Source organism: Loigolactobacillus jiayinensis (assembly GCF_003946445.1).
GTDB lineage: Bacteria > Bacillota > Bacilli > Lactobacillales > Lactobacillaceae > Loigolactobacillus > Loigolactobacillus jiayinensis.
In genome coordinates, this window is sequence record NZ_RHOF01000001.1 from 57,672 (window position 1) to 115,342 (window position 57,671).

Sequence of the window (57,671 nt, forward strand, 5' to 3'; positions counted from 1 at the left end):
TGAAAGAAAAAAGTAAGCAGCAAAAGGCGCCATTACCTTATGATCTAACCGAATTACAAAAGGATGCCAATCAGCGATTCCAATTTTCCGCAAAAAAGACGTTGACGTTATTGCAAACTTTGTATGAACGTTACAAGGTGGTCACTTATCCACGGACTGATTCAAAGTATTTGACCAGCGATTTGAAGGCAACGATGACTGAACGTTTAGCTGCAGTCAGTCGCTATGAACCAATGGCTAAACCACTGGCCGGTAAAAAAGCGCCAGTTATGCAGCAAAGTGTTTTTAATGATGCTAAAGTGACTGATCATTATGGCTTGATTCCTACCGAGCAAATGCCGCAACCGGAACTCTTTTCCAGCGATGAAAAGCGCATCTACGATATGATACTTGGGCGCTTTATTGGGCTATTTTTGCCGAATTATGTTGAAACGCAATTTACGTATCAGTTAAGCGGTGGTTTTGTGTTGAAACAAATGCAGATCACGCAGACTGGTTTCAAATACGATTTAGCAACGACAACAGTGACGCCATTAAAGGTGGGGGCGCAGTTACAAGGAACTGTTGATTTAAACAAACAGTTGACGCAAGCGCCAAAACCGTTAAGTGAAGCCAATTTACTAGTACAAATGGAGAAAAAAGGGTTAGGTACACCAGCTACGCGTGCTGAAATCATCGAAAAGTTGGTTAATTCTGGCTTGATGGAGCGTGTTGGCACGCATTTAGCAGTGACGCCAAAAGGGCAACAATTGTTGAAGCTAGTTAATCCACGGCTGACTACACCAGATTTAACCGCTAAGTGGGAACAACAGCTGGAACAGATCGCTCAAGGTAAATTGGCGAAAAAAGACTTCATTCAGCAAATTCAGCAAGCTACAACTGATCTAGTTAAGGAAGTTAAGCGCAGTTCGGCAGATTATAAGGACTTTAATTTAACCATGAAGGTTTGTCCTAAATGTGGGGCTAAATTGCGCGAAAAATCAACCCGCAATGGTGTTTTGCTGGTCTGCAGCAATACGAACTGTGATTACTACCGCCGCCGTGATCCCAAGGTCACTAACCATCGCTGTCCACAATGTCACAAAAAAATGGTGTTATTGTCTGGTGAAAAAGGCGATTACTTTAAGTGTACGCATTGTAATATCACTGAAAAAGTCGGTGACGTTAAAGGCAAGAAACGGATGAACAAGCATGAAGAACGGCGCTTGTTACAAAAAGTTAATCAAGAAGATGAACCAGGCGAAAGCGCTCTAGCTCAAGCCTTGAAAGCCGCAATGGGCAAACAGGATTAACTAGTAAGTGACGCAAAAGTCTACTTTTTAGACATGTTTGCAGCGCATTGCTTGGTATAGCAATTTCAAGACATCACGTAGTTGTTTGTTGACGAATTTAGCAGAAGGTTGCAGTCAGAGTTAGCACACCCTTAGAAGGAGGCATTTTTTATGAAAACTAATCGTGAACCAGTAGTGGTCGAACAGTTTCATTACGATCGCGTGGCCCCAGATACACCACCAAAAACCGATGTTCAAGTCAATATTAATGAAGTGACGGCAACTGGCGAAGGTGCTGATGAAATGATGGCCAAAGGCAAAATCTTTCAGTTTGCGGTACCTTTTGAAGTTGTTTTGGATAGCTTTGCGGTCAGCGGCAAAATGACCCAAATTATTCAACTGCTGGACTTTACTGGTGCGCCGGATGATTTAGCGGCGGCAGAGATGCAACGTTTGTCGCGACCGTTAGTTGAATATATTGAAACATTAACGTATCAAGTAACGGCAGTAACTTTAGATCAGGGCGTACAACTAGATTTTCATCCCGAAGATGCTAGTAGTGATGAGGCAACTGAAAAAATCACACCTGCCGATAAATAATGGGGAAGCTTTAGTTGGTTTAGTCGATGACTGATCAACTAGGGCTTTTTGTATTTTCAGTAACTTACGACCCAAGCAAACAAAAGTTTGTGTATAATGGGTAGAGAAGTCTTTTCAAGAAAGTAGGTGTGTTAAGTGGCAGCAAGAAAAAAGCCACGGCGAAAGCGCACGTCCACAGCAAGTAAACGGCGGAAATCGTCCGCTAAGAAAAATACACCGGTAACGGTCAATGTGATCGGCTTTATTTTTATTTTACTCAGTCTATTCGCTATTTTTAAATGGGGCTTTATTGGCAACCAGTTAGCAAATTTAATTCGTGTAGTGGCTGGTGATACCTATCCAATTTTAGCTGCGGTCCTAGGACTGTACGGTTTAATTTTATTGGTTGCCGGCCATGGTCCCACAGTTGCTGGCAAACGAGTGCTGGGTGTACTGGTGACTTATTTCAGTTTATTATGTTTTTTAGATGCAGTGATGTTTACCCAGCTCGAATTACACAGTCAATTTATGTCGGTGACTTGGCGTTTTCTTGTTGCTGACTTTCAGCGCGCCAGTGTCACCACAATGATTGGTGGTGGGATGCTTGGTGCATTAGGTTATAGCGTCAGTTACTTCCTAGTCGGTCAGTTCGGCACGTATTTATTAGCCATATTGGGTGTGCTTGGTGGTTTATTGCTGATCTTTGATATTCCGTTTACGGTAGTCCGTGATGTGGCGCTTCATTTTGTTCGTTTCGTGCAGTGGTGCGGCCGACAATTATGGGCTGGGCTACAAGGCTTATGGCATGCGGGACAGGATCTAGGCCCGCGCGTGCAGAAGCTGAAACAGCGCACGCCTAAACCTAAATCTGCAGTAACGCCAGATAAACCAGCACCGGCAGATAAGGATTTACCTAAGCCAGTTGCGCAGCGGACACCAGCTGAGGATACGCCGACGATCAATGTGGCGGCGGAACAAATGCAGTCGGCACAAGCTAAGGTCAATTTAGATCAGTTAGCAACGGCGCCGACTAGCGCCGCACCACCAACTAGTGCAGCGCCAGCTTTGTTCGCTGAAGCAGCTGCCGATCAGGATTACGAGTTGCCTAACGCCGATTTATTGCAGGCAATTCCGCCGACAGATCAAAGTGAAGAATACGCGACTATCAAGCGGAATACGCAAAAATTAAAGCAAACTTTTGATAGCTTTGGTATTGACGTTGAAGTGAAAAATGTTAACTTAGGTCCGGCAGTGACTAAATATGAGATCAAGCCGGCGATCGGGGTTAAGGTTAGTAAAATTGTTAGTTTAACTGATGATTTGGCATTAGCACTGGCCGCCAAAGACGTGCGGATTGAGGCACCAATTCCTGGTAAATCGCTAATTGGGATCGAAGTGCCCAATAAGGCTGTCGCTACGGTTTCCTTCCGCGATGTTTTTGAAGCACAGCCGCCGCATCCAGGAAAAATTTTGTCCGTACCAGTTGGTCGTGATATTTCCGGTAATGTGATCATGGTTGATATCAGTAAAATGCCGCATTTATTAATTGCTGGTTCCACCGGTAGCGGGAAATCAGTTATGATCAATAACATTATCACAGGGATTTTAATGACCGCTAAGCCACATGAAGTTAAATTAATGATGATCGATCCCAAAAAAGTTGAATTATCAGTTTATAATGGGGTCCCACATTTATTAACGCCAGTGGTTTCGGACGCCAAAAAGGCTGCCCAAGCGTTGCATAAAGTGGTGGCGGAAATGGAACGGCGCTACGAACTATTTGCTCAGAGTGGCAAACGTAATATTACCGAGTACAATCAAGCAGTACAGCAGCAAGATCAGGATACAGAACAACCATTGCCGTCAATGCCGTATATTGTTGCTATTGTTGATGAATTAGCCGATTTGATGATGGTATCATCCAATGAAGTCGAGGATGCCATCGTTCGGTTAGCACAAATGGGGCGCGCCGCTGGTATTCATATGATTTTAGCGACACAGCGACCGTCAGTTGATGTTATTACCGGATTGATCAAAGCTAATGTACCTAGTCGGATGGCATTTGCCGTTTCTTCTGGGATCGATTCACGGACGATCATCGATAGTACCGGTGCTGAAAAGTTATTGGGTCGTGGCGATATGTTATATTTACCAATGGGTCAAAATAAGCCAACCCGCGTGCAAGGGGCCTTTATCTCTGCTAAGGACGTTGAAGCAGTGGTTAGCTTTATAACGGCACAGCGCACGGCTGAATACGATGATCGGTTATTGCCTGATGAGCCAACTGAGGATGCCGCTACTCAAGCAGATGATGAACTATTTCCTGATGCAGTTAAGCTAGTTGCACAATTACAAACTGCTAGTATTTCCATGCTGCAACGACGGTTTCGAATTGGCTATAATCGTTCCGCGCGCATTGTTGATGAAATGGAGCAGCGCGGGATCGTTGGACCAGCTGAAGGTAGTAAACCACGTAAAGTTTACGTGCAGAAACCTGATGATGAAGCAGATTCAAATCAAGCATAGACGCAGCATACAATAATCACAATAGTGAGGTACATTTATTTATGGTAACGAAAAAAGAATTAGCAAACGGCGTCACGTTAACCGTTTTACCGACAACACAATTTAAAACGACGCGGATCGTATTGAATTTCATCGCGCCGCTGGCTGCTGCAACGATCACGCAGCGTTCATTATTAGCCAGTTTACTGGAAACTAACAGTCAAGATTATCCTACTCAAGCTGACTTAGCCGCAAAACTATCAGCGCTTTACGGGGCCAACTTTGGTATCTCGGTCAGTAAGCGCGGTAACGTGCACGTTTTTTCCGTAGTCATGACAGTGGTCAATGATAAATTCTTACCTGGGGCAACAACCGTGCTAACGGAAGGCTTGGCGTTTTTAAAACAAGTTTTGTGGCGGCCTAATGTGACGGCTAGTCGTTTTGATGCGGCAACTTTTAATCGAGAAAAGACTAATATGCAGGCTTACTTGGCATCAGTTTATGATAATAAACAAGCTTACGCGAGTCTACAACTGCAGGAGCTATATTTTAAAAATAGTACGGCGCAACGGGTGCCTAGCTTTGGTAACGAGGCTGATCTGCAGGCGATCACGGCTAGTAGTTTGTACACCTATTACCAGCAAATGTTGGCGCAAGATCAGGTGGCGATCACTGTACTTGGCGACGTTGATGCTGAGCAGGTAACAGCACTTTTAACTGATTTGCCGCTCACCGCGCGGACAGCGGACACAACGGATTTGTTTTATCAACAGCCAGCGATTTCTTCGGTTGTTGAAAAGACTGATATTCAGCCAACTAATCAGGCCAAGTTGAATTTAGCTTATCAAGTACCAACTTATTATTATCAGCCAAATTACTATGCCTTATTAATGGCTAATGGTATTTTTGGCGGGTCGCCGATGTCATTGTTATTCACTAATGTCCGTGAACGCGCTAGTTTAGCTTACTATGCTTCTAGCTCATATGATGCTTTTCGTGGCTTGATCACAGTCCAAACTGGGATCGACGCGGCGAATGTGGCTCAAGTTAAGCAGATCATCGCTACTCAGTTAGCGACTTTGCAAGCGGGGGAGTTCAGCAATGAATTACTCGCACAAACTAAAGCAACACTAAAAAATCAGTATATTACCGGCTTAGATAGTGCTGGCTATTTAACCAGTCAAGAACTAGTCCAACAATTAGTCCCAGCATCAGCGGTAGCTACCGAGGAATTTATTGCTCAATTGACGGCAGTCACCAAAGAACAAATTGTGGCGGCGGCACAAACAATCAAACTACAAGCCGTTTATTTTTTGAGTAGTCAGGAGGCGGGCAAGTAATGGAAACAACACATTATGCGACCTTGGATGAAACCTTGTATCAACAAACACTAGCCAATGGCCTACAGGTAACAATGTTACCCAAAGCTGGCTATCATAAGACTTACGCGGTGATGACCACAAACTATGGCTCGATCGATAATTATTTTGTGCCAGCAGGAGGTAGCGACTACACAACAGTGCCTGCTGGGATCGCCCATTTTCTAGAGCATAAAATGTTCGAAAAAAAAGCGGGTGATATTTTTGAAGTATTTAGTCGTAATGGGGCTAGTGCCAATGCATTTACCAGCTTTACTCGGACAAGCTATTTATTCTCAGCCACTGATAATATTAAAACCAACTTAGACACATTGCTGGACTTTGTTCAAGACCCCTATTTTACTGAAGCGTCAGTGAATAAGGAAAAGGGAATTATTGGTCAGGAAATCGAAATGTACGAGGATGATCCTAATTGGCGCCTGTTCTTCGGCATTATTGAAAACTTATATCCTAAACATCCGGTTCACGAAGATATTGCTGGAACTATTGATTCAATTGCGAAAATCACGCCGGAGCAGCTTTATCAGGCCTATCACACTTTTTATCAACCCAGCAATATGAACTTGTTTGTGGTGGGCAACATCGACCCCGTTGAAACGCTAGCTTGGATCGAAGCGAATCAAGCTGACAAAGAATTTGCACCAGCAACACCAATTCAGCGGCAGTTTCCTGAAGAAGCCAGTGATGGCAGTGACATTATTCCTTATCGAATGACGCAATTGCCAGTTAAACGAGGTAAAAGTATCGTTGGTATCAAGGGTTTAGCACCAGTATCACGTGATCGCGCCGGCTTGAAATATCGGACTGAATTGAATTTATTATTTGATATGTTGTTTGGTGATTCGTCACAAAATTATTTACAGTTGTATGATCAAGGAATTGTTGATGATAGCTTTGGCTATGAGCTAGACTTAGCGCGCACCTATCATTTTGCAACATTAAGTGGCGATACGGAAAAGCCACAGCAATTCTCTGATGCAATCATCAGTTTATTGGAAAAGGCTAGTGATAATCCAGATCTAAACGCTAATCGGTTAGCATTGGTCAAAAAAGAAGCATTAGGCCGGATGTTGCAGTCAATGAACGCACTGGAATATATTGCTAATACGTATTCTGGTGACGATTTTGGTGATGCAAGTTTGTTTGATCTGGTGAATATTATTGACGAGATCACTTTAACGGATATTCAAAGCGTATTAAAACAATTTGTGCGCAGTGCTGCTCTAAGTGTCTTTCATATTGAACCATTAGCCGGAGATGACGCTAAATGAGTCGCTCAGCGCTGATTATTGGTGCTTCCGGTGATATTGGTCAGGCGGCAGCGCGTCAATTAGCAGCGGCTGGTTGGTCCTTGTATTTACACTATTTTCAGCATGCCACACCAGTACAGCAGATGCAGGCCGATTTTATTCAAAAATATCCCCGCCAAGATTTTTTCACGTTGGCCTATGATTTAACTGATGAAACGCAGCTGGATCAAATTATTGGCCAATTATTCCAAGTTGACGCTGTTATCTTTGCTGCAGGAACAACGACGTACGGTTTGTTTAAGGAGACAACAGCAGTTCAACTGGAACAGTTGTGGGAAATGCATATTAAAACACCAATGTTGCTGTGTCAACGATTAAGTGAAAAGTTGGCCCGTAGTGATTACGGCCGCATCGTTTTCGTTGGTTCAGTCTATGGTGGCAGTGGCAGTGCCTTAGAAGTGGCGTACAGTACTGTTAAAGGCGCCCAGTCGGCCTTTGCCAATGCCTACGCCCGTGAAGTTGCTTCATTAGGCATTACGGTTAATGTGGTGGCACCTGGGGCAGTGGATACAAAAATGAATCAGCTCTTTGATGCCACTGCTAAAACCCAGTTACGTAGCGAAATTCCAATTAGTCGCATGGCCAGGCCAGACGAAGTTGCTTATTGGATCAGTGCGTTGCTAAAAAAAGATGCCAGCTATTTGACGGGGCAGACATTATACGTGACTGGCGGCTGGAGAAAGTAGCAGATCAGGGCTCAGAAACTAAGTGCTTTTTTGTCACTCTCTAAAGAATTGTTTAAATTAACTTACTGTAAGGAAAATCTTAGTGAAAAGATTTATTTTTCTATGCTATACTAAAATTGAAATTCATTAAAAAGGGCTATAGGTGGAAAAATTAATGAGTGAAATAGGACAAAAATTACGTGACGCGCGGATCGACAAAGGCTACACTTTGGATGATCTGCAGCAGATCACTAAAATTCAAAAACGTTATTTAATTGCGATCGAAGAAGGTAACTTTGAGGCGTTGCCCGGTGATTTTTATGTGCGCGCCTTTGTCAAACAGTATGCAGATACCGTCGGCTTAGACAGTGAGCAGTTACTGAATGAATTCAACGACACAATTCCTCAGCCGCAACCACAGGAATATATTGAGCCGGAAGCGGATGAAAAGAAGACTGATTCACGAACGCAGACACGTAATCATGATACTGGTTTTGCACGATTTAGCCGTTATCTGCCGACAATTATTATTGTTGTCGTTGTCATCGTTATCGTCGGTGTGATCTACGCCTTTGCCATCGGTAATCGTGGCCGTGATAAAAGTGTGATTCAAGAAAGTTCATCGATGACGGTTTCATCTGAATCAACCAGTAAAAAGGCAACTAGTCAAAGTAGCAGCTCGCAAGCAGCGTCGTCTTCTTCAGCTAAGAAAACTAGTTCGGCTAAAAAGACGACAACTAAGCCTAAAATGACGGTGACCTCAGAAACGACAACTGCGGCTGCCTTTACCTACAGTAACGCGCCAACAACTAATACACTGGTCTTACACGCTAGTGATACTAAGACTGCTTGGGTAGCCGTTACAGCAGGTGGAACTCAAGTTTGGCAAGGAACGTTAAAGAGTGCCGAACAGTCAGTTGCGATTCCAGCTGGTACAACGTCATTTACGATTCAAACGGGTAATGCTGAGAACACAAAGGCTAAGATCAACGGGAAAACCTTTAACCTCGATCCAAACAATGTGGGTGGCTTTGTCAAGACGATCACAGTAACACTGACAACTGCCGCAGCTAGTAGCAGTAGTGCTACGACAGCAAGCAGTAGTAGTGTTGCAGCCACACAAACAAGCAATTAATCTAATTAAGTAGTACAACGATCTGTATTTCTGCATGAACGGCAACTTTTGTCGTTGAAATAAGGTTGAGCGTGCTACTTTTTAAGTAGTCGTAAAATATTTCTATAATTAAGGAGAATTAATGTAATGAATGTACCTAATCGATTGACAATGATTCGGATCTTCATGATCCCAGTGTTTATGTTAGTTGTGCTGATTCCGTGGAGCTGGGGTAGTGCCAATGTTGCCGGTACGGTGATTCCGTGGACTCAAATTATCGGTACGATTATTTTTGCGGTAGCTTCGATCACCGATTTGGTTGATGGCAAAATTGCTCGTGGTCAGCATTTAGTGACTAATTTTGGTAAATTTGCTGATCCGTTAGCTGATAAAATGCTGGTTATGACCGCATTCATTATTTTAGTTGGTATGGGTAAGGCGCCAGCTTGGGTCATTGCGATTATTGTTTGCCGTGAATTAGCCATTACTGGTTTACGCTTGTTATTGGCAGAAAGCAACGAACATACCGTTCTAGCGGCTGCGATGCCGGGGAAAATCAAAACAACGACCCAAATGTTGGCCATTATTTTCTTGTTCTTGAATAATGTTTTCTTTAATAATTTACATTTTCCAATGGGCTTAACTTTGTTATATATTTGCTTGTTCTTTACGATTTACTCGGGTGTGGATTACTTTGTCCACAGTCGCCACGTTTTTGCCGATTCATTTGGTAAATAGGCAAGACGCGCACAGCTACTGTGCGTGTTTTTTTTGTCTAAAAAGAGTAAGCTAAAGGGTAAAGTGTGTTCTGAAAAAAGCGCCTAAATCATCACGTAGTTTGCTTTTTTGTATGAATTAGATTTTACGTTAATGACGCAACTTGGAGAAAATAACGTATATTATAATTAATGGGGGTTGAAGACAATGCGTGCAGAGATCATCGCAGTCGGTACGGAAATTCTTTTAGGTGAGATCACGAATACGACAACACCGTTTGTTGCTCGTGAGTTGGCGGATCTAGGTATTGATGTTTATTATCAATCAGTTATTGGTGACAATACTGAACGATTGGAAGCGGCCATTACGTTAGCTGATAGTCGTAGTGATCTGATTATTTTAACTGGTGGCTTAGGCCCGACTAAAGACGATTTAACTAAGCAAACGTTAGCGGCTCATTTAAATGAAAAGCTGGTAGTTGATGAACCAGCCATGGCTTACATTGAGCAATTTTTTGCCCGGTCACAGCAACCAATGACTGAAAATAATCGTTTGCAGGCGATGTTACCCGCCAACAGTCTACCCTTAAAGAATCCAGTGGGGATGGCTGTAGGAGCGCTATATCAGACACCAGCACATACTTACATGTTGTTGCCTGGCCCACCAAGTGAACTAGAAGCGATGTTCACGGATTCGGCGCGACCAGTTTTGATTAAAAAATTTAAGCAAGCCAACGTTTTAGATTCACGGGTGCTACGCTTTCACGGTATTGGGGAGTCGGCCTTAGTGACGCAACTCGCTGACCTAATTGATGGCCAAACGAACCCAACCATCGCGCCATACGCGAAAACAAATGAAGTGACCTTGCGTTTAACGGCAGAAGCAACCGATCAGACAACTGCTGATCAGTTATTGGCTGAATTAGAAGCGAAGGTTCAAGCTCGCGTTGGTCAATATTTTTACGGTTATGGCGAACATAATTCGTTAGATCAGGTAGTGGTCAATTTGTTAAAAGAGCGTGGTTTAACGATCACTGCAGCCGAAAGCTTAACAGCTGGCTTATTTCAGAGCATGATCGGTAATGTTAGCGGGGCTTCTGACGTTTTCAATGGTGGTTTTGTCACGTATTCTTTAGCCGAAAAAGCCCACTTATTACAGATTTCACCAGAATATTTGCATAAGTACGGTGTCGTTAGTGAAGAAACGGCTATCGCAATGGCACGACAGGCCAAAGTATTGATGAAAACTGATATTGCAGTTTCCTTCACTGGCGTTGCTGGACCAGATGAATTAGAGGGTCAACCAGCCGGCACTGTTTATATTGGTGTGGCTTACCGTGATCAAATTCCTTTTGCCCGCAAGTTTGTTTTTTCACGGACGCGTAACTTCGTTCGGCAACAAAGTGCTTTAACTGGTTTTGATCTACTGTATCATTTGTTAGCCACCGAAAAATAGCGGGAACGCTTGTTCACTTTTTGCTTGCTTTTTGGAAAGTGATTCGGTATGATTAGTTGTGCGGTAAGACTGGTTTACTTACTGGTTACCTGAAATGAAGATAATGAGTGACAATTTAAGGAGGACTTTACTTGGCTGACGAACGTAAAGCTGCATTAGATAAAGCGCTAAAAAAGATTGAAAAGAATTTTGGTAAGGGGTCGATCATGCGTTTTGGCGAAAAGATCGATACGCAAATTTCGACAGTTTCTACTGGTTCATTAGCGCTTGATGAAGCATTAGGTGTTGGTGGCTACCCCCGTGGCCGAATTATTGAAATTTATGGACCAGAAAGTTCTGGTAAAACAACGGTCGCTTTACACGCCGTGGCTGAAGTACAAAAGCAAGGCGGCACAGCAGCTTATATTGATGCTGAAAATGCGATGGATCCAAAATACGCCTCTAATTTAGGGGTCGATATTGATAACTTATTGCTTTCACAGCCAGACACAGGTGAACAAGGCTTAGAGATTGCTGATGCGCTGGTTGCCAGTGGGGCCATTGATATTGTTGTCATTGATTCTGTAGCGGCATTAGTACCGCGCGCTGAAATTGAAGGCGAAATTGGTGACTCCCATGTTGGCTTACAAGCACGCTTGATGTCGCAGGCGTTACGTAAGCTTTCTGGTTCAATCAATAAGACCAAAACAATTGCGATTTTTATTAACCAAATTCGTGAAAAAGTTGGTATCATGTTTGGTAATCCGGAAACGACACCTGGTGGCCGCGCCTTGAAGTTCTATGCAACGGTTCGCTTGGAAGTTCGCCGTGCTGAACAGATCAAGGAAGGAACCAATATTATTGGGAACCGCGTTAAAATCAAAGTGGTTAAAAATAAGGTAGCTCCTCCTTTCAAGGTTGCTTTAGTTGATATTATGTACGGTCAAGGGATATCACAGACCGGTGAATTAGTTGATATGGCCGTTGAAAAGGACATTGTCGATAAAAGTGGTTCATGGTATTCTTACGGTGCAGATCGGATCGGCCAAGGTCGTGAAAACGCCAAGAACTATTTAGCTGATCATCCTGATGTGATGACTGAAATCAAGTTGAAGGTTCGTGAAGCTTATGGCATTGCGGAACCAACAACTGAAACTAACAAAACTAAAGCGGCAGATAAAACTGCTGATAAAAATAAAGATAAAGCAAAAGATAAAAGTGCTACTAAAGTGGCTGAAGCAACCACCGATAAAGCAGCTGATAAAACTAAGGATGATCCCAGTACATTAGATGTTTAATGTTATTTTAGCGTGAAAGCCAATACTATAGTGTTGGCTTTTTTCTGTCGCAAAAGATTGTTTAGAATTGGTATCTTTTATGTAAACGTCGCTGAATCAAGGAATTTAGGTGACTTTTATAAATCACTAGGGTATTGTTGGCCGATTAATGTTGACAGTACCAGTCTGCAACTATAAAATGAATAGTGTGTAAATAATCAAATAATAAACATCTTAAATTTTATACGGTTATTTCGGTAATCGTTTTTGATGATGCGGAGGTGAAGATATGAGTCTATTTATCACGATAATCCTCGCAGTCATCATGTTAGTTGTCGGTTTAATCTTAGGCTACGCTGTGCGTAAGTCAATTCATGAAAAAAACTTGGCTATGGCACACAATACCGCTGATAGTATCCTAGCTGATGCAAAAAAAGAAGCTGGAACACAGAAAAAAGAGGCACTTTTAGAAGCAAAAGATGAAAATCATCGTTATCGGGCTGAGATTGAAAATGAGTTAAAAGAGCGACGTGGCGAAGTTCAGAAACAAGAGAATCGCGTCCTGCAACGTGAAGAAACACTTGACCGCAAGGATGATACCTTAGACAAAAAGGAACGACTCTTAGAGAAACGAGAAACGACGTTAGGTAGCAGACAACAACTCATTGATGAGAAGCAAAAGGAAGTATCCTCACTGATTGAGCAGCAACAGACAGAACTTGAACGTGTTGCTGCATTATCCCAAGAAGACGCACGCAATATGATCATTGACCAAACTAAGACTGATTTAGCCGAGGAGCGGGCTGTTATGATCAAGGAAAGCGAAGCTGACGCTAAGGAAACGGCGGATCGTACCGCTAAAAGTTTGATTGCCTACGCGATTCAGCGTAGTGCTGCGGATTCAGTATCGGAAACGACAGTCTCTGTCGTTAATTTACCAAATGATGATATGAAAGGTCGCATTATTGGTCGTGAAGGTCGGAATATTCGGACCTTGGAGACCTTAACCGGGATCGATTTAATTATCGACGATACACCAGAAGCCGTTATTTTAAGTGGCTTTGACCCTGTCCGGCGTGAAATTGCACGGATGGCGTTGGAAAAACTTATTCAAGACGGCCGTATTCATCCAGCACGGATCGAAGAAATGGTGGAGAAGTCACGCAAAGAAATGGATGAACGAATTCGGCAAATCGGGGAACAAGCGATTTTTGATGTCGGTATTCATAATATGCATCCTGATTTGATCAAAATTTTAGGTCGACTTCATTTTAGAACCAGTTATGGTCAGAATGTTTTAAACCATTCAATTGAAGTCGCCAAACTAGTCGGCGCTTTAGCAGCGGAACTAGGTGAGGATGTTACACTAGCAAAACGCGCAGGATTATTACACGATATTGGTAAAGCTTTGGATCATGAGGTTGCTGGGTCACACGTTGAAATTGGCGTGGAAATTGCCCGTAAGTATCATGAAAATGAAGTCGTTGTAAACGCAATTGCATCACATCATGGTGATGTTGAACCAACTTCCGTTATTGCAGTATTGGTGGCAGCTGGGGATGCAATCTCGGCAGCACGTCCGGGAGCACGTTCAGAGTCACTAGAAAATTATATCCATCGTTTAGAGAAGCTTGAAGCAATTACTAATGATTTCAAAGGGGTTAAAACCAGTTATGCCATTCAGGCTGGCCGCGAAGTTCGGGTCATGGTTAAGCCAGAAGAAATTAATGATTTACAGGCGGTCACGTTAGCCCATGATATTCGGAAACGAATTGAAGATGAGCTAGAATATCCTGGCCATATCAAGGTCACAGTGATTCGTGAAACCAGAACAGTTGAATATGCTAAATAAATAATGACAAACGGGGCGAAGAATTTGAACTTCATAAACACTGACTAAGTTAGTGTTAGAGGCGATTTTTCACCTCGTTTTTTTATTAATAAACAGCCTTTGGTACGGGGTAAATTTGTGTTTCCAGGCTGAGCTTTGTATAATAATTAACATAGGGGAAACAGTTGAAAGAGAGTTAAAAAGACTATGTTTAGAATAATTGTCATGTTCAGTTTGACGATGGTGCTTTCTGCCGTAATTACACCATTTATCCGGCGCTTAGCGATTAAGATGGGTGCGGTGGATAAGCCTAATGCCAGACGAATTAACAAGGCACCAATTCCGTCAATGGGTGGTTTAGGCCTTTTCATCACTTTTACATTTTCGACGTTTGTGTTATTACGCGCGCAGTTTCCAACAATGATGTTGTACAGTATCTTTCTTGGTGAGTGTATTATTATTATTACTGGTATTTTGGATGATATCCTAGAGCTGAAGCCTAAACAGAAAATGTTCGGCATCTTTTTAGCGGCATTAGTGATTTATTTTGTGGCTGGAATTCGTATGACTAGTATTTCGATTCCGTTTATTGGCTATTTTCAACTTGGTTTTTGGAGTTTACCGATCACGATTATCTGGATTCTAGCGATCACCAATGCGGTAAATCTAATCGATGGTTTAGATGGCTTGGCTACAGGCGTATCGATAATTGCCTTATTCACAATGGGCGTGATTGCTTGGTTCTTCTTGACTGTAACCGAAGTTGATATTCCGATTATGATTTTTGCCTTAGTGGCAACATTAATTGGTTTTCTGCCACATAACTTTCATCCGGCCAGTATTTTTTTAGGTGATACCGGCTCCTTATTTATCGGTTTTATGATCGCCGTCTTTTCCTTAGAAGGATTAAAGAATGTTACTTTCATTTCAGTTGTGATTCCGGTGATCATACTGGGCGTGCCAATTACCGATACAGTATTTGCTATTTTCCGGCGGCTGTTAAATCATAAACCAATTTCACAGGCTGATCGGCATCACTTGCATCATCGGCTGTTAGCGATGGGGCTAAATCAGCGGCAGGCTGTATTAACAATTTACGGTATTGCTTTAGTTTTTGCATTGATTGCCATGCTATTTCCGCTCTCAACACGCTGGGGTTCAATTTTACTAGTTATTGCCGTATTATTCGGTTTAGAAATTTTTATTGAAGAAATCGGCCTTGTTGGTAGCCACTGGCAGCCGTTATTGAAACTTATTCGACAACTAGTAAAACACCGCTGATCTTATTGATCGGCGGTGTTTTTTAGTATGGTTTCAGAATATTGTTCAGCGCCAAATTCAAAGGTAACTTGGCCACTTAATAGCTCAATGATCGCCGCTTGAACAGCGGGAACATCACTTTCGGTAACCATGATCGTTAATGCTACTTTTTCTAAATAGCTGGCCGCAGCGATTGCAATAGCTTGTTGTTGTAGGTAATGTTCTAAACTACCAATTTGCGCATAGTCGATGGTAATAATGACTGTTTTTTGCAGGCGACCTTCAACTAAGCCGATTTCGGTTAGTGCTTGGGAAACCGAGTTGCTGTAAGCCCGAATCAAACCACCAGCCCCGAGCTTTGTACCGCCAAAATACCGCGTTGTGACGGCAACTACATTCTTTAAATGCTGGCGCCGCAATACTTCTAACATGGGTACGCCTGCGGTACCAGCGGGTTCGCCATCATCGTGAGCATGTTGGTGTTCATCATGTTCCCCAATAACGTAAGCACTACAGCTATGATTAGCCTTGTAGTGCTTTTTTTTACAGGCTGCGATAAAAGCTTGAGCGTCAGTTTCGCTGTCGGCACGGGCTAATTGACAAATGAAGCGCGATTTCTTAATTTCAATTTCGTGTTCACCGGCGGCTTTGATAGTGATGTAATGAGTTAGCAAAATAACACCCTCTGACTGCTTAATTAAAAGCAAATATACTTAGTTTGCGTAATTTATGATATAGGTAGGTGATATAAATCGAAATTACGGAACTATATGGCCGTCAACAACTGATGACGGTAACTGAATTGTCTAATATTAATAATATACCACATCTACAGCAACGCCCAGCAATGACGTCTTTAAATCAAAATTGGTTAATTTGTGCGCGCTGTGGTAGTCGACAATTAAAGCAACAAGTGCAATTAGCAGATGGACGCTATTATTGTCCCAATTGTCTTTTGTTAGGTCGCGTTTGTAGTGATGCTTATTTGGTGAGCTTAACTGAGCCAAATAAATTCGACGTGCCGGCCGATTTGTTAACTTGGGTGGGCCAATTAACGCCAGCACAGCAAAAAGCGGCGGCAGCGATCCGAACGTATTTTGCGCAACAACAAGATCATTTATTGTGGGCGGTGACCGGCGCGGGGAAAACGGAAATGTTATTTCCTGGGATCGCGTGGGCCTTGACACAAAAGTTAAGAGTAGGTATTGCATCACCAAGAGTCGATGTTTGTTTAGAACTAATGCCGCGCGTACAGGCTGCTTTTGCCAACACGCCGATCATGCTCTTACACGGTCGTCAAAACGAGCCCTACCGCTACACCCAGTTAGTGTTGTGTACAACACATCAACTGTTACGTTTCTACCACGCTTTTGATGTACTGATCATTGATGAGGTGGATGCTTTTCCCTATGCGCAGAATCCGCAATTAGCATATGCCACCCAGCAAGCAGTTAAAGCAACTGGCGCGCGGCTATTTTTAACCGCCACACCCAGTCCGCAATTATTGCGCCAAGTGCGTCAAAAAAGATTGGCTTTAAGTTATTTACCGCGGCGTTATCACGGGCATCCTTTACCACAACCAAAAATTCGTTTATGCCTAAAGTGGCGACAACAATTGTATCGGCAGCGATTGCCAACTTTGTTACAACGTTTATTGACGAATAAAATTGCTCAAGGACAGCACTTCTTGTTGTTTATCCCACGGATTGAATTATTAGCGCACTTGGCGCCATTGCTGCAGCAACAATTTCCCGATTTGAAGTTTGCTACTGTTCACGCTGCTGATCCACAACGGCTAGAAAAAGTTCAGCAAATGCGGCAACAACAGGTGAGCTGTTTAGTGACAACCACAATTCTTGAACGTGGTGTTACTTTTCCTGGTATCGACGTCATTGTTTTAGGTGCGGATGATGCGGTATTTTCAGCGGCAGCTTTAGTACAGATGGCAGGACGTGTTGGTCGCTCAGCCGCACGACCAACTGGTGCGGTCGATTTTCTTTGCGCTGGCCTTAGCCGTAGTGTGCAGCAAGCGTGTCGCCAGATTAAACAAGTTAATCGAAAGGCGGGATTCAAATGAAGTGCCTATTGTGCCGGCAAAACTTTAGTCAAAATTTAACCTTAGCTGAGCTACTCCATTGGTTACCATTGTTAACCGACCAAATTTGTCCCCATTGCCAGCAACGTTTAGTACCAATCACAACGGCTTGTCCTGAGTGTGGCCGCGCGCAAACAAGTACTGAGCGTTGCCGCGATTGTCAACGCTGGCTGCAGGCTCAGCCGCAACAACAACTGCATAACCAGGCACTATTTATTTATAATGCATTATTACAAGATTTCTTTAAGCGTTATAAAAGTTTAGGCGATTATCGTTTACGTCATGCCTTTAATGCACCATGCCAGCGTTGGTTTGCCCAGTATTCCGCAGATGTTTATATTCCCTTACCGACAGATGAGCAAAGCTTTGCCCAACGCGGCTTTAATCCCGTGGTGGGTCTTTATGCAGACTGTGTTCCGTTAACGACTTGTCTAAAAAAGCGGCCACAATTGGTGAAACAGTCACATAAGAAACGGCAAGCACGTTTACAAACACCACAATTATTTGAGTTTGTTGGGGATCCAACTGGATTAAATAATAAAAAAATTTTATTACTTGATGATATTTATACAACCGGCCGAACCATGCGCCACGCCCAGACTTGCTTGAAAATAGCTGTCCCTAATTGTCGCTTGAACACGTTTACTTTAGCGCGTTAGTTGAATCTAAGCACTGTTTTGATTGTCAATTAGACCGCTTTCTATTATAATTAGGGCATAAGCAAAGGAGCGAAGCAAACCCAATAATCACGTTCTCATAGGTACCTAGCGTGTGGGTCTGGTTGCAGACGATCGCTGTAACCATTTTGCTTCACCTATGTTTGCCAGCAATGGCGAACTTGCAAGTGAAAGGGGAGAAGTTCTATGCTTAATTACAATGTCCGTGGAGAAAATATCGAGGTAACTGCTGCGATTCGGAGCTACGTTGAAAAACGGCTAGGTAAGTTAGAAAAGTACTTCACTAATACCGCCGAATCCACTGCACACGTCAACCTCAAGGTTTATCCTGATAAGACAGCAAAGGTCGAGGTTACGATTCCATTACCGTACTTAACCTTACGTGCAGAAGAAACTTCACCAGATTTATATGCGAGCGTCGACCTCGTAACGGATAAGCTAGAACGCCAGATCCGTAAATTCAAGACAAAAATCAATCGTAAGTCACGTGAAAAAGGCTTCCGTGATTTTGATCTAACTGTACCAGCAACTGATACTAGCGATGATAATAAGGAAGAAAAGCTAGATATTGTGCGGACAAAGCAGGTCAACTTGAAGCCAATGGATAGCGAAGAAGCTGTTCTACAGATGGACATGCTCGGCCATAACTTCTTTATCTTTGAAGATGCAGAAACAAATGGGACTAGCATTGTCTACAAACGGCGTGATGGTCGTTATGGCTTGATTGAAACTGACGAACAATAAGTAAATGATTCATTTAAGGCTGAATTATCTTTTAAAGATGGTTCAGCTTTTTTTACGTTATGTCCGCAATGTGTTAAAGTTGTTTGCAGAGATTTAAATTAATGCTAAACTTGAAGTAATGTTTTTTTATATTAAAACTAAAATTAATTAATTTGCTAATTACTGTGACAAACAGTGTACACTAATTAGTAAACTGCTAAAAAGTTGTAATGATCCGCTATCCGCAGTACTAAATTTTTGTATAATCGAATATTATCATGATCGTTAATATTTTGAATAAGGAATTGAATATCATTTTAACGAGTAACTGGTCCTATAAAAGTAGGATAATAACTCAATAGATAAGAATCTGTTGATTGTTCAGGCTAGTTGTTTTCTCCCAATTTGGTATTTTAATACCGTTGTCGTTCATGATATTGGGACGAAAGGTCAGTCGCTAGTCGGTTGCTTTTCATTGTACGTTAAGTTATTTTAGAAATTATAAGAAGTTGAAGCCACGTTGTTTCAACCTCCATTGTCGCAAGTTGACAAGAAGGGAATTAGTCATGGCAAATATTTTAAGAAACTGGGTCGAAAGTGATAAGCGCGAGGTTAAACGGATGGGCAAAATTGCCGATCAAGTTGAAGCACTTGCGGACACGATAGCAGCCCTTTCTGATGAAGAATTACAGGCAAAAACGCCTGCACTTAAGGAACGATTAGCAAAAGGTGAAACGCTGGACGATATTTTGCCAGAAGCTTTTGCGGTTGCCCGTGAAGGTGCTAAGCGTGTTTTAGGTTTATATCCGTTTCGTGTGCAGATCATTGGTGGGATCACCTTACATGAAGGTAACATAGCCGAGATGCGTACCGGTGAAGGTAAAACTTTAACCGCGACGATGCCGGTTTATTTGAATGCGCTTGGTGGAAAAGGTGTTCACGTTGTTACTGTCAATGAATACTTATCTAGTCGTGATGCGACGGAAATGGGCGAATTGTACAATTGGCTGGGCTTATCGGTTGGTTTAAACTTGAACTCACTCAGTGCTGAAGAAAAACGGGCGGCTTACCAAGCCGATATTACCTACTCAACCAATAGTGAACTAGGTTTTGATTATTTACGTGATAACATGGTCGTTTACAAGGAACAAATGTCACAGCGGCCGCTAAATTACGCGATTGTCGATGAAGTCGATTCTATTTTAATTGATGAATCACGGACACCACTGATTATTTCTGGTCAAGCTGAGAAATCTACGGCGCTGTATATTCGTACTGATCGTTTTGTTAAAACCTTGAAGGAAGAGGAAGATTACAAAATTGATTTACAGACTAAAACCATTAGTTTGACTGAGCAAGGAATTCGTAAAGCCGAAGCAAACTTTGGCCTAGATAACTTGTACGATGCTGATAACATGGCGTTGACCCATCATTTGGATCAAGCATTGCGCGCCAATTACATCATGTTGCTAGATATTGATTATGTGGTTCAAGACGATAAAGTCATGATCGTTGATTCCTTTACAGGTCGGGTTATGGAAGGCCGGCGCTATTCTGATGGGTTGCATCAAGCAATTGAAGCCAAAGAAGGCGTAGAAATTCAAGATGAAACCAAGACCATGGCTAACATCACGTATCAGAACTTTTTCCGGATGTACAATAAGCTTTCCGGGATGACGGGTACTGCTAAGACCGAACAAGAAGAATTCCGCGAAATTTATAACATGCAAGTTATTACGATTCCAACTAACCGGCCAATCGCACGGATCGACCATCCTGATGTGTTATATCCAACCTTGAATAGTAAGTTTAAGGCAGTTGTTGCTGATATTAAGCGCCGCCATGAAAAGGGTCAACCAATGTTAGTTGGTACTGTAGCGGTTGAAACCTCTGAATTGCTATCTAAATTATTGGATCGTGAACATATTCCACATATGGTTTTAAACGCAAAAAACCATTTTAAGGAAGCAGAAATTATTATGAATGCAGGTCAGCGTGGTGGCGTTACGATTGCGACCAACATGGCCGGCCGTGGGACTGATATTAAACTTGGCCCTGGGGTCAAAGAAGTTGGCGGTTTATGTGTAATTGGGACCGAGCGGCATGAATCACGGCGGATCGATAACCAGTTGCGTGGTCGTGCCGGCCGACAAGGTGATCCTGGTGAAACTCAATTTTACTTGTCACTAGAAGATACCTTAATGCGGCGTTTCGGTTCTGATCGAATCAAAGCTTTGTTGGATCGAATGAAGGTTGCGGACGACGATGCAGTTATCCAAAGCCGGATGATCACACGTCAGGTTGAATCCGCCCAAAAGCGGGTTGAAGGTAATAACTACGATACCCGTAAAAATACGTTGCAATACGATGATGTTATGCGTGAACAACGTGAAGTTATTTACTCACAACGGATGCAAGTTATCGATAGCACGGAATCATTGAAATACGTGCTGATTCCAATGATTGAACGGACAATCAAACGGATCGTTGATTCCCATACGCAAGGCGATCAAAAAGATTGGGATCTGCAAGCTATTTATGATTTTGCAATTAATTCAATGGTGCCAGAAACTACGATCTCAATTGAAGACGACTTAGCTGGTAAATCTAGCCAACAGATTATTGATTACTTGTTGGATCGTGCCAATGATGTTTACGTACAAAAGCAAAAACAATTGTATGATGATGCGCAAATGCTAGAATTTGAAAAAGTTGTTATTTTACGTGTAGTTGATTCCCATTGGACCGATCATATCGATACTATGGATCAAATTCGCCAATCAATTGGTTTGCGTGGTTATGGTCAGTTGAATCCGTTGGTCGAATACCAATCTGAAGGTTACCGGTTGTTTGAAGAAATGATCGCCGACATTGATTTTGACGTCACACGCCTGTTTATGAAGGCAGAAATTCGGCAGAATATTCGTCGCTAGTGATCAGTGAAGTAAGGAAATACTAAAAAAGCGACGTGTGCTGATCCCGCGGCGCTTTTTTGGCTAACATAGATGGTACGGTTTTGGCCACAAGAATGGTCATCACCCGTAGCATCAGAAATTTTTGGCACAAAAATACTCGCTAGTTGCGGAGTAGCGCCATGTTTCTTGCGGTACGGGCTTGGCCACAAGAATGGTCATCGTCCAAAACATCAGAAATTTTTGGCACAAAAATACTCCTTAAATGCGGAGTAGAGCCATGTTTCTTGCGGCACGGTTTTGACCACAAGAATGGTCATCGTCCGTAGCATCAGAAATTTTTGGCACAAAAATACTCTTTAAATGCGGAGTAGAGCCATGTTTCTTGCGGCACGGGCTTGGCCACAAGAATGGTCATCGTCCAAAACATCAGAAATTTTTGGCACAAAAATACTCCTTAAATGCGGAGTAGAGCCATGTTTCTTGCGGCACGGTTTTGACCACAAGAATGATCATCGTCCGTAGCATCAGAAATTTTTGGCACAAAAATACTCTTTAAATGCGGAGTAGAGCCATGTTTCTTGCAGCACGGTTTTGGCCACAAGAATGGTCATCGTCCGTAGCATCAGAAATTTTTGGCACAAAAATACTCCTTAAATGCGGAGTAGAGGAGGCACTACGAATGGAATTAAGTGATGGTAAACGAATTTTGGCCGAAGTGGCCGCAAAATTAGATCAATTTAGGGGGTCACTTTGACCTCGCTGCATTGAAAGATAATATTGCTGAGAATGAAGCGCAGATGGCGGAACCCGGTTTTTGGGATCATCAGGCAACGGCGCAAAACTTAATTGATGCCACTAATGGCTTGAAAGCTAAGTATGATTCGTTTCAGCAGTTACAGCAGCAATACGATGATTTAACCGTTTCAGCAGAATTGTTGGCCGAAGAGGATGATCCGCAGATTGCTGCTGAATTTGAAACAGGTTTGGCAACATTGCAAAAACAATTGCAACAATACGAGCTTAACTTGTTGTTGAATCAACCTTATGACAGCCATAATGCTATTTTAGAAATTCATCCTGGTGCTGGTGGCACAGAATCACAAGACTGGGGTGAAATGTTGTTGCGGATGTATATGCGCTGGGCTGAACAGCACCAATTTACGGTAGAAACAGTTGACTACCAAGCTGGTGAAGAAGCTGGCATCAAAAGTGTAACGTTGCTGATCAAGGGCCACAATGCTTATGGTTACTTACGTTCAGAGCGTGGCGTCCACCGTTTAGTGCGTATCTCACCATTTGATGCCGCTGGCCGGCGCCATACATCGTTTGCGTCTGTTGATGTGATGCCTGAATTAGACGACACAGTTAACGTGGAGATCAATAGTGATGATCTACGGGTCGATGTTTACCGAGCAAGTGGCGCTGGGGGTCAGCACGTTAATAAAACTTCGTCAGCGGTGCGGATCACCCATTTACCAACGGGCATTGTCGTTGCCAGTCAAGCAGAACGGTCACAGCTACAAAACCGGCAAACGGCGATGAATATGTTGCGAGCTAAATTGTATCAACGGGAACTGGAAGAAAAGGAGCGTCAACGCGCCCAAATTCAAGGCGAACAGGCTGAAATTGGGTGGGGCTCACAAATTCGCTCCTATGTGTTCCAACCGTACACAATGATCAAGGATCATCGCACTAATTATGAAACTGGGAACGGTCAAGCTGTTTTAGATGGCGACTTGGATCCATTTATTAATGCGTATTTACAATTACAATTAAAGGCGGATAATCCGCAATAATGCTGAGTAGCTGGCTTTATTTTTCATCCTAGTGATGCAAAATAGGGTCAGCTTTTTTGAATATTTTTTTGTGAGCAGGAATGCTATACTAGCATTAAAGACTAAAAACGGGGTTTTTCAATTTATGTTATTAAAATTATTGATCAGTTTAGTGGCTCAGCCGCTACTATGGTGTATGATTTTGGCCGGCTACTTAGTCAGTCGGCGTCGAATTAAGCGTGAACGGCGCACTTTTCATATTGCAATTGATAGTCGCTTAAATGAATTTAAAGCGTTTTTTATCTACGGAATTCCATTAGGTATTGTGCTCTCTGCAGTGACAATTTTATTAAGTTTAAAGTTATCCGCGGCGGGCTGGGTGATTTATCAAGTTGTTGGCTTGTTAGCGTTGTTGCTAACAGCTAGTTTTGTTTGGCCGACGGCAGCGGTTTTATTGACAACTGTGGTAACTGTCGTGTTGTTGCCTAATAGTTGGCGGTTGGCAGTGCCAGCATTTACTGATCACGTGACCACCAATCGGTTGATCGCTACTAGCTTATTTTTCCTAATGGCGGTGAGTGCGTTAGCTAGTGTGATTTTGCGTAAACGTTTAGCGCTGCGCAATCTATCACCACAAATTACGGAAAGTAATCGGGGCCGGCGAACCGGTTATTTTCAAGCTCAACAGTTAGCTTTGGTGCCGTTGGCTTTTTTGGTACCTGGTAGCAAGTTGACCAGTGGCTTATTTGCTTGGTCGACCTTTCAATTTAGTGGTGAGCAATATCATTTAGTGATTTTGCCGTTGTTAATTGGCTTTTTGTTGACGGTGCGGCAGCAATTACCAGCAGTACAGATCAAGCAGCAGAATAAATGGCAACTGGTAACGGGGGTTGTTAGTTTAGTGGCAGCTGGGATTGTTTATTTGCAGCCACAGTTTTTCTTGCCATTGTTAGTGATCGTCGCTATCGTTACTTTTGGTAGTTGGTTGGAAATGCGGCGAACACACGGTATTATTCACTATACGGAGCCATTTAGCGGTGTTATGGTATTAGGTATTCAGCCGGAAACCCCTGCAGCAAAAATGGATTTAGTGGCGGGCGATATTATTTTGGAATGCAATAACCAAACAGTGCACGATGAGGATTCCTTTTATGCGGCGCGGATGACTGATCCGACCTATTGTCATTTGCGGGTCAAGACAGTGACTGGTGATATTAAAATCACCGAATCGGCTATTTTTGCCGATTCACCGCATAACCTTGGTGTGATGACTTTTCCAGAGCAAACGGTGTAGCGGGAGGCAGATTGGATGAAGCAGGTATTGGTAGTTGATGATGAGCCATCAATTGTGACGTTGCTAAGCTATAATTTGAAAAAAGAACATTATCAGGTGACCACGGCTAATGATGGCGCAACGGCATTAAAGTTAGCGTTAGCAACTGCGTTTGACTTTATATTGCTTGATCTGATGTTGCCACAAATGGACGGTATGGAAGTTACTCGGCGCTTGCGTCAGGAAAAGGTGACCACGCCAATCATCATGTTAACGGCTAAGGACGCCGAGTTTGATAAAATTATTGGTTTAGAATTAGGGGCTGATGATTATTTGACCAAGCCGTTTAGCCCACGGGAAGTTATTGCACGGATGAAAGCCATTAGCCGCCGCTTACGGCCAGTGGCACCAACGGCTGCTGTTGAACCAATTAAAATTGGCGCGTTACAAATTTTTCCGGATGATTATCGAGTTCTGCAGGCTGGCCAACCATTGAAGTTGACACCACGGGAATACGCGCTATTACTTTATCTAGCGCAACGACAAAATCGGGTATTAAGCCGTGAACAATTGCTAAATGGCGTTTGGGGCTATGATTATGCTGGGCAAACACGGATGGTGGATATTCAGGTCAGCCATTTACGCGATAAAATTGAAATCGATCCTAAGCAGCCACTATATTTAGTGACGGTACGCGGTTTTGGCTATAAGCTGGAGGAACCGCATGAAACGGATTAGGCGAATCAGTTTATTAATTTTCGGGGTGGTCGCTATCGGAATGGTGGCGCTCATCCTTTTTTTGAATCAGCGTTTTATTGCGGCGCAGCAAACTAATTTAGCGCAACAAGGGGAGCTATTCCAGACGGAAGTTGGTTCTAAAATAACGGCCACAGCGGTTCCCCAAGCGGCATTAAAAAAGTGGCAACAGCAGCACAATAGTCATGTCGCCATTTTTGATGCGCAGAATCAGCTTGTTTTTCCAGTTGCTGGACCGCGGGCTGATCTGATCGCTGGTGTGATTGACTTTCAGAATAAGCCGACCACACACGAACGGCAACAAATGCGGATCGCGGGGCAAACGCAAACGACGTTCCTATTTAGCCAGCATTTGTGGACAATCGTGTTATATACGCCTCAGCAAAATTTATGGCAACCATTTCGGCAGCAAGGTAGTTACTTATTGGTCGCTATTTTAGGACTAAGTGGCCTTAGTGTCCTAATCTTTCGTGGGTATACGCGTTGGGAACGGCACTCTTTACAACGGGTCCAGCAACAATTAGCGCGTGTAGGGGCTACACAGCCAACGCTGCCAGTTTTATTGAAGCCAGCAGATCATTATTTTGCGCTAGAGCGAACGGTCACCCAGGTTGATCAGCAATTACAGGCACAAACAGCATTGGCCGAAAATGAGCAACAAAACTTTACTCGCTTTATTGATCATCTGACGATTGGGGTCTTGTTGTTGAACGAAAGTGGGACTGTAATTGCCCATAATCCAGCTGCTGCCACAATGTTGGCACAGGAGATCAGTTCACAGCCCCACGACTATCTTAATGATATTCAGCATTTTGCATTAAGTCGGTTGATCAAACACGCATTGAATCAACAGAAAAGCCAGCATGCTACGGTTAAATTAGTTCAGCCACAGGAGCGTTATTTAGATGCTAATGTGGTTTGGATGAAAGCACCACGTGAGCAGGCCACTTATCAAGTTGCAGTGTTGTTGTACGACATTACACCGGTAAAACAAATTCAGCAGATGCAACTGGATTTTGTGAGTAACGTCAGCCACGAGTTGAAAACGCCGGTGACATCAATTCTGGGATTTACAGAAACTTTACTAGATGGGGCACAGGATGAACCTGCTGTGCGGCAAGAATTTCTCGAAATTATCGCTGCTGAAAGTAAGCGACTGACGGCATTGATTCAAGATATTATTGCACTTTCGCGCGGGCAACAACAGCAATTACAATTAACCAGGGTTACTATTGGCGCAGTGGTGCAAAACTTATTGGTCCCACTACAACAAATGGTGGCTGACAAGCAATTAACCGTGACGGTGACGATTCCGCCAACTGCGCAATTGGTCACAGATCAGCGTAAATTTGAGCAAGTGGTAAAGAATTTATTGATCAATGGCTTAGCGTATAATCGTGTTGGCGGTCACTTAAGTGTGACTGCGACCAAAGTGGCTCAACAGTGGCAGCTTGTTTTCAATGATAATGGACTAGGGATCGCGGCCGATGATCAGGTACGGATCTTCGAACGTTTTTATCGTGTTGACAAGGCACGGAGTCATCATCAAGGGGGCACTGGCCTTGGCTTGGCCATTGTTAAAGAGCTAGTCATGGCATTAGGTGGTCAAGTTCATTTAAAAAGTCAGCTAGGTGTGGGCAGTACGTTTACCGTTATATTGCCGGAACAGATTAAGTAAGAACCAGTGTCGCAAGCAAGCGGCACTTTTTTTATACGATAAAGTGTGCGTTCAAGCGTAATTAAAGCGTTTTCTGTGACAATCATGCTATTATTGATTTGCATGAGGTTAACTGGCCAGTCAACGAAATTTACATTATTTTTACAAAAGAAGACATTGGATTTTACGTTGATCTTTTACACTTAAAAGGAATTGAAATAATGGGGGTTTTGCTGTGAAGAAGCGCATCCTACTAGTCGCCGCGTTGCTACTGAGTTTAGTAACGTTAACGGCGTGTCAAAGCTCGGCTGATCGCGGTGAATCGATTACCGTTGTTGGTTCGTCGGCGCTACAGCCATTGGTTGAAGCTGCAGGTGAACAATATGGCAGTGAACATTTAGGTAAGTTTATTAACGTGCAAGGCGGCGGTTCAGGAACGGGCTTGAGCCAGATTCAAGAAGGCGCCGTTGCAATTGGCAATTCAGATATGTACGCTGAAGAAAAGCGCGGCATCAAAGCCAAGCAACTCGTTGATCATCGCGTGGCGGTGGTTGGCATTACACCGGTATTAAATAAAAAAATCGGCGTGAAAAATTTAAGTTTCGCGCAATTGAAGGCTATTTTCACTGGTCAAGTGACTAATTGGCGCGAAGTCGGTGGACCCAATTTACCGATCGTGATCGTGAATCGCGCTCAAGGTAGCGGGACGCGGGTCACATTTGAAAAATGGGTCCTGCGGGGCGCACAAGCCAAGCAAGCACAGGAACAGGAATCTACAGGGATGGTGCGGCAAATCGTTGCGACAACCCCAGGTGCTATCAGCTACATGGCGTTTTCCTATGTTGATAAAACCGTTGCGGCAGTCAACGTGGCTGGGGTAGCGCCAACGGATCAAAATGTCACCACCAATAAGTGGCAAATTTGGTCCTATGAGCATATGTACACCAATGGTCAGCCCAAAGGATTGACTAAGGACTTTATTCGGTATATCTACAGTGATGCCATTCAAGAAAAAATGTTACCTAAACTGGGCTATATTCCGGTGAATCATATGCAAATAGAGCGTGATTTAAAGGGCAACGTCACAGCGACCAAAGGAGGCTAGGCCCATGGACCCAATTCGTGAAAGTTTATTAAAAGTGTCCCACCAAGCAAAATTAGAACGGCGCGGGCGCATCATTGGCTTGTTTTGTATTAGCTTGATTGTGATCGTGGTGGCGGCTATTTTTTATTTTGTGGCCTCACGTGGCTTGGCAACTTTTTATCATGATAAAATCAATTTATGGGATTTCTTGACTAAGCAAGCTTGGAATCCTGGCACCAAAGATAGTCATGGTAACCCAGCAGTTGGTGCGTTACCAATGATTGTTGGTTCATTTTTAGTGACGATTTTTGCGGCGATTGTGGCGACACCATTTGCCATTGGGGCAGCTATTTTTATGACCGAAATTTCACCGCGCCGCGGAATGCAAATTCTTAAGCCAGTCACAGAATTATTAGTCGGTATTCCGTCAGTAGTTTATGGGTTTATTGGTTTGACGGTGGTTGTGCCAGTGATTCGGCAGCTGTTCGGTGGGACCGGCTTCGGTATTCTAGCTGGGACAATGGTATTGTTCGTCATGATCTTACCAACAGTTACTTCAATGAGTGTTGATGCGTTACAGGCGGTGCCACGGTATTATCGCGAAGCATCGTTAGCGTTAGGTGCTACCCGCTGGCAAACAATTTATAAGGTGGTTTTGCGTAGCGCCACACCTGGGCTATTAACGGCGGTTGTTTTTGGAATGGCGCGGGCTTTTGGTGAAGCGTTAGCGGTACAAATGGTGATTGGTAATGCCGCATTACTACCGCATAACTTAGTTTCACCAGCATCAACTTTAACCAGTATTTTAACGATGGGCATCGGTAATACAATTATGGGTTCACTAGAAAATAATGCACTTTGGTCATTGGCCTTGATTCTTTTGCTTATGTCACTGGTCTTTAATTTACTGATTCGCTTGATTGGTCGGAAAGGGGCAATGAAATAATGAACGTCAAACAACAAGATAAGTTAGCGACAGGCATTCTTTATACGATCGCTGGCATCATTATTTTAGTGCTAGCTTCATTGTTGGCCTTCATTTTGATTCAAGGCTTGCCCCACGTGACGTGGCACTTTCTAACGGCACCAGCACGCTCGTTTGAAGCTGGCGGTGGGATTGGTATTCAGTTGTTTAACTCCTTTTATTTATTGGTGTTAGCAATGTTGATTTCAGTACCATTATCCTTAGGTGCAGGAATCTACCTGTCAGAATACGCCAAGAAGAATTGGCTGACGTCATTGATCAGAACATCGATTGAAATTTTAAGTTCGTTGCCCTCGGTAGTCGTTGGGTTGTTCGGCTTTCTAATTTTCGTCATTCAGTTCAAGTTTGGTTTTTCGATTTTATCTGGTGCGCTGGTATTGACGGTGTTTAATTTACCGCTATTAACGCGTAATGTTGAGGAATCACTAGCTAGTATTTCTAGCATGCAACGGGAGGCTGGCCTAGCACTGGGCTTGTCACGTTGGGAAACAGTGATGCGGATCATTGTGCCCGAGGCCTTACCAGGGATCACCACTGGGATGATTCTAGGCGCAGGGCGTGTCTTTGGTGAAGCCGCTGCTTTGATTTATACAGCGGGGCAAAGTGCACCAGCGCTTGATTTCACTAACTGGAATCCCTTTTATATTGCCAGCCCGCTGAATCCAATGCGGCCGGCTGAAACTTTGGCGGTGCACATCTGGAAAATCAATTCTGAAGGGATTATGCCAGATGCAGTGGCAGTTTCCGCAGGGGCATCAGCAGTTTTAATTGTTGCCGTACTGCTATTTAACCTTGGTGCGCGCTGGTTTGGTCAGCATTTATATCAAAAAATGACCGGTACCGGTAAGAAGGGAGCCTGAGCATGAAGGATTATGATTTAACTAAAACGGCAATTAAAACGTTTGACCCAGAAGTACAAGAAATCGCGCTGAGTACGGATGATCTACACGTTTTTTACGGTAGTAAAGAACAAATCAAAGGCGTGTCACTGCAATTTCCGCGCTATCAAATCTCTTCGATCATCGGCTCCTCTGGTTCCGGAAAATCAACTTACTTGCGCTCGTTAAACCGAATGAATGATGAAATTCAAATTGCGCGAGTTACCGGTAAAATTATGTATCGTGGGTTGGATATTAACCAGCCAAAAATTGATGTTTTCGAAATGCGTAAACATATTGGCATGGTATTTCAGCGGCCGAACCCATTTGCCAAATCGATTTACGATAATATTACGTTTGCGCCTATCCGGCATGGTGTCAAGGATAAAAAGGTTCTAGATCAACTAGTGGAAACGACGTTACAGCAGGCGGGTTTATGGAAAGAAGTTAAGGATACACTGCATAAAAGTGCTTTGGCGCTATCTGGTGGTCAGCAGCAGCGTTTGTGTATTGCCCGCGCGATTGCCATGAAGCCGGATATTTTATTGCTAGATGAGCCAGCTAGTGCACTAGATCCTATTTCCACCAGCGTGGTTGAAGATACCTTGGCGCAATTAAAAGCGCATTATACAATTATTATTGTGACGCATAATATGCAACAAGCGGCGCGAATCAGCGACTATACTGCCTTTTTCCATCAAGGTGTCGCGTTAGAATATGCTGAAACCAAGCGTATTTTCACCAAGCCCGCAATTCAGGCCACTGATGATTATGTTTCGGGTCACTTTGGGTAAGTATGGGGTGTCTGAAGTGTTCAGATAAGCACGAAGTAAAAATGATTCAGATTAAGATGTTATCCGCAGAGGGGGACAGATGATGGTAGCAGAAAAAATTATTACTAGTAAAGATGTGCACCTGTACTATGGTGAACGCGAAGCTTTAAAGGGTATTGATCTGGATTTTATGACTCATGAGATCACAGCTTTAATTGGTCCCTCTGGTTCGGGGAAATCGACTTATTTGCGCTTATTGAATCGGATGAACGATTTGATTCCTAATATTCGGATTACCGGCGATATTCGCTTGCACGGCCAAGATATTTACGCGCCAGAGACGGATATTGTTCAATTGCGTAAAGAAGTTGGCATGGTGTTTCAGCAACCAAATCCATTTCCCTTTTCAATCTACGAAAATGTTATCTACGGCTTACGTTTAGCTGGCGAGAAAAATAAAGCGGTATTGGATGAGGTCGTTGAAAGTAGTTTGAAGGCTGCGGCAGTTTGGGAAGAAACTAAGGATGTATTACATCAAAGTGCCTTGTCCTTATCCGGTGGTCAGCAGCAGCGCGTCTGTATTGCGCGTGTCTTAGCAGTTAAGCCAGCGGTGATTTTACTGGACGAGCCAACCAGTGCGCTGGATCCAATTTCTAGTAGCAAAATTGAGCAAATGTTGGTCAATTTAAAGGACACTTACACCATCATTATGGTCACCCACAATATGCAACAAGCCGCGCGGGCATCGGATCGGACTGCTTTTTTCTTGGACGGCCAATTAATTGAATACAGTGAAACGGCGAAGTTCTTCACGGCGCCGGATAAAAAAGAAAGTGAAGACTATATTTCAGGACGCTTTGGTTAGTTTGATTAGCTATAGGGCGACTAAATTAGTTTAGACGGAACTTATCGAGTATAACTTAAAAAGGAGGCAGACAGATGCGGGAAATATTTAGCGAAGAATTGGCAGATCTACATGTACGCTTCTCCGAAATGGGGATGTTGGTTAACGAGGCGGTTTACAATTCGGTTAAAGCATTCGTTAATCATGATCGTGAATTAGCATTGGAAGTGATCCAAAACGATGACGCGATCAACCAACGAGAAGTTGATATTGAAAAGCGCAGTTTTGAAATGATTGCTTTACAACAACCGGTGACCAGTGATCTACGGATGATCGTCACGATTATGAAAGCCAGTAGTGATTTAGAGCGAATGGGCGACCACGCTGTTAGTATTGCTAAGTCAACGATCCGCGTGAAAGGCAATACGCGGGTACCGGAGATTGAGGAAGATATCGCCGCAATGGCCGATGTCGTTAAGCAAATGGTCGAAGATGTGCTGGATGCTTACGTGAAAAAAGATCAACAGCGTGCTCGGGACATTGCGCAGCAAGATCAACAAGTTAACGAAGCGTTCAAAGTGATTTATCAGAAGTGCGTTGAAGAAATGAAGCGCAATCCGCAAACTGTAGTCGGCAGTACGGATTATTTAATGGTCAGCACCTACTTAGAACGGGTTGGCGATTATGTGACCAATATTTGCGAATGGATCGTCTACTTGAAGACAAATAAATTGATTGAATTAAACACAAATAATCAAGAAACTATGTAAATTTGCTGTAAACGTCACTACGACTGCCATAATCGGCAGTCTTTTTTATTTTCCGAAAAAAGCTAAACGTTTTTAAGTTGACTTTAAGTTAGCTCCCTTAGAATTCATTGTAATCAGTTGAGACAAGGATTAGATGATGAGGAGTGAATGTGTATGCAAAGTGAATTAGAGTTACCAACTAAAGTGCATAAAGCTAAACAAACTAGAAAATTAAAGCCCCATCCCCGCGTACGTAAATTAGCGTGGCTGACTTTATCAATTACAGTAGCAATTGGTGTTTGGTGGTTACTGTCAGTACTGCCGGGCACGAAAGAAAGTTTTCCTAACCCAGTAGCGGTAGCGTCAGCGGTCGGTACTATGCTTGGTCGTGGCGTATTATTCAGCGATATTGGCTCCAGCTTATTCTCGGTGATTTGGGGTTTTGTTTTTGGCTTTATCTTCGCCTTACCGATCGCTATTTTAATGGCATGGTACAAACCATTGGAAAATATCATCGGCCCTTGGATTCAATTTATCCGTAGCATTCCGCCATTGGCTTACGTGCCGCTAGTTGTTGTTTCCGCTGGTATTGGCGCTAAAGCACAGATCATTGTCATCTGTATTGCGACTTTCTTAGTCATGACAGTCACCATTTATCAAGGCGTGGTCAACATTGATCCAACCTTGATCAAGGCCGCACGGGTGCTCGGCGCGCGTGATCGTGATATTTTCGTCCACGTGATCGTACCCGCGGCGACACCATACATTATCACCGCCGTTCGCTTAGGCGCGACGACTGCTTTGACCACATTGATTGCGGCTGAGTCAACCGGCGCTGAAGCAGGCCTGGGTATGCGGATCCAATCATTGAGTCAAACCTTTGATATGGCACCAATGATGTTATACATCATTATTATCGGGATCATTGGGATCACTTTAGATAAATTAATTCGGATGTTTGAAAGGAAGGTTACCAAATGGCAGGACAAATAAAATTAGCGATTGATCATGTTTCAAAAACGTATCAATCCGAACGTGGTGAAACAACCGCGATTCATGATATTAACTTAAAAATTACTGAAAATGAATTTGTAACTGTGATTGGGCCTTCTGGCTGTGGTAAATCCACCTTATTGAACATCATTGCTGGACTAGAACCAGCAACTGACGGCAAAATTATTTGTGATGGCCAACCAGTACAAGGGACTGGCAGTGAGCGGGGCGTGGTTTTTCAGCAGTACGCGTTGTTTCCTTGGTTAACGGTACGCCAGAATGTGGCATTTGGTTTGAAAATGCGTAAGGACAAATCAGCTGCAGCGCAGGAACGGGTCAATCATTATATTGAAATCGTTGGCCTCAGTGAATTTGCGGATCGCTATCCCAAAGAATTATCTGGGGGGATGCGGCAACGTGTGGCGATTGCTCGCGCTTATGCCGCCAATCCTGCCGTCTTATTGATGGATGAACCATTTGGGGCGTTAGATGCGCAAACTCGCGGTCAGTTACAGGAAGAATTATTACAGACATGGGAAAAAGAGCAGAAAACCTGTTTCTTCATTACCCATGATGTGGATGAAGCTATTTTATTGGGGCAGAAGATTGTGATCATGAATGCCCATCCTGGCACCGTCAAAGAAGTGGTGGCTGTTGACCTAGACTATCCGCGTAATCAGGAAACACGTTTAAGTGAAGCCTTTCTCGCCATAAAAAAGCACGTCTGGGCGCAAGTTTATAGCAGCGCAGGCGTTTAATTAAAAGGAGCTGAAAAAATGAAAAAGAAACTTTGGGGGTTAATTGCCCTTTTGTCACTGTTTATGATGTTATTCGCCTCATTTGGTAATAGTTCTAGTACCCAGGCCGCCAGCAAGACTGAAACCATTAAAATTGGTTATATGGGTTCAGTTAATAGCGTTGGCCTGGCCGCGATTGCCAAGCAGGCGGGCTATTATGAAAAGCAAGGCTTGAAGGTCAAATTAGTTGAGTTCGCCGATGGGCCATCAGTTATTGCCGCTATGAAATCCGGCAGTATTGATATTGGTGAAATTGGTCCCGGTGCGCACACGCAGGTTGCACAAGGTAACGCCAAAATCGTTATGTTTGACGGTCTGAGCACCTCTGATAAAATCATTGCCAATAAAAAATCAGGCATTAGCTCAATCAAAGATTTAAAAGGCAAGAAAGTGGCGGTTGTTGTCGGGACGACTAGTCAAGTTATTTTAGATGCTGCGCTGAAAAAGGCGGGCATGACTGAAAGTGACGTTAAAGTTGTCAGTATGAGTGTGAACTCGATCGTCAACGCAATGGTTTCTGGCAAAATTGATGCCGCCGCAACTTGGGCACCAGGCACAACTAAAATCAAAGAAAAATTAGGCAAAAATGCGGTTACGTTAGCCACTGATAATGATTTTACTGATTCAATGCCATTTACTTGTTCATGGATCGTTACCCCAAGTTACGCTAAGAAACACAAAGCAACGATCTTGAAATTTGATAAAGCAATGTTACAAGCAATGAACTATCGTGAAAGTGGCGGTAAGAATGCAGCTAAATGGATCGCGAAACAATTAGGCTTTAGTGAAAGCGACGTTAAGAAGCAGATCACTAGCACTGAAAAGATCTACACGTCGAAGCAGTTGGTTAAGCTAATTAATAACGGCAACTTGCTACAGTATTATACCAAGCAACAAAAGAACTTCATCAAGCTGGGTATTTTAAAGGATACCGGTAAGTTGGAAACAGCTAAAGATTACGTGATGACCGATATGATCAAGAAAGCAGCAGCGGCGATTGAATAACTAAATTCAATTTAGATGATTTGATGAGGAGCTGCGGCAAAGCAATTTTTGTCACAGCTCCTTTCAATTAAATTAAAACTTAAAACAATGAGGAGCAATCAATTATGGCTAATTTATTATATATTCCGGTTGAACGGCGTTTATTTGATGCCGCAGCAGCAGACCAGATTTACGACGAAATGTTGATGGTGCTGGCACCTTATCACGCAACGGTTCCAGCACATAATTTAGGCACACCTGAGGAAATGGGTGACTATCTAACCAGTGTTAATCAGCAAGATTTTGCTGGTATCATTTTCCACAATACGTCGTTTACCGGTGCCGAATTTATTGAACAAATTGCTGATCGTTTTCCCAGCACACCAATCTTGTTGGTGGCGTCGCGGGCACCTAGTATTGGTGGCTGGCTGCGCTTAAATGGTGGCACTGGCTTGATCAGTACCGCTAACAGTCTGATGCGGCGCCAGCATGCCTATAGTTACATCTATGGTGATCCAAATGAAGCGGCCGTCCAAACCGCCATCAAGAATTTTAGTCAGGCCGTGACTTTGAAAGCTAAATTAGCTAAGCTTAAAATCGGCGTGGTTGGTACTTATCCGTTAGGCTTTGCCTTTGCCGGTGTTGACGAAGCCGCCTTGCAGGAAACGTTCGGTACCAAGTTATTACATTACGAGGTTGATACAGCATTTGCTGACGCGACGGCGCTACCGGAGACTGATTATCAAGTTGAACTGGATTATGCGCAAGCCCATATGCGGCATCTTGATCCTGAACTACCAGAAACCATTAAATACGTTAAATTTGTAACTTTAATGCACCAATGGCAACAACGTGATGGTTTTAAGGCGTTGGCGTCACGGTGTTGGCCAGACTTTTTCGATAAGTATGCGGCCGCACCTGGCGCTGTCTGGTCACAGCTTTGTGACGAAGGGCTGCCCACTGCAATGGAATGCGATATACACGGCGCTTTAGCCATGTATATTTTGCAACAAATGCAATCCAGCGATGCGCCAGTCTACATGGGCGATATTTCTAGCTTTGACACCAGCGATAACACGATTTCCGTGTGGCATGATTATGGGCCATTTGCCATGGCTAATCCTAAATATGGCGTTGAAACCAGCGTCCATCCTAATCGGAAAATGCCAGTTAGTCCTCAATTTGTACTCAAACCAGGTCGCGTGACGTTATTACGCGTGCACGTTAACGCTGCTGGTAAGTATGAACTGGTTGCGCTAAGTGGTGCTGCCCAGGACGCACCAGCTCAATTTGATGGTGTTTCTGGCCGAATTAAATTAGATGCTCCGGTAGAACATGTTTTCGATGATATTGTCAGCCACGGTTATGAACAACATTATGCGCTGATCTATGGCGATTTTGCCGCAGAAATTAAAACGTTAGGCGCATTGCTGCAGTTACCAACGCATATTTATCAGGAGGTGGCTTATGACACTAGTGACCGCAAGTGAGCTGACTAAGGCTGCACAACAAGCCCAGTACGCAGTGGGTGCCTTCAACGTGACGAGTATCGCCATGGCGCGCGGTGTTGTCGCTGCCGCTGAAGCACAACGCTCGCCAGTGATTCTGCAAATTGGTGAAAAGCAACTCACCAATTACGTGCCATTGGACTTAATTGGCCCCGTGATGTTACAGCTGGCCCACACCGCTAGCGTGCCAGTTGCTGTTCATTTAGATCATGGCTTCAGTTATGACGTGATCATGCAGGCACTAAAAATTGGCTTTAGCTCGGTAATGATCGATGCCTCGCAAGCTGATTTTACGGCAAATGTGGCCCAGACGCGAGCTGTTGTTCAAGCGGCGCACGCACTAGGCGTGTCGGTGGAGGCGGAACTTGGCCCGATGAACCGCGAAGGTGGTGGTGTTGCAGTTGATTACAGTCAATTGGCACACACCTACACTGATCCTAAAGAAGCTGAACGCTTTGTCACCCAAACTAACGTGGACATGCTAGCCGTCGCGTATGGCACCGTTCATGGCGTATATTCGCAGACGCCGCATTTAAGTTTTGAACGGTTACAGCAAATCAAACAGTTAGTCGCGCTCCCTTTGGTGGTTCACGGGGGCTCTGGGCTGGCTGATGATGATTATCAACGTTCAATTGACAATGGTATTTGTAAAATTAATTATTACTCAACGCTTGCCTATCATGTGGCTAACGCAGTTAAGCAACGATTACAACAGACCACAGAACAGACTTTTATTTCCGATGTTGATCAATGGACACAGCAACTAGTTCAAAATGAAGTCGCAGCTAAGCTCAAGGTTTTTGGCTCAGCTGGTCAGATATAAAGCAATACCGTGAAGAAAAATAAACTTCACGGTATTTTTTTGTTCACAAAAATAGTCGCCCTTAGGTGGACGACTAAACTTAATGCTTAATTGAAATTAACGATTTCCGGTAACGGCGTATCGGCTAAGCGTGGGCCTAGCCAGTTGCGATAGTCGGTGGTGATGCCGTTGCCAGCGGCGTTAATGTAGTGGGCAGGCAATACGCGCGTTTGCTGGGCGACAGCAGCTAGTGGCAGTAATTCGTAGTGTGTTTTGGCATTGTGATCTGTCAGCAGGCCGACTAGCTGATCGGTTTGCTCATCAAGTACAGCGGCAACGGCCATTCTGCCAGCGGCAATTGCTTCAGTACGATCGCGCTTAGTTTGGGCGGCAATACTTGCGCGACCAGCTAAACCAGGCTTTTCATTACGTGCTTTGAGGCCTAATTGTTTAGTGACTTGTTCCGCTAAATAACTACCAACCTCACCAAAATAAACAGCACGACCAGCTTTAAAACGAGTAGGAACAATTGATTGACCAGCAGCATTCTTTAAGCCTTCTGCCACGACGACGATGGCCGACCCTTTCTGTGCATAAACAGCTTGGACGTCATGAAGAAATTGTGTTTCGTCAAAGGCGTGTTCGGGTACGTAAATTAAGTCTGGTGCTAATCGTTCGGTCGGCTTAGCAGCTAAAGCGGCGGCAGCAGTTAGCCAGCCAGCGTTGCGCCCCATTAATTCGATAATACAAACATGGATCGGTAAGCTGGCCACATCAGCCGCAATTTCGCGTACTGTTTGGCGAATATAATTAGCGGCACTAAGAAATCCCGGTGCATGATCAATGCCACCGAGATCGTTGTCGATAGTTTTCGGGATGCCTAGCACACTAATGCCAGTGGGGCGACAAGCTGTGGCTAACTTGTGAGCGGTGGTCATGGTGCCATTACCGCCGCTCATTAGTACAAAATCAATTTGATTTTGCTGCAGTATTTTGACTAAGTGTGGATAATCTTGTTGTTGCAGTGGTGTCCGCGATGAACCAATCGCGGTGCCAGGTGAGTGAAGTAAGGCGGCAATTTCCACATCGCTACGCTCGGATAAGGGGATGAAATCTTCACCAAGTAAACCGGCGATCCCGTTACGGGCGCCAAGCACTTCTAAATGTTGTGCTTGGCCGGCTTTGATCACGCCGTATAAGGAGCTATTTAAAACAGCGGTGGGGCCGCCACCGTGAATGACTAATAATCGTTGCATGTTGTGGGTTCCTTTCTGCTGAGACTGGCAATGCGTTTAGTACGCACTAATCTGCGATAACTTTCTGATTAGCAAATTCAAATAGGGCCTGTTCACTCATTTCACGTCCATAACCGGAGTTTTTAATGCCACCGAAAGGCAATTCGGGCTGGGCAACAGCTTGTTGATTGATGAAAACTTGGCCAGTTTCGATGTGTGCTGCGACTGCTTGGGCGTGGGCACTTTCACCAAAGACGGTACCAGCCAGACCAAATTGCGATTGATTAGCTAGAGCAATGGCGGCTTCGTCGGAATCGACCACATGGATCTGACCAACAGGACCAAATAATTCTTCGTCAAAAATTGGATTGTCCGGCGTGATGTTACCCAATAAAACAGGCTTAAAGAAATAACCTGTTTGCTCGGTTACACTACCGCCAGCTACTAGGACTTCGGCGCCAGCACTAATTGCCTGATCGACTTGTTCTTGAATGCGCTGTTGGACTGCGGCTGAAGCTAAAGGCGCCAAGGTAGTGTTTGGCTCACGTGGGTCACCGATTTTTTGTGCTGCAAAGGCCGCTTTAACTGCCGCTGTAAAGGCCGGGGCTACTGCTTGGACAACGATGAAGCGTTTCGCCGACACGCAAACTTGGCCGGCGTTTCGTAGGCGTGAGCCAACTGCCGCTGCGGCTGCCGCTGGCACATCCGCATCAGCTAAAACAACAAATGCATCGTTGCCGCCGAGTTCCAACGTTGATTTAGTTAGCGCTTGGGCCGCTTCACTAGCAACGGCGCGGCCAGCACGGACAGAGCCAGTTAAGGCAACACCTTGCACGCGTGAATCAGCAATGACAGTGGCAGCTTGTTCATTAGTCAAAAATAAGTTTTGCAACGCTGCAGACTCAATATCAGCTGCTTGAACCATTTCGGCAAATAATAACGCACAATCAGCGACGCTGGGTGCATGTTTAAGAATGATTGGATTGCCTAAAATAAAGTTCGGTGCAAATACGCGCATGACTTGCGTATACGGGAAATTCCACGGTTCGATCGTCAATACGATACCAGTAGGCGCGTAACTGATTTGTGCTTGACCGCTACCTTGATATTGACGAACACGAGGTTGTAGCGCTTCAGCACCATGTTTGGCGTAATAATTGGCTACGCCGATGCTGCCATTGACCTCACCATGACTTTCACGTAACAACTTACCCATATTTGCTGTAGCTGTGGCTGCTAAGCGCTTTTCATTTTGCTTAAAAATGGTTGCTAAACGTTGTAACTGTTTAGTTCGTTTTTGCACGCCGGCAAAGCCTTGTTGGCGCGTAGCTTGATAATAGGCGTGACCAGTTGTTAAAGCTTTCTCAATAGTTGCTGGTGTCGCCGTTTGATAGGTGGCACTGATTTTTTCTGTATAAGGGTTGATAACTTGATAATTTACCATTTAAAATGACCTCCAATTGTTATTTGACTGCAGTATAACGAGGCAACCTAAAGATAACCTTAAATGTGATTAAGTTACGATCAGCTCATTAATCCTAGCTACTTGTTTTAACGAACTAGTATTTTTGTAAAAGTAGCCCAGTTACTTCTCTTAGTAGTAGCTTAACCGCACAAAGAAAATCTTTTTACCTTTTAAGTTCGGTTTAAGCTTGTCTGGGTATGCTAGTCTCCAATAAAACAAATGGAGATGAACGTTAATGGAGAATGTAGCGGAACTTGGGGCAACGACAAACCACCACCGCTTGCGCTTTGCTTGGCAAAAATTGTTACCGTGGTTGATCCCCATCGCTATCATTGGTTTCTGGCAACTTGCGGTTAATATGAACTGGATCAGTAGTAGTTTATTACCAGCGCCGTTGGCTGTTGTTCAGGACGGTATTGCGTTGTGGCAAACTGGAGAATTACCCAAGAATATAAGCATCAGTCTTTATCGGGCCACTGCTGGTTTCATACTTGGTGGTAGTATCGGTTTTATTTTAGGCTTGCTCAATGGCTTGTCGCAAACAGCGCGGGCCTTATTTGATTCTTCCATTCAAATGTTGCGGAATATTCCGCATTTGTCTTTGATTCCAGTGGTGATCATTGCTTTAGGCATTGGTGAAACTGCTAAGATTTCACTAGTCACGGTAGGGGTTATGTTTCCAATCTATATCAATACGTTCCACGGTATTACTAGTATTGATCCTGAATTGTTAGAAATGGGCCACGCGTATGGTTTATCCAAGCGGGCATTGTTGACAAAAATTATTTTTCCGGGCGCACTACCCACGATTCTGGTTGGTGTTCGCTACGCATTAGGCGTGATGTGGACCACTTTGATCGTGGCCGAAACGATTTCTTCCAGTTCCGGTATCGGCTACATGGCCACCAATGCACAAGAGTTTATGAATATGGATACGGTGTTGTTGTGTATTGTGATCTATGCCTTATTAGGTAAGTTATCCGATTTAATTGCCAAAGCGCTGGAAAGTATTTGCTTAGCGTGGCAAAAAGAAGGGAGCGTCAAGTAATGCTTAAGCCGTTATTAACTTTAGAACAAGTTGGCAAAATCTATGGTGGAAAAGTTGCGTTGCATGACGTTAACTTCGCTATTTATCCAGGTGAGTTTATTGCGTTGGTGGGAATGAGTGGCGGCGGCAAGAGTACGATTCTACGCTTGATCGCACAACTTGAAGCACCTACAGCCGGTGACATTAAATTTGCTGATCCTAATACCACGGTACGAGTGATGTTTCAAAATGATCGCTTGTTGCCGTGGATGACCAACTTAGAAAATGTATCCTTTAAAAGTAAAAATAAAACCCAGCAGCAGCGCGCTAAGGAAATGTTAAGTGAAGTTGGATTGGCTGATTTTGCTGACAGCTATCCTGGCCAACTATCTGGTGGTCAAAAACAGCGCTTGGCGTTGGCGCGTGCTTTAATGGCGCAACCACAATTATTGCTGCTAGATGAACCATTAGGCGCCTTAGATGCCTTAACCAGACGTAAAATGCAAACCTTTATCGCAGACATTTGTGCCAAACAACACTTAACGACGTTGTTGATCACACATGATGTGGATGAAGCAGCACGGATGGCTGATCGCGTGATCGTCGTTAAAGATGGCACTAATGTGTACGAGGCCGATGGTGCTAAAAATCAAGATACTGCAACTATCGCTACAGTATCGGAACGAATTCTAAACGTTATTTTACATGCACCAGCTACAGCAGCTGGGGTGCATTAGGGGAGTGAGGATGCTGACAGAAGAAAAAACAACAGTTAAGAAAAAGCGACCATACCTTTATGAAGTCGATCTCATGCGGATCTTCTTTATTTTCGGAGTCTTACTCAATCATACAACGACAACATTTGCCCAGCAGATGGTAGCGACTAGTGGTTGGCCGCATGTTTTGTTAAACAGTACGCATTTAATGATTCATTTTACGCGAATGGGTTTTATGTTCATGACTGGTTTGGTTCTGACCTTAAATTATTATCGGCGCGATAATTGGCCGAGTTTCTTCAAAAAACGGTTCGCTGGTTCTGGCTGGCCTTACCTTTTATGGAATTTAGTGTTAATGACTTTTGCCGTGATCGTTGGTATCGGCGGTTTTTCATGGTCAAACTTTGGTAGCACGTATCTAGATGCCATTTTACATGGTGATCAGTTCTATATGTACTATATTTTAGTAACATTGCAGCTATATTTGCTGTTTCCACTGATCGTTAAGTTATTTAAACGACTGCCTAAAGCGCACAATCGCATCTTACTGATCAGTTTCTTGCTTCAGTTAGGGTTAATGGTTGCTATCAAATATGGCTTACCACATGTGGATCATAGTAATTGGTTATGGTGGTTCCGTTCCTATGGTGTCAATGTGTTCACGTACCAATTTTACTTTATCTTTGGTGCCTACACATCGCTACATTATCAGGCGGTTAACGACTTTATTCAGCAGCATATCAAGCCAATTGCCGCCGTTACGCTAACGTTAGGCGTTGGGACCGTTGTTTACTACGCTTGGAATCGAAACTGGCTCGGCTTGTCGCATACCGCTGCCGTGTCACCGCATCAACCGTACATGCTAATTTATGACACCTTAATGATTATTTTTGTTTTCTGGATCGGTAAATGTTACAGCTATTGGCGTCAACATGGTGTTTGGACTTGGTTTGAAAAGTTTGTCCGCAATGGAGCAAAGGTTTCATTTGGGATCTATCTTGATCAAACAATCGGCTTGACCCTTTTAAGTGGGTTGCTGAGTTTGATCAGCGTGCCAGATTGGGCCTTACTTCTATTGATTCCAGTAGGTTATATTTTCGTGGTTGCCGTTTCCTTTGGGATTGCGTGGTTCTGTTATCGCATACCACCATTTGGAATCATGATCGGTCGGCCGCAAGTGCATTTGTTTAAGAAGAAAGGAATGGTGCTTCATGACCACACTAACAAAGAAACTATCACAACAACTAAAAAACAATATGAACGAACCACTGATTAAAGATGAAAACTTGGCCACTTGGTTTACTGGCTTAGATTTACAAGATGACGTTTACCGGTTACGCGATGCTTTTGTTGCCAACAAACTTGGTTATGGCGATCAGATTTTAGTTTGTCTGCCTAATTCTGCCGTTTTTCCAGTAATTAATCAGGCAGCTTGGAATTTAGGCATTATTGTGCACCCAATCTCACCAACAACCCCAATCGCTGAATTACGGGCAGATTGGCAAGAACGCCACTATGCCGGTATTTTATTGGCACCAACATTGGCCACAGCGCTTTCTGGTGCACCATTTATGGCCACACAGCTACAGTTACACACCGTGGCTGAGTTACCGTTCTTGGTTGACCGTGAACAAACCGCTGGGCGTGTGGTTGCTAGTACGCGTTTACCCCAAGAAGACGACTTGGCACTGATTTTAAACACATCGGGGACCACTGGTAAGCCCAAACGTGTTGGCTTAACGCACGCAATGTTGGTCAGCGCCGCCGAAAATGATGTCCGCAGTAATCACATGACGGCAGATGACGTTGCGATGATCACCATGCCGATGTTCCATATTAATGCCCAAGTGATGTCCACATTATCAACACGCTTGGCTGGTGGTAAAATTTTAGTGACGCCAAAATTCAGTGCCAGCAAGTTTTGGCAACAAGTTAAGGATAATGGCGTGACGTGGGTTTCCGTTGTGCCAACAATTATCACTTTCTTATTATTAAATGACAACGCCAACCGTGTTTATCAGGAAAATGCAGCGGATATTCATTTGCGCTATGTTCGTTCATCGTCGTTTGCCTTACCAGAAGATAAATTACGGGCGTTTCAGGATAACTTTAATACGCTAGTGATCGAAGGCTACGGTATGACCGAAGCCGCCAGTCAATGCACAATCAATCCATTTGATGCACCGAAAATCGGTTCCGCGGGGAAAGCCTTTGGCACCGATTTGAAAATTTTAGTCGATGGCGTGCTTAGTGACGAGCCTAACGTACTTGGCGAAATTGTGGTCAAAGGCGATCATGTGATCACCCAATACATGGATCCAAACCCTGATTCATTTAAGCATGGTTGGTTCCTTACTGGCGACCTCGGTTATTTAGACGAAGATGGTTACTTATTCGTCAAAGGTCGGAGCAAAGAAATCATTAGTCGCGGCGGTGAAAAGGTGGCGCCAGCGGCTGTTGAGAATGTCCTAAATGAATTAGACTTTATCGAGCAGTTATCAGTTATTGGCATGCCTGATGAGCTCTACGGTGAAGAAGTCACAGCGGTGGTCATTAGTACCACGCCTGGTCTCGATGAAGCAGCGCAACGCCAAGCAATTTTCGATTACGCCCAAGACCATTTAGCCAAATATGAATCACCAACGCGTGTCGAATTTGTCCGTGAATTTCCGCGCAATATGACCGGTAAAGTCTTACGACCACAGTTACGTGAACAATTATTAACGGCAGGTGTCACTAGATGAAAAAGCATAAATGGCAGTTGGGGTTATTGGTTGTCGCGCTAATCGCGTGGCTGGGGATTGCTTTTTACGGCTATTTACAAACTGATTCTAGTAGCAGCAGCCTAACCACAGTGACTATCGGCTATCAAAAAGCAGATCCTGTGGACATTTCGCGGCAACGGGGTGAACTTGCCAAGAAGATGAAGGCAAAAGGCTATAAAGTTGTCTTTAAAGAATTTTCCGATGGGACGGCCTTAACGACTGCGTTGAAAGCCGGCGATATCGATTACGCCCGCTTCGGCGATACGCCACCGGTTACCGCCCAAGCAAATGGTATGAATTTAGTGTACATTGCTGCAGGATCCTCTAAGGAAAATGGTTCTGGTATCTTGGTTAAAAAGAATTCAAGCATTAAAAGTTTGAAGGATTTAAAAGGTAAACGAATCGCTTATACTAAAGGAACCTCCGCTCAATTTCTGATTATTCAAGCCTTGAAAAAAGCTGGCTTGACCACGGATGACGTTACATTGGTCAACATGGATCAATCGGCCTCTAGTGTTGCATTTGCCAAAGGGAAAGTTGATGCGTGGGTGACTTGGGATCCTTATACCGCCACTGCTGAGGTAGAACAAAACGCTAAGCTGTTAGTTGATGGCACTGGTTTATCGAAAAACCGTGATTTTGTGATATCAACTAGTAAGTACGCCAAAGCACATACTGCTGTCAGCAAGTATCTTGTTTCGTATTTGTCTGACGACATGCAGTGGGCGTCGACGCACCAAAGTAAGCTGATCACCATGATGAGTAAGACGCTGCACTTGTCTAAAGCAGTCATCAAACTGCAAGTCAGCCGCCGCAGCTTCTCAATGGGCAAAGTGACTGCTGCTATCGTTAAGGAACAGCAAAAAATTGCCGATGTGTTCTATCAAGATGGTGTGATCACGAAGCAAATTAAAATCAAGGATGCTTTAATTAAATAAGCGAAAATAAGACTGTGGCATAAATAAAAGGTTCTTTCTGAACTTTGGCTGTTCTATTAACTCATAGGCAGATTTAGTTTGGTTCCATTCCGGCGCTGGCGTATGGAACGCGTGGCACGTTGTCAAGCTAATTTTCTTTCCAATTAAGCCCAATCGGAAAAGAAAATGGATCTTGCCAGCCGCGCATGGTACTAGGCGACCATGGTCACCAAGTACCATCGACACAGCTGATAACGCCAGCGCCTCCATTCCACCTTGGCAGCGTTTGAACATTATTTTGTGAGTTAAATTAAACGTTTAGTTGGTTCAATTAGGATTAACCGGCAAGTTATAGTGATTCGTAGTTTTAAAGCAGATTGTATGCACATAAAAACACCGATAAAACAGTTTTCTGACTGTTTTATCGGTGTTTTACGTTCTAACGCCCACTAACTTTGCCACTTAAACAAATCAACGCTTGAACGTTCAACCATTGCCTGCTGGAATGGAGTCGACAGTGGGCCACTGTCGCTCGTTTCTAGCAACTAAGTTTAGCAAGTATCAGCAACTAGCACTTATCTACTAAACAGTGCATGCTTCCCGTTGTCGATTGAACTATGGCAAGAACCGCCAAGTTCAAGTCGCACTGTCGCTCGTTTTTAACAACTAAATTTGAAAAGTATCAGGGACTTAGCACTTAACTACCCAATAGAACGTGCTTCCCGTTGTCGATTGAACTACGGCAAAGGCCGTCGAGTTCAGGTCGCACTGTCGCTCGTTTTTAACAACTAAATTTGAAAAGTATCAGGAACTTAGCGCTTAACCGCCAAATAGAATGTGCTTCCCGTTGTCGATTGAACTATGGCAAAGACCGTCAAGTTCAAGTCGCACTCGTTCCATCCACTGGCGAGCTTACTCAGCTTACAGCCAAACTTCAGAAAGCACCAAATAAAATTATGTCGCAGTCTTATTTTTATTGCCGAACATTAGCGTTTAAACGTCTCATGGCATACGCTCATTTTCGTGTCAGCAGCTTAGTTGGAAGACTCAGTCCGCAAAGTTTTCTTTTAGGCTTGACCTTGACGTTACGTTAACCTGTAAGCTAACTTATAAGCAAGTCAGTTTTACGAACGGAGGCATAAAATGTATACGATTCAACAACTTGCACAGTTAGCCGGTGTTAGCACGCGGACACTGCGGTATTATGATCAAATTGGCTTGTTGCCGGCAGTGCGTGGCAGTAACGGTTATCGTCAATATGGTGCAGCTGAAGTGGCGCGATTACAGGAGATTCGTTTTTTGCGGTTATTTGATGTGGAGTTAAGTCAAATTCAACAAATCATGCAGCAGTCACCGCTAGCCCGTATGCAAGCATTGCAACAACAGCGTACTAAAATCGTTCAAGAACAGCAGCGTTTATTTTTGTTACTGCAAACGTTAGATCAAGTGCTTGATCCAAAGAAGGGAGTCATGACAATGACCGACGAAGAAAAATTTGCCGCTTTTAAGCAAAAGCAGGTGGCGACCAATGATGCAGATTATGGTGAAGAAATTCGCGCTAAATATGGCGCTGATACAGTGGCCCAGAGCAATCAAAAATATTTAAAGCTGACCACTACTGAAATGGCGGCAATGACTCAAACGCAAGCTGAATTAATGGTCACGTTACAACAAGTGATTGTCGCTCAGGATATTACTGGTACAGCAGCTAAGCGGGTATTCGACTTACACAAGAAATGGCTTAGTTATACTTGGCCAACTTATTTGGCAGCGGCGCACCGTGGCTTAGGTGAAATGTATGTCAATGATCCGCGGTTTACTAAATATTATAATGATGGTGCGCATTCACCAGTGGCTGCGGAGTGGCTGAATCGAATTATTCAGCGGTACGCAACAGATTAAGCGCTAGTTGATTGCAGCCTGTAAATAACGGCGCAATTGGTTGATGGCTACATTTTGCACTCGTTTTGGTGTCACTAGCTGTACCTCACTAAAAATTGGACTGGTTAACGGCCGACTGACTAGCTTGGTGGTCATAAAAGGGGCAGCTGAGCGTTGAAAAAGTAGAGTGACTTGCTGTGAATTGGCAACGACACTTAAGATCGTTTCAATATGGGTGCTTTCAAAGCGCACGTTTGGTGTGAAACCAGCATGCTCGCATAACGTCACTACCTGCTCGTAAACGCCAGAACCAGGCGGCAATAAAGTAAATTCGAAATCAGCTAGTTGAGCGATGCTGATTTCTTTTTTTTGCGCCAGCGGATGAGCGGCTGGTAAAATCACCATTAATTGATCACGATACAGATTTTGACTGCGGTAGTTTTTATTGAGATGGTCGGTTTGCAGATCACGCACAATCACAAGATCAAGGTTGGCGGTGTGCAACTGTTCAATTAATTCAGCGCCTTCTAATTCACGTAAGCGTAAATTAATTTGCGGATAGTCGGCCATAAATTGGGTCAAGGCCTGCATTAACCCATATTGGGCCAAAATAGGGACTGTACCGATCAATAGGCTACCGCGTTTAAGTTCCTGATATTCCTGTAGTTCATTTTGCATTAAATTATATTGCGTGGTGATCAATTTAGCGTAACGATAAAAGGATTCGCCGGCTTCGGTGATCTGCAAGCGCCGGCGATTTTGCGTACTGACTAAGGTGACGCCGACGGTCCGCTGAATTGCTTGTAGTCGCTTGGAAAGCGCGGATTGCGTCAGATTAAGCTGCTCAGCTGCACGCGAAATATTTTTAGTTTGATAAATTTGGATAAAAGCCTGTAGGTCCTCTAAATTCATGTTGCACCCCTTAATAGTCCTAATTGGAATAATGATAGGCCAAAGCTGATTTGTTCGCAAACATTTGAACTGCTAAACTTAAAAGTGCTTAGAAAAGGATTTGGCCGCTGTGATGGCACTTTTTGCTGTGTTCAGGCAAGTCAATATTAGAACTGATTAGAAATCTAAAAATAATGTAAGTTATCAAAAAATGGAGGAAGCAAACATGCGGCGAATTATTATTGGCGTAACTGGCGCATCTGGCACGATTTACGCAATTGATCTATTACAAAAGCTGGCGCAGTTACCTGATGTGGAAACGCATCTGGTCCTGAGTCAGTGGGCCAAACAGAATCTAGCGTTGGAAACTGATTTCACTTTAAAACAAGTGGAAGCGTTGGCTGATGTTAATTACAATATTAATGACCAGGGGGCTGCTATTGCCAGTGGGTCATTTTTAAATGACGGGATGATAATTGTGCCGGCTAGTATGAAAACAGTGGCTGGCATCGCAACCGGTTATGGCGAAAATTTAATTTCACGTGCGGCTGACGTCGCGTTAAAAGAACAGCGTAAATTAGTTATTGTACCGCGCGAAACGCCATTTAGCGTGATCCATTTGGAGAACTTAACTAAGTTAGCGCGGCTTGGGGTCCAAATTATCCCACCGATTCCTGCTTTTTACGATCGTCCACAAACGATTCAAGATCTTGTCAACCACCAGACAATGAAACTATTGGATGCCTTAGCAATTCCTAACCATGCCGCACCGCGTTGGCAGGGAGCAGGGGTGACTAAATGAGTAATGTGACGTTTAGTGTCAGCAAAAGTGGCTACACAATGACGGTGTTGGTACAACAAATCGGACCTGATCTATTGTTAACTATTATTGGCGGTGACCATCCACATATTGGCACTGTAACCACGTTTAGTGCCACCACCCCGCTGACAACAGTCCGTTTTCCCAGCCACGATGGCCGTGTGCACAAGGACGATGTTTTGGCGCAAACATTGGCGCAACAGCTCAAAGCACAGGTTAGTGGCAGTTGTACGATCACTGCTGGGGTGCACGTAGATCAAATTAGTCAGCAACAGATCAAGGCAGCGGCTGGAATGGCGCAAAATTTAGGCCAACAAGTTAGTGCATGGTTGGTGCGCCACCCAGTGACTAAGGCGGCGCCACAGTATTACTCTGATCAAGAGCAGCCGCGCTAATCTAGGTGGTCTAGTTAGGTTTAGTCAATAATTATAAAAACTTCCTCCAAAAAGCGGTATTACTTTTATAGAAATATATTGTATAATAAAGCTATAAAATGTGATTGGAGGAAGGACGCCAATTGGTACCAATCAATTGCTGTCTGCGTAAAATGACGACTAAACAGCGTAATAAAGCGGTAAAGCTAATTATTAGATGTATCGATCAGCATAACAATATTTTACAACCTGATCTGCTTAAATATGGTTATAAATATAGTGATTACAGTGTTAGTGCGCCTGATTTAGCTGCTCAAGGTTACCTGCCAATTGCTTCCAACGTGGTTACCGGCTGCTTAAATGAGAAACAACAACGGTTAACCTTTGTCTATCGATCGGTAGATGGCCTTCTTTGATCGGGTTGTTTTTAGTGGTGTAAAATTAAAAAAATAATAACTAAACGAAGACGCTCACAGTGCACAGGCTGTGAGCGTCTTTTGAATTTATTATCTGTTGTTAGTTGCCAACTTGTTGGCGTTCTAAGATATTGCCCCGCTTGGCATCAATACGCAGGCGGACAGTGTGGTGTGCACGACTGTGAATCAGTAGATCGTAATAAGTGATGCGACGTTGGCGGTCCAGCGTGTAAGCCACCAAATGACCATCATTGATTTCACTGATGGCCACTTGTTTGATTTGATCTAGTGACTTTAAACCACGTAAACTGATAACCTCACGCTTGGCATTTTTGGCTGACAATTTAGTGTGCTTTTGATCAGTAATAATTGGCTGCATGGCATTAACCGATAAGCGGTAATACTGTTTCTTTTGCCGTGCTTGCACATGATATTGATAAAAGCGGCCTTGCTTTTTCAGCGTTACTTTTAAAATCTGCGCGTGGGGCAATTGTTCACGGATCAACTTCACCACTTGCTTGGCTGAGACCTTAGCCGCAAACACGCCTTGACTCGGATCTTGACGATAAGGCGCAGCTGCTTTTTTAGCTGAGTTTGGTTCAACAATACCACAACCGCTGAGCAAAATTACGAGTAATAATAGCGGCCATAAACGGTTAACTTTCACGGTGAATTCCTTTCTAAACGTGTTCCCCTTAACTTATGTTTTCAAAAAAGTGCTATGGCATGGTTAAGTAAAACTTAATTGTGGACGCCTAGTAACTGGCGAATTTCGCTGACACTATTTTTATCGCTGGTAAAAATTAGGTGATCATCCTGTTCAATGAAGGTGTCACCATGAGGTGCAACAAATTGGCCGTTGCGGTAAATGCGGCTGATGGTGATATTTTCGATAAAGGGCAGCGACTGTAATTCGCGACCAGCAAAGCGGCGATTACGTACCGTAACTTCATACAGGTCAGCGTCATTATCAGTTAATAATTTCAGCGTTGATGGCGACTCGATCATCTCCCGCAGCATACTGATGTTGATATCAAAGCTATTATAGATCTCTACACCTTGTTCAGCGAGCACGTCATAACTGTTATCGGCTGCGTCACGAGCTTCAAAGCGGGCGATAATTCGTGGCACATGCTGTTGGACTGCCGCTGTAGCTAAACGCACGTTAACTTCATGATCAAAGTGGCCAAGAACTAAAATATCGGTGTCAAAAGCCTGGGCATTTAACAAAGATTTTTCGGTTAGGTCAGGTAGTAGCGTCACGTTGGCTTCACTATTGTAGGTCCGGTAATTTTTCTCCTGATCCGTCAGCATCTGAATACTATACCAGCCTTGTGATAAGCGCTGGGCTACAGGAATCGTCAGAATATTGGTGCCGATAAAAGTGACCCGCGTTTTGACTAAATCTTCCTTTTCTGGCTGATAGAGACGGTTGAAAATAATTGGCGAACAAATACAAGTTAACACGGCGGCTAAGGTAAAAGCGCCTGCCTGCTGTGTATTGATGACATGCAGGTTTTGCGCAACTTGCAATGTGGGTAGAACTAAGGTGATCGTAGTTGACGCTAAGAAGCTACTAGCAACCGCGTTTTTCATAGTGAAACGCTGACGGAAAATCAAGATTGGTACGATTTTAGCTAACAGGAAGCAAACAAAGAAAATTGGAATTAAAATCAGTGACTCGCGATCGGCTAATAGATTACCGAGATTTAATTTGGCACCAGTGGTAATGAAAAAAATCGGGATGAAAAAGCCATAACCAATTGAGGTCAACTTATCACGAGTAGCCGTGCTCGGCTGTAGCAGTTTCATGACGATCCCAGCCAGGAAAGCGCCTAAAATATTTTCAGCGCCAACTTGTTCGGCAATGGTCACTAAGGTAAAAATCAGGAAAAAGGCCAGCCGGATATCTAGCTGGGTGGTTGTTTTATCGATTTTAGCGAAGAACCGGTAAATGCTGCGAAAACGCATCAATAGAATGATCGCCGCTAAGAAAATCAGCAAGACTAGCCATAAACGATTAGAGTGGCCACCATTCAAGGAAGCGTAGGCGGTTAAAGCTAATAGCGGGATGATCTCACCTAAGGCTGCGGTCAGTAAAATTGTTTGGCCGAGCGCTTTACTCAGTAGTTCTTTTTCCGTTAAGGCAGCGATAACCACACCTAAGGCAATTGTTGAAAATAAGATTGTTGCCAGCAGAACGTCACTAAATAAGCCAGTCAGTTGTAGTATCCAGCCTAGTAATGCAGCGGTGATCAAAATACCGGCGTAACTACTAATGGCGAGTTTTAACGGTGACCATTTTGCTGGTGCTTCGCCGTTGATATTTTTTTGTGGTTTGAACAGGTCAAAATCAATTTCCATCCCCGACAGAAAAATTAAAATGATCACGCCGAGCGTCGATAACTGATTCAAGCTTGTGGTCAAGGTGACCCAGTGGAGTAGGCTCTTACCCAAAACAATACCGACCACAATTTCGGCAACAGCAGTCGGTACTACAGAAATGTTAAATCGTGCCATGACTAGTGGCGTCATTAGGGCTGCTAGTAGGACGATCAATAAAGATAATTGTGCCATGAAAAACCTCCACGAATATTATTGTTTATTTTTAATCAGATTATAAAGGCCAATGCTAAGACTTGGCAAGAGCGCCACCAGTATAATACCCAATAAGATCATTGAAAAGTGGGCTTGGACAAATGGCTGGGCGCCGAGAAAATAACCTAACAGGCTACCGGTACCGACCCAGATTAACACGCCAAGAAAATTATACAAGACAAAGCGTGGCCAGTTCATTTTGAACATGCCCGCGATCAAGGGAACAAAGGTACGAATCATTGGGATAAAGCGCCCGAAAATCACGGTCTTACCGCCGTGACGAACAAAAAAATCGGTGGCACGTTCTAATTTATCAGCCTGAATATGACGGTTAAAGAATTTCCAGTGGCCTAAGTGGCGACCAATTTCGAAATTAACTGTATCACCAAGTAAGGCAGCTAAGAAAAAGGTCAGACTTAGCCAACCGATATCAAGAAAAAAGCCGTGGCGCGCTGCTAAGGTGCTGCTGATGAAAATAATCGATTCTCCTGGTAAAAAGGGAAAAATAACTAAACCAGTTTCAGCGAAAATTAACAAAAATAAAATGGCGTAACTGCCGCGGCCAAAATATTGAAAAATTGGTAATAGCACTGTTTCTAAATGGGTTAGGCCATAAAAAATGGTGTGTAACATGCGTAATCCCTCACTTGTTGTGACTAATGATACTCTTAGTTTACCCTTTGGTTACTATTCCTGCTAGCATTGACGATTATGTTTTACACGAACTTAAAATTTTCTCACAGGCTGCTTGGTTGTATCGCTTTCGTCTAAGTGATAAAATGGTTTATCTGAAATTGCAGGATGTTTTAAACAGCGTTCAGCTTTTAGATCACAATCTAGATTGCCGATAAAGAGTTCACAGGGGGCCGTTGGGCAAGTGTGGCTAGGCGGTGAAAAGTTGCTTTTTAAAATACCTTTATGCTAACTCAGTTACAAAAATAACTTAAAGTTAAGCGTAAATACAATCTAAGACAAAACGATTGATGCAGATTTACGTAGTAGGGAGGTTGTTAAAATTATGGCTGATACGGAAAAGCAACAAGAACAAGCACGTGTTGATGATGTTATCACAAAAATCAAGCGTACCGAAGCAACACTGACTGATAAAATTGCGGCAGCTAAAGCCGATGAAAAGAACATCAATGATAATTTTTACAATGATGTACGGTTGAATGTAGGGTCCTATGAATCCATGATGGACACAGCATTATCGATCCGACAGCAACAGCAAATGTTGAATGATCGCAACAATAGTTGGCGTCACTCAACGCAACAACTAGGTGTATTGCAACGTTTGGAAAAGACACCTTACTTTGCGCGAATCGATTTTCAAGAAACCAATGCTAAAGCGCCAGAAACCATTTATATTGGGCTAGGCTCTTTTACTGATAAGCAGGATCATTTTCTAGTTTATGACTGGCGGGCGCCGATTTCTTCAATCTATTATGATGGTAATCTAGGTCGGGTCACTTATCAAACGCCAGATGGTGAACAGGCAGTGAATATCACGCTGAAGCGGCAATTTTTGATTGCTGACGGTGAAATCAAAACTATGTTTGACACGCAAGAAACTATTGGTGATCAGATGCTGATGGAAGTGTTAGGCGAGCAAGCCGATACCAAGATGAAAAGCATTGTTACCACTATTCAGCGCGAACAAAACCAAATCATTCGCGATACTAGCGCGCGCTTGTTATTCGTCCAGGGGGCAGCTGGTTCCGGTAAAACATCGGCAATCATGCAGCGAGTGGCCTATTTATTGTATCGTTACCGTGGCAATTTAAGTTCTAGCCAAGTGATCATGTTCTCGCCGAACCAATTATTCAACGACTATGTATCCAATGTGTTGCCAGAATTAGGCGAACAGAATATGGTTCAGCTGACCTATTATCAGTACGCAGCACGGCGGATCCCTAGCTTAAAAGTCGATGATTTATTTACTCAGTTTGAGAAAAATGAATCAGCCGTTGATAAAAAAATCAATCAACTGAAGGGTAGCTTAGCCTTTTTCCGTGCCACCAAGAAGTACGCAAATGGCTTAGGTACGAGTGGCATGCGCTTTCGTGACGTTAAATTGCGTAACGAAGTATTCATTGACCATGAGCGGATCGAGAAAACGTACTATAAATATAATACTAACTATCGGTTAGGTAATCGCCTGAATGCGACTAAAGAAGAATTATTGAAGTACTTTGGTCGGCGGATCGAGTCTGAAATGAAGGCAAAATGGGTCAGCGAGTTCATTCAAAATTTGGATGAAGAAGGGATGCGCAAGTGGTACGGCAACCATCCGCGTAACTTTGAAAACGGCGATAAAGAATTCCGTTTCTTAGCTCGACGGATAGTAACAGCCGCGTTTGAGAGCGTGCGCCGTGGCGTGATCCGTAATCGATTCTTGAATATTAAAGCGCAGTACATCGACTTTTTACGCCAAGTACCTCAATTGTTAAACTTGAAGAAATTCGGGTTAACAGAAGAAGCTTGGCAATTAAATGTCAATCAAGTGCTAGCTGAATTACGGCAAAAGCAGTTGGCCACCGCCGACGTAACACCATATTTACATCTATATGATTTAATGACCGGTAAGCATGGTGACCGCGATATTCGTTATTTATTTATTGATGAAATTCAAGATTACACACCTTATCAGCTAAGTTTCCTGAAATCCAGTTTCCCCAACGCGCGTTTTACATTGTTAGGAGATCTGAACCAAGCTATTTTTACACAGGAAAGTAGTCATAGCTTACTGAAAGAATTAGCAACCATGTTCAAGCCAGAAGAAACCCGAGTGGTGCAGTTGACGCAATCATATCGTTCAACGCAGCAGATCACTGATTTTACCAAGGCCATTTTGCGTAACGGTGAATCAGTAACCGCCTTTGATCGACAAGGGGCACTACCCAATATTGTTACCGCGCCGGCAGAAGACGCGTTATTAGACGTTTTGCAGCAGCAACTTGCCGAAAATACGGCTGCTAATCGAGTAACGGCGATCATCACGAAAACATTGCCAGAAAGTAAGGCTTTATACGAAACCTTACGGGCACGCGGTGAAAAAATAACCTTGATTCGCTCTGAAAATCAACGTTTAGCTGCTGGTACAATTATTGTGCCTTCATATTTAGCTAAAGGTTTGGAATTCGACGCCATCATTGCTTGGCAAGTGACTGCGACCAATTATGGGGCTGACGATCAGCGGCAACTATTGTACACGATTGCTTCTAGAGCGATGCACCGCTTAACCATATTGGCGCAAGGCGAATTATCACCATTATTAGCGGATGTACCGCAATCAGCTTATACATTGACCCAGCTAAATTAAATTGGGCTTGTATTTTTAATGAAAACGGTTATAATTTAATGTAATTGAAAGCAGGGGAGCTGTTGTGAACAGCTGAGAGGAAAATACATTTTCGACCCTTTAAACCTGATTGGTTAAAACCAGCGTAGGGAGCTATTTTGACGGTAAAAGCACATCCTTAGGCAATGAGGATGTGCTTTTTTTATGCAAATTTTTAGTTCGGCTTTCAAAAAAAGGTGAGGGAGGATAGGACTTTATTTAGGGTAATCGGTATTTAATTAGACAAGGAGGAAATTATGATGAATTCAAGTATTGCGGTTCAAGTTTTACCTTTAAATGTGGATACACAAAAAACAGTGGCTATTGTTGATGCGGTGATCGCTTATATTCAAACCACTGGCGTCAGTTATCAGGTGAGTGCGTTTGAAACGACCTTAGAAGGGGATTATGACCAGCTAATGACTGTGGTCAAACAAATTCCTTTAGTGGCAGCTAAAGCAGGGGCAACGGCTGATATGATCTATTTAAAAATTAATTATCAAGCTCAAGGTGAGGTTTTAACGATTGCAGAAAAAACAGATAAATATCAAGATTAATTGGGCACCATGGCTAGTTTTAGGCCTTTGCTTATTATTGTGGCAGGCTGTAGTTAGTTTTGGAATCGTACCGCGCTTTTTATTGCCGGCGCCAACCGATGTTGTGACAGCTCTTTATACCGATCGGGCGTTATTGCTGCAGAATATGTGGATAACTTTAACAGAAACGTTAATTGGTTTATTAGTGGGTATTTTATTAGGTATCTTTTTGGCAATCGTGATGGATCGTTTTGAATTCTTATATCGTGCGGTTTATCCATTGCTGGTGATCAGCCAGACCGTACCAACAGTGGCAATCGCGCCGATTCTGATTCTCTGGTTAGGCTACGGCATGTTGCCTAAAATTGTCTTAATTATCGTCACCACATTTTTCCCAGTTGCGGTGGAGATGTTGGCTGGTTTTCGCGCCACCGATCCAGATCTATTACAATTGATGGCGACTATGGGGGCAACACGCCTAAAAGTTTTGTGGTTCGTCAAGTTGCCACAAGCTTTGGATCATTTCTTTGCCAGCTTGCGTATTGCAACCACGTATGCCGTCATTTCGGCAGTTGTGGCCGAATGGGTTGGCGGTAATGATGGCCTAGGTGTTTATATGACCCGCGTCATGAAAGCTTATGCCTTTGACAAAATGTTTGCGGTGATCGTTTTGATCACGATTCTGAGTTTGCTATTAATGGGCTTGGTCAATGGCTTACAACGCTGGTTGGAGCCATGGAAACGCGCAGTAAACAAACAATAAGATTAGCTTAGCATTAATTACAAAATGAAGGAGTACAAAATGTACAAAAAAATATTAGCTGGCGCAGTATTAGGGTTAACCTTACTTGGTTTAACTGGTTGCGGGCAACAAACCAAGTCAACGAAAACAACTGAGTTAACGGTGGTACTTGATTACACGCCAAACACCAACCATACAGGTTTATACGTCGCTCAGCAGAAAAAATTCTATCAAAAGCACCACTTAAAAGTGAAAATCGTACAACCACCACAGAGTGGGGCTGATGGTTTAGTCGCAGCCGGTAAAGCCCAATTTGGCGTTTCTTATCAGGATACGAT

The 57,671-nt window shown here is 43.6% G+C and carries 51 protein-coding genes and 1 riboswitch (2 of these 52 cut by a window edge); of the genes, 44 read left to right on the forward strand and 7 right to left on the reverse strand.

Features of this window, described 5'->3' with window-relative positions:
• From EKM80_RS00275 to EKM80_RS00330, 12 genes are all read left to right on the forward strand, one after another.
• Window positions 1–1,292 carry the 3' portion of a DNA topoisomerase 3 gene (locus EKM80_RS00275; protein ID WP_125551086.1) on the forward strand. Its footprint begins 763 nt before the window's first position, so the window shows 1,292 of its 2,055 coding nt (coding positions 764–2,055); its start codon lies off the left edge, out of view; the stop codon is at window positions 1,290–1,292.
• 150 nt (window positions 1,293–1,442) lie between these two features.
• Window positions 1,443–1,871: a DUF1149 family protein gene (locus EKM80_RS00280; protein WP_125551087.1), complete on the forward strand. Its 429-nt coding sequence runs from the start codon at window positions 1,443–1,445 to the stop codon at window positions 1,869–1,871.
• 135 nt (window positions 1,872–2,006) lie between these two features.
• Window positions 2,007–4,376, forward strand: coding sequence for a DNA translocase FtsK (locus EKM80_RS00285; RefSeq protein WP_125551088.1), 2,370 nt, complete (start codon window positions 2,007–2,009; stop codon window positions 4,374–4,376).
• Between the two features lie 41 nt (window positions 4,377–4,417).
• Window positions 4,418–5,695 (forward strand): EF-P 5-aminopentanol modification-associated protein YfmF, encoded by a 1,278-nt coding sequence (gene yfmF, locus EKM80_RS00290; RefSeq protein ID WP_125551089.1) that lies wholly within the window; start codon window positions 4,418–4,420, stop codon window positions 5,693–5,695.
• On the forward strand, window positions 5,695–7,005 hold the full coding sequence (yfmH, locus tag EKM80_RS00295; RefSeq protein WP_125551090.1) for an EF-P 5-aminopentanol modification-associated protein YfmH: 1,311 nt from the start codon (window positions 5,695–5,697) through the stop codon (window positions 7,003–7,005). The genes yfmF and yfmH overlap by 1 nt, the downstream gene beginning before the upstream one ends.
• Window positions 7,002–7,730 (forward strand): elongation factor P 5-aminopentanone reductase, encoded by a 729-nt coding sequence (gene ymfI / locus EKM80_RS00300; protein ID WP_125551091.1) that lies wholly within the window; start codon window positions 7,002–7,004, stop codon window positions 7,728–7,730. The genes yfmH and ymfI overlap by 4 nt, the downstream gene beginning before the upstream one ends.
• Window positions 7,731–7,884: 154 nt before the next feature.
• Complete coding sequence (locus EKM80_RS00305; RefSeq protein WP_125551092.1) at window positions 7,885–8,844, forward strand: helix-turn-helix domain-containing protein; 960 nt, start codon at window positions 7,885–7,887, stop codon at window positions 8,842–8,844.
• Window positions 8,845–8,970: 126 nt separating this feature from the next.
• Window positions 8,971–9,561, forward strand: a complete 591-nt coding sequence (pgsA, locus tag EKM80_RS00310) for a CDP-diacylglycerol--glycerol-3-phosphate 3-phosphatidyltransferase (RefSeq protein WP_125551093.1) — start codon at window positions 8,971–8,973, stop codon at window positions 9,559–9,561.
• Between the two features lie 186 nt (window positions 9,562–9,747).
• Window positions 9,748–10,995 carry a competence/damage-inducible protein A gene (locus EKM80_RS00315; protein ID WP_125551094.1) on the forward strand — a complete coding sequence of 416 codons (1,248 nt, stop codon included), beginning with the start codon at window positions 9,748–9,750 and terminating at the stop codon, window positions 10,993–10,995.
• Window positions 10,996–11,126: 131 nt separating this feature from the next.
• The gene (gene recA / locus EKM80_RS00320) at window positions 11,127–12,272 is read left to right on the forward strand and encodes a recombinase RecA (RefSeq protein WP_125551095.1); all 1,146 of its coding nucleotides are present in this window, start codon (window positions 11,127–11,129) and stop codon (window positions 12,270–12,272) included.
• Between the two features lie 268 nt (window positions 12,273–12,540).
• Entirely contained in the window at window positions 12,541–14,103 is a 1,563-nt protein-coding gene (gene rny / locus EKM80_RS00325; RefSeq protein WP_125551096.1) for a ribonuclease Y, read from the forward strand.
• Window positions 14,104–14,289: 186 nt separating this feature from the next.
• Window positions 14,290–15,363 carry a glycosyltransferase family 4 protein gene (locus EKM80_RS00330; RefSeq protein ID WP_125551097.1) on the forward strand — a complete coding sequence of 358 codons (1,074 nt, stop codon included), beginning with the start codon at window positions 14,290–14,292 and terminating at the stop codon, window positions 15,361–15,363.
• Window positions 15,364–15,365: 2 nt separating this feature from the next.
• Here the strand turns inward: EKM80_RS00330 and EKM80_RS00335 are convergent, their stop codons facing one another.
• Window positions 15,366–16,016, reverse strand: a complete 651-nt coding sequence (locus EKM80_RS00335) for a YigZ family protein (protein WP_125551098.1) — start codon at window positions 16,014–16,016, stop codon at window positions 15,366–15,368.
• Window positions 16,017–16,129: 113 nt separating this feature from the next.
• On the opposite strand from EKM80_RS00335, the gene EKM80_RS00340 reads away from it, so the two are divergent.
• From EKM80_RS00340 to EKM80_RS00430, 19 genes are all read left to right on the forward strand, one after another.
• Window positions 16,130–17,419, forward strand: coding sequence for a DEAD/DEAH box helicase (locus EKM80_RS00340; protein ID WP_125551099.1), 1,290 nt, complete (start codon window positions 16,130–16,132; stop codon window positions 17,417–17,419).
• Window positions 17,416–18,096 carry a ComF family protein gene (locus tag EKM80_RS00345; RefSeq protein ID WP_125551100.1) on the forward strand — a complete coding sequence of 227 codons (681 nt, stop codon included), beginning with the start codon at window positions 17,416–17,418 and terminating at the stop codon, window positions 18,094–18,096. The genes EKM80_RS00340 and EKM80_RS00345 overlap by 4 nt, the downstream gene beginning before the upstream one ends.
• A gap of 204 nt (window positions 18,097–18,300) precedes the next feature.
• On the forward strand, window positions 18,301–18,858 hold the full coding sequence (gene hpf, locus EKM80_RS00350) for a ribosome hibernation-promoting factor, HPF/YfiA family (RefSeq protein WP_125551101.1): 558 nt from the start codon (window positions 18,301–18,303) through the stop codon (window positions 18,856–18,858).
• A gap of 545 nt (window positions 18,859–19,403) precedes the next feature.
• On the forward strand, window positions 19,404–21,770 hold the full coding sequence (gene secA, locus EKM80_RS00355; protein ID WP_125551102.1) for a preprotein translocase subunit SecA: 2,367 nt from the start codon (window positions 19,404–19,406) through the stop codon (window positions 21,768–21,770).
• 661 nt (window positions 21,771–22,431) lie between these two features.
• Window positions 22,432–23,548, forward strand: a protein-coding gene (gene prfB, locus EKM80_RS00360; protein WP_164509468.1) for a peptide chain release factor 2 whose coding sequence is annotated in 2 segments (ribosomal slippage) — window positions 22,432–22,503 and window positions 22,505–23,548 — 1,116 coding nt in all. Because the reading frame shifts where the segments join, the coding sequence is not laid out codon by codon here.
• Between the two features lie 124 nt (window positions 23,549–23,672).
• Window positions 23,673–24,821, forward strand: a complete 1,149-nt coding sequence (locus tag EKM80_RS00365) for a PDZ domain-containing protein (RefSeq protein WP_125551104.1) — start codon at window positions 23,673–23,675, stop codon at window positions 24,819–24,821.
• Window positions 24,822–24,836: 15 nt separating this feature from the next.
• Window positions 24,837–25,538 (forward strand): response regulator transcription factor, encoded by a 702-nt coding sequence (locus EKM80_RS00370; RefSeq protein ID WP_125551105.1) that lies wholly within the window; start codon window positions 24,837–24,839, stop codon window positions 25,536–25,538.
• Window positions 25,525–27,234 (forward strand): two-component system histidine kinase PnpS, encoded by a 1,710-nt coding sequence (pnpS, locus tag EKM80_RS00375; RefSeq protein WP_125551106.1) that lies wholly within the window; start codon window positions 25,525–25,527, stop codon window positions 27,232–27,234. Before EKM80_RS00370 ends, pnpS begins: the two co-directional genes overlap by 14 nt.
• Before the next feature lie 214 nt (window positions 27,235–27,448).
• Window positions 27,449–28,318 (forward strand): phosphate ABC transporter substrate-binding protein PstS family protein, encoded by an 870-nt coding sequence (locus EKM80_RS00380; RefSeq protein ID WP_125551107.1) that lies wholly within the window; start codon window positions 27,449–27,451, stop codon window positions 28,316–28,318.
• Window positions 28,319–28,322: 4 nt separating this feature from the next.
• Window positions 28,323–29,243, forward strand: a complete 921-nt coding sequence (pstC, locus tag EKM80_RS00385; RefSeq protein WP_125551108.1) for a phosphate ABC transporter permease subunit PstC — start codon at window positions 28,323–28,325, stop codon at window positions 29,241–29,243.
• Window positions 29,243–30,142 carry a phosphate ABC transporter permease PstA gene (pstA, locus tag EKM80_RS00390; protein ID WP_125551109.1) on the forward strand — a complete coding sequence of 300 codons (900 nt, stop codon included), beginning with the start codon at window positions 29,243–29,245 and terminating at the stop codon, window positions 30,140–30,142. The genes pstC and pstA overlap by 1 nt, the downstream gene beginning before the upstream one ends.
• Window positions 30,143–30,144: 2 nt before the next feature.
• On the forward strand, window positions 30,145–30,954 hold the full coding sequence (gene pstB, locus EKM80_RS00395; protein WP_125551110.1) for a phosphate ABC transporter ATP-binding protein PstB: 810 nt from the start codon (window positions 30,145–30,147) through the stop codon (window positions 30,952–30,954).
• Window positions 30,955–31,033: 79 nt separating this feature from the next.
• Window positions 31,034–31,798 (forward strand): phosphate ABC transporter ATP-binding protein PstB, encoded by a 765-nt coding sequence (pstB, locus tag EKM80_RS00400; RefSeq protein WP_191985915.1) that lies wholly within the window; start codon window positions 31,034–31,036, stop codon window positions 31,796–31,798.
• Window positions 31,799–31,872: 74 nt separating this feature from the next.
• Window positions 31,873–32,547, forward strand: coding sequence for a phosphate signaling complex protein PhoU (gene phoU, locus EKM80_RS00405; RefSeq protein WP_125551112.1), 675 nt, complete (start codon window positions 31,873–31,875; stop codon window positions 32,545–32,547).
• Between the two features lie 153 nt (window positions 32,548–32,700).
• On the forward strand, window positions 32,701–33,519 hold the full coding sequence (locus EKM80_RS00410) for an ABC transporter permease (RefSeq protein WP_125551113.1): 819 nt from the start codon (window positions 32,701–32,703) through the stop codon (window positions 33,517–33,519).
• Window positions 33,504–34,277: an ABC transporter ATP-binding protein gene (locus EKM80_RS00415; RefSeq protein WP_125551114.1), complete on the forward strand. Its 774-nt coding sequence runs from the start codon at window positions 33,504–33,506 to the stop codon at window positions 34,275–34,277. The genes EKM80_RS00410 and EKM80_RS00415 overlap by 16 nt, the downstream gene beginning before the upstream one ends.
• 18 nt (window positions 34,278–34,295) lie before the next feature.
• Window positions 34,296–35,321 carry an ABC transporter substrate-binding protein gene (locus EKM80_RS00420; protein WP_125551115.1) on the forward strand — a complete coding sequence of 342 codons (1,026 nt, stop codon included), beginning with the start codon at window positions 34,296–34,298 and terminating at the stop codon, window positions 35,319–35,321.
• Between the two features lie 104 nt (window positions 35,322–35,425).
• On the forward strand, window positions 35,426–36,790 hold the full coding sequence (locus tag EKM80_RS00425) for a hypothetical protein (RefSeq protein ID WP_125551116.1): 1,365 nt from the start codon (window positions 35,426–35,428) through the stop codon (window positions 36,788–36,790).
• Window positions 36,768–37,631, forward strand: coding sequence for a class II fructose-bisphosphate aldolase (locus EKM80_RS00430; protein WP_125551117.1), 864 nt, complete (start codon window positions 36,768–36,770; stop codon window positions 37,629–37,631). Before EKM80_RS00425 ends, EKM80_RS00430 begins: the two co-directional genes overlap by 23 nt.
• 86 nt (window positions 37,632–37,717) lie before the next feature.
• On the opposite strand, the gene EKM80_RS00435 is transcribed toward EKM80_RS00430, so the two are convergent.
• Complete coding sequence (locus EKM80_RS00435; protein ID WP_125551118.1) at window positions 37,718–38,866, reverse strand: diphosphate--fructose-6-phosphate 1-phosphotransferase; 1,149 nt, start codon at window positions 38,864–38,866, stop codon at window positions 37,718–37,720.
• 46 nt (window positions 38,867–38,912) lie between these two features.
• On the reverse strand, window positions 38,913–40,289 hold the full coding sequence (locus EKM80_RS00440; RefSeq protein ID WP_125551119.1) for an aldehyde dehydrogenase family protein: 1,377 nt from the start codon (window positions 40,287–40,289) through the stop codon (window positions 38,913–38,915).
• 256 nt (window positions 40,290–40,545) lie between these two features.
• On the opposite strand from EKM80_RS00440, the gene EKM80_RS00445 reads away from it, so the two are divergent.
• The 6 genes from EKM80_RS00445 to EKM80_RS00470 all read left to right on the forward strand — a co-directional run bounded on the left by EKM80_RS00445 (window position 40,546) and on the right by EKM80_RS00470 (window position 47,637).
• A complete protein-coding gene (locus EKM80_RS00445; RefSeq protein ID WP_125551120.1) occupies window positions 40,546–41,358 on the forward strand; it encodes an ABC transporter permease subunit in 813 nt (270 codons plus the stop codon).
• Window positions 41,358–42,074 carry an ABC transporter ATP-binding protein gene (locus EKM80_RS00450; RefSeq protein WP_125551121.1) on the forward strand — a complete coding sequence of 239 codons (717 nt, stop codon included), beginning with the start codon at window positions 41,358–41,360 and terminating at the stop codon, window positions 42,072–42,074. Before EKM80_RS00445 ends, EKM80_RS00450 begins: the two co-directional genes overlap by 1 nt.
• A 10-nt stretch (window positions 42,075–42,084) precedes the next feature.
• Window positions 42,085–43,329 carry an acyltransferase gene (locus tag EKM80_RS00455; RefSeq protein ID WP_125551122.1) on the forward strand — a complete coding sequence of 415 codons (1,245 nt, stop codon included), beginning with the start codon at window positions 42,085–42,087 and terminating at the stop codon, window positions 43,327–43,329.
• The gene (locus EKM80_RS00460; protein WP_125551123.1) at window positions 43,265–44,797 is read left to right on the forward strand and encodes an AMP-binding protein; all 1,533 of its coding nucleotides are present in this window, start codon (window positions 43,265–43,267) and stop codon (window positions 44,795–44,797) included. The genes EKM80_RS00455 and EKM80_RS00460 overlap by 65 nt, the downstream gene beginning before the upstream one ends.
• Entirely contained in the window at window positions 44,794–45,756 is a 963-nt protein-coding gene (locus tag EKM80_RS00465) for an aliphatic sulfonate ABC transporter substrate-binding protein (protein ID WP_125551124.1), read from the forward strand. The genes EKM80_RS00460 and EKM80_RS00465 overlap by 4 nt, the downstream gene beginning before the upstream one ends.
• A gap of 1,122 nt (window positions 45,757–46,878) precedes the next feature.
• A complete protein-coding gene (locus EKM80_RS00470; RefSeq protein WP_125551125.1) occupies window positions 46,879–47,637 on the forward strand; it encodes a MerR family transcriptional regulator in 759 nt (252 codons plus the stop codon).
• A gap of 3 nt (window positions 47,638–47,640) precedes the next feature.
• Here the strand turns inward: EKM80_RS00470 and EKM80_RS00475 are convergent, their stop codons facing one another.
• The gene (locus EKM80_RS00475) at window positions 47,641–48,528 is read right to left on the reverse strand and encodes a LysR family transcriptional regulator (RefSeq protein ID WP_125551126.1); all 888 of its coding nucleotides are present in this window, start codon (window positions 48,526–48,528) and stop codon (window positions 47,641–47,643) included.
• Between the two features lie 205 nt (window positions 48,529–48,733).
• Here EKM80_RS00475 and EKM80_RS00480 point away from each other — a divergent pair, with 205 nt between their 5' ends.
• From EKM80_RS00480 to EKM80_RS00490, 3 genes are all read left to right on the forward strand, one after another.
• Window positions 48,734–49,309, forward strand: coding sequence for a UbiX family flavin prenyltransferase (locus EKM80_RS00480; protein WP_125551127.1), 576 nt, complete (start codon window positions 48,734–48,736; stop codon window positions 49,307–49,309).
• A complete protein-coding gene (lpdD, locus tag EKM80_RS00485) occupies window positions 49,306–49,722 on the forward strand; it encodes a prenylated flavin chaperone LpdD (RefSeq protein ID WP_125551128.1) in 417 nt (138 codons plus the stop codon). Before EKM80_RS00480 ends, lpdD begins: the two co-directional genes overlap by 4 nt.
• A 122-nt stretch (window positions 49,723–49,844) precedes the next feature.
• A complete protein-coding gene (locus EKM80_RS00490; protein WP_125551129.1) occupies window positions 49,845–50,117 on the forward strand; it encodes a hypothetical protein in 273 nt (90 codons plus the stop codon).
• A 100-nt stretch (window positions 50,118–50,217) separates the two neighbouring features.
• On the opposite strand, the gene EKM80_RS00495 is transcribed toward EKM80_RS00490, so the two are convergent.
• From EKM80_RS00495 to EKM80_RS00505, 3 genes are all read right to left on the reverse strand, one after another.
• The gene (locus tag EKM80_RS00495) at window positions 50,218–50,784 is read right to left on the reverse strand and encodes a hypothetical protein (RefSeq protein ID WP_125551130.1); all 567 of its coding nucleotides are present in this window, start codon (window positions 50,782–50,784) and stop codon (window positions 50,218–50,220) included.
• Between the two features lie 74 nt (window positions 50,785–50,858).
• Window positions 50,859–52,694: a cation:proton antiporter family protein gene (locus EKM80_RS00500; protein WP_125551131.1), complete on the reverse strand. Its 1,836-nt coding sequence runs from the start codon at window positions 52,692–52,694 to the stop codon at window positions 50,859–50,861.
• 18 nt (window positions 52,695–52,712) lie between these two features.
• Entirely contained in the window at window positions 52,713–53,348 is a 636-nt protein-coding gene (locus EKM80_RS00505) for a VTT domain-containing protein (RefSeq protein ID WP_125551132.1), read from the reverse strand.
• Between the two features lie 385 nt (window positions 53,349–53,733).
• Between EKM80_RS00505 and helD the strand changes: the two genes are divergently transcribed.
• The 4 genes from helD to EKM80_RS00525 all read left to right on the forward strand — a co-directional run.
• Window positions 53,734–56,037, forward strand: a complete 2,304-nt coding sequence (gene helD / locus EKM80_RS00510) for an RNA polymerase recycling motor HelD (protein WP_125551133.1) — start codon at window positions 53,734–53,736, stop codon at window positions 56,035–56,037.
• Between the two features lie 42 nt (window positions 56,038–56,079).
• A riboswitch (TPP riboswitch) is annotated at window positions 56,080–56,185 on the forward strand.
• Window positions 56,186–56,315: 130 nt separating this feature from the next.
• Complete coding sequence (locus EKM80_RS00515; protein ID WP_125551195.1) at window positions 56,316–56,612, forward strand: thiamine-binding protein; 297 nt, start codon at window positions 56,316–56,318, stop codon at window positions 56,610–56,612.
• The gene (locus EKM80_RS00520) at window positions 56,581–57,354 is read left to right on the forward strand and encodes an ABC transporter permease (protein ID WP_225418768.1); all 774 of its coding nucleotides are present in this window, start codon (window positions 56,581–56,583) and stop codon (window positions 57,352–57,354) included. Before EKM80_RS00515 ends, EKM80_RS00520 begins: the two co-directional genes overlap by 32 nt.
• A gap of 39 nt (window positions 57,355–57,393) precedes the next feature.
• A protein-coding gene (locus EKM80_RS00525; RefSeq protein ID WP_225418769.1) for an ABC transporter substrate-binding protein crosses the window boundary here: on the forward strand, window positions 57,394–57,671 show its 5' portion. 724 nt of this gene lie beyond the right edge of the window; only the first 278 of its 1,002 coding nucleotides appear in the window; it begins with the start codon at window positions 57,394–57,396; its stop codon lies off the right edge, out of view.

What these genes read in the sequence shown, in the direction of transcription:
- EKM80_RS00280 (WP_125551087.1), top strand. Translation starts at nt 1,443, where the DNA reads ATGAAAACTAATCGTGAACCAGTAGTGGTCGAACAGTTTCATTACGAT.
- yfmF (WP_125551089.1), top strand. Translation starts at nt 4,418, where the DNA reads ATGGTAACGAAAAAAGAATTAGCAAACGGCGTCACGTTAACCGTTTTA.
- yfmH (WP_125551090.1), top strand. Translation starts at nt 5,695, where the DNA reads ATGGAAACAACACATTATGCGACCTTGGATGAAACCTTGTATCAACAA.
- ymfI (WP_125551091.1), top strand. Translation starts at nt 7,002, where the DNA reads ATGAGTCGCTCAGCGCTGATTATTGGTGCTTCCGGTGATATTGGTCAG.
- EKM80_RS00305 (WP_125551092.1), top strand. Translation starts at nt 7,885, where the DNA reads ATGAGTGAAATAGGACAAAAATTACGTGACGCGCGGATCGACAAAGGC.
- pgsA (WP_125551093.1), top strand. Translation starts at nt 8,971, where the DNA reads ATGAATGTACCTAATCGATTGACAATGATTCGGATCTTCATGATCCCA.
- EKM80_RS00315 (WP_125551094.1), top strand. Translation starts at nt 9,748, where the DNA reads ATGCGTGCAGAGATCATCGCAGTCGGTACGGAAATTCTTTTAGGTGAG.
- rny (WP_125551096.1), top strand. Translation starts at nt 12,541, where the DNA reads ATGAGTCTATTTATCACGATAATCCTCGCAGTCATCATGTTAGTTGTC.
- EKM80_RS00330 (WP_125551097.1), top strand. Translation starts at nt 14,290, where the DNA reads ATGTTTAGAATAATTGTCATGTTCAGTTTGACGATGGTGCTTTCTGCC.
- EKM80_RS00340 (WP_125551099.1), top strand. Translation starts at nt 16,130, where the DNA reads ATGACGGTAACTGAATTGTCTAATATTAATAATATACCACATCTACAG.
- EKM80_RS00345 (WP_125551100.1), top strand. Translation starts at nt 17,416, where the DNA reads ATGAAGTGCCTATTGTGCCGGCAAAACTTTAGTCAAAATTTAACCTTA.
- hpf (WP_125551101.1), top strand. Translation starts at nt 18,301, where the DNA reads ATGCTTAATTACAATGTCCGTGGAGAAAATATCGAGGTAACTGCTGCG.
- secA (WP_125551102.1), top strand. Translation starts at nt 19,404, where the DNA reads ATGGCAAATATTTTAAGAAACTGGGTCGAAAGTGATAAGCGCGAGGTT.
- EKM80_RS00365 (WP_125551104.1), top strand. Translation starts at nt 23,673, where the DNA reads ATGTTATTAAAATTATTGATCAGTTTAGTGGCTCAGCCGCTACTATGG.
- EKM80_RS00370 (WP_125551105.1), top strand. Translation starts at nt 24,837, where the DNA reads ATGAAGCAGGTATTGGTAGTTGATGATGAGCCATCAATTGTGACGTTG.
- pnpS (WP_125551106.1), top strand. Translation starts at nt 25,525, where the DNA reads ATGAAACGGATTAGGCGAATCAGTTTATTAATTTTCGGGGTGGTCGCT.
- pstC (WP_125551108.1), top strand. Translation starts at nt 28,323, where the DNA reads ATGGACCCAATTCGTGAAAGTTTATTAAAAGTGTCCCACCAAGCAAAA.
- pstA (WP_125551109.1), top strand. Translation starts at nt 29,243, where the DNA reads ATGAACGTCAAACAACAAGATAAGTTAGCGACAGGCATTCTTTATACG.
- pstB (WP_125551110.1), top strand. Translation starts at nt 30,145, where the DNA reads ATGAAGGATTATGATTTAACTAAAACGGCAATTAAAACGTTTGACCCA.
- pstB (WP_191985915.1), top strand. Translation starts at nt 31,034, where the DNA reads ATGATGGTAGCAGAAAAAATTATTACTAGTAAAGATGTGCACCTGTAC.
- phoU (WP_125551112.1), top strand. Translation starts at nt 31,873, where the DNA reads ATGCGGGAAATATTTAGCGAAGAATTGGCAGATCTACATGTACGCTTC.
- EKM80_RS00410 (WP_125551113.1), top strand. Translation starts at nt 32,701, where the DNA reads ATGCAAAGTGAATTAGAGTTACCAACTAAAGTGCATAAAGCTAAACAA.
- EKM80_RS00415 (WP_125551114.1), top strand. Translation starts at nt 33,504, where the DNA reads ATGGCAGGACAAATAAAATTAGCGATTGATCATGTTTCAAAAACGTAT.
- EKM80_RS00420 (WP_125551115.1), top strand. Translation starts at nt 34,296, where the DNA reads ATGAAAAAGAAACTTTGGGGGTTAATTGCCCTTTTGTCACTGTTTATG.
- EKM80_RS00425 (WP_125551116.1), top strand. Translation starts at nt 35,426, where the DNA reads ATGGCTAATTTATTATATATTCCGGTTGAACGGCGTTTATTTGATGCC.
- EKM80_RS00430 (WP_125551117.1), top strand. Translation starts at nt 36,768, where the DNA reads ATGACACTAGTGACCGCAAGTGAGCTGACTAAGGCTGCACAACAAGCC.
- EKM80_RS00435 (WP_125551118.1), bottom strand. Translation starts at nt 38,866, where the DNA reads ATGCAACGATTATTAGTCATTCACGGTGGCGGCCCCACCGCTGTTTTA.
- EKM80_RS00440 (WP_125551119.1), bottom strand. Translation starts at nt 40,289, where the DNA reads ATGGTAAATTATCAAGTTATCAACCCTTATACAGAAAAAATCAGTGCC.
- EKM80_RS00445 (WP_125551120.1), top strand. Translation starts at nt 40,546, where the DNA reads ATGGAGAATGTAGCGGAACTTGGGGCAACGACAAACCACCACCGCTTG.
- EKM80_RS00450 (WP_125551121.1), top strand. Translation starts at nt 41,358, where the DNA reads ATGCTTAAGCCGTTATTAACTTTAGAACAAGTTGGCAAAATCTATGGT.
- EKM80_RS00455 (WP_125551122.1), top strand. Translation starts at nt 42,085, where the DNA reads ATGCTGACAGAAGAAAAAACAACAGTTAAGAAAAAGCGACCATACCTT.
- EKM80_RS00460 (WP_125551123.1), top strand. Translation starts at nt 43,265, where the DNA reads ATGACCACACTAACAAAGAAACTATCACAACAACTAAAAAACAATATG.
- EKM80_RS00465 (WP_125551124.1), top strand. Translation starts at nt 44,794, where the DNA reads ATGAAAAAGCATAAATGGCAGTTGGGGTTATTGGTTGTCGCGCTAATC.
- EKM80_RS00470 (WP_125551125.1), top strand. Translation starts at nt 46,879, where the DNA reads ATGTATACGATTCAACAACTTGCACAGTTAGCCGGTGTTAGCACGCGG.
- EKM80_RS00475 (WP_125551126.1), bottom strand. Translation starts at nt 48,528, where the DNA reads ATGAATTTAGAGGACCTACAGGCTTTTATCCAAATTTATCAAACTAAA.
- EKM80_RS00480 (WP_125551127.1), top strand. Translation starts at nt 48,734, where the DNA reads ATGCGGCGAATTATTATTGGCGTAACTGGCGCATCTGGCACGATTTAC.
- lpdD (WP_125551128.1), top strand. Translation starts at nt 49,306, where the DNA reads ATGAGTAATGTGACGTTTAGTGTCAGCAAAAGTGGCTACACAATGACG.
- EKM80_RS00500 (WP_125551131.1), bottom strand. Translation starts at nt 52,694, where the DNA reads ATGGCACAATTATCTTTATTGATCGTCCTACTAGCAGCCCTAATGACG.
- EKM80_RS00505 (WP_125551132.1), bottom strand. Translation starts at nt 53,348, where the DNA reads ATGTTACACACCATTTTTTATGGCCTAACCCATTTAGAAACAGTGCTA.
- helD (WP_125551133.1), top strand. Translation starts at nt 53,734, where the DNA reads ATGGCTGATACGGAAAAGCAACAAGAACAAGCACGTGTTGATGATGTT.
- EKM80_RS00515 (WP_125551195.1), top strand. Translation starts at nt 56,316, where the DNA reads ATGAATTCAAGTATTGCGGTTCAAGTTTTACCTTTAAATGTGGATACA.